Here is a 57,671-nt window from a genome sequence, read left to right on the forward strand (position 1 = left end):
GATATCCCACCCGAACCGTTTGTAGACGCTACCTCCAAATCCTTTTTCCGAGATATCAAGACAGTGTCCAAACAACTGAGAGCGTTTTTGGAAACACATAGTGATACCATTGATCCCATCGATCTCGATTCAAAATTCAGCAACAGTTGTTATTTCGCAGTCGCTCCTTTTGGGAAAGATGAAAATTTTTACTGGGACTTTAGAGAACCTAAAGGATTACTAGCCCCATTTCTTTGGGCATTGCAACAATCACAAATAATAAACGATACTCATGGAGTACACTGATCAGGATATAAACGCACAGGCGCCCTTATCTTCCACAATGGATATACCCGAGGAAGAAGCCGTATTCGCTTTAACATCTGCCACAGTGCCGGGAGTAACATCATCCCCCATCCCCCGTTTAAGCTTCATAGAAAGAATAACGGAGGCGTTCGATGTCATTCCCGCTTATTTCGATACATTATTTAACCGGTACCAATGTCCCTATTGTTTTGCCAATGTCCATCGCCGGATGAAGGAGTACAATATACGCACAGGACATAGGAAAGCCGTTAAATTATACCGGTGTGCAAACTCAAGCTGCAGATCAGAACTTCCTTCCGACTTTTTTGCCAGCCGAACTACCAGCCTTGCTGTTGTCGGAGGATTACAGTGTGGAAAGACTTCCTTTATCACATTGTTTTGTGAATTGTTGATGCATCGCAAATCCCTGCTGGGCGATTTAGGTATATATGGCTCGATTATCAACCAGGAAGGCAGAGACCAGTTCGAGAAAAACCGCTCTATACTGATACAACAGGAACTCAGCCTGGACGGTACAACCAAAGACCAGCATCCTACTATTGTACGCCTTCATAACAAACATCATAAGAAGGTTACCTACATCACACTGCTGGACAGCCCCGGAGAACAATTTAGTAAGATCGATATACTCATACAGAAACATCCCAACCTTCAATACGCCCAGGGCATTGTTTTCCTTATGAATCCTCTTGATATAGGTGAATTACTTCGCCTGATCCAAAAGGAACGGCCAGGCACAATCCCTTCAGGCTCCTACACTAACAATAACAATTTCGATATCCTTGAAACACTTTACCAGTTTTATCTCAGAACCGGCAGAATAAAACCTAACCGGAAAATAAAAGCGCATACAGCTTTTTGTCTGTCCAGAGCTGACCTGATCGCAGAGATCGTCAATTTGTATATCCCTCCCGACTTCGACCCCGACATGGAAAGTATACAGGATATTCTCTCTGAGGTCGATCTGGTATCTACCGACCTCAGAGAACTATTGGAAGAAACCGATAAGAAACTACTCAATATCATGGACAAACAGTACCAGAACTACCGGCTGTTCCCTGTATCCCCATTGGGCAAAATGCCCCGTCGGGATGGTATGGATCTAAGGGTACCCGGAGGCGTAGACCCTAAGGGTGTACTTCAACCACTTATCTGGCTTCTTCAACAAACCAAATTCATCACTGAACAATGACCAGCAACGTTATTACATTCAGACAACATATCAAAACGTCCTCGCGTGCAAGAAAGGGATACCGTACCTACCAATATACGCCTCCAATGGACGAACAGACAGATGAAAAACTTGGCGGTTACGGCGTCTACGTGTCTACTGCTTATTCTGACATGTCTTCTATCGGACTGGGAGAACGCCCGGAATTATTTCTGTTCTATAACCTCGATCCAAAAACAAAGGTCGTATCAAGATCAACATACGTTGGTTTTGACCTCCACTCATATCCGCCCAGACCGGGTAATTATGTTTCACATGCGCTCGTTACAGATAGCCAACACCGGTTCAATCCTGTAGAACTATATAAGAAAGCTGCCTGGAAAACCGGAGACATTATAGCGGCGGAAGACAGTTCCAACGATCCTATACCTATCAATATATCTCCATTGTCAATGCAGGTGGACCCTGAATTCATATACCTGGATTGTTTCGATGAGCTACTACTTCCAACATTCTCCGATCCGGGCATTTCCGGCGGAAAAACCGCTTCCCGGCAGAAAATGTTTATGGCGGTGGTTGACGCCATCATCAGGCGGCAGAAAGTACTCATTATTGACGATAAGTCGACGCTATTGAATTGGGCGATGTGCCTGTTGCAATCCTTTCCCCTTGATTTTGTACACCGGCATCTCTCCATTACCTCCTTTGCCAACTCCCATACCTTGATGGATATCTGTCAGGTATTATGTTTTGAAACAGAGAACAGTGAGCGGGTCAAGCGCATGGCCGATAGAGCAACGGTGATCGACATCAATAATGCGGGAGTTGAAAATCCTGGCATCTATGCACGTTCGTTGCTTACCGCCATTCAGAAAGGTGACTTCGCCCACTTCAGGGATGAAGTCTTCTCGAAGATCTCAGCAGCGGCCTACACTCCGGAGCTGTTCAATAAATGCGCCGACCTTTTCCACCAGATGCCGGAAGTACCCTATATGCCGGCACAAAAATTTGAAACGTTCTTTACCTCCCAGGCAGACGATGCACAGAATGTTGAAAGGATCATATCGATCGTGCAGCGATATGAGCGGGCTGACCTTTGTAATATCATCTGGCGCACATTGCTCAAAAAAAAACCGCCCACTGCGGATGATCTCAGTACCTACAGAGTTATCTCCCAATATATAATATCGCACCTCACTGATGACCTGTGGATCAAGCTGGAAAGTGAGGTGGCAGATAAACTATTATTTAGCAGGCTTGACCAGGTAAGCACATTCTTTTCCGTAACGAATATCTTATCACCAGACAGGAATACGCCCTTCATTAATAAAGTGATACCACTCATTAACTCCAACCAGCAGCAGACGATCAAAGAAAGAGGCATCTGTATGATCAAAGATTTTGTTGTCGGAGAGATCACCGCCGATCAAAAAAGCCAGCTGGAAAAGATACAGGATCAGATTGATTTCATGGACCAACTTGAAAAAGCGCCCGCATCAGAGCAATATCCCTTATTCCTCCGGGCCTATGAATATGAAAAACTGGGCAAAGCGTTCGTTCTTGGCTGTGTGTCTCATCTCAAACAATTTACCTGGCACTTGTTTTTCAACTGGCCGCAATGGGATATCAATTCATTAAGGTCCCTATTCGAAATAGCCGAGTTATCTTTCAAACTTCCTGACAAAGCCCTGGCGCTTTGTGTTTTACAATCGGAATGCAGTCCGAAAACATTCAGATTCCATTTTGAGCAGTTAACGGACAACGAACAGAAAGATTTTGTCAACGTCATTCCTCTTCCTGTGCGCGACCGGCTGATGGATTCCCTGTCCTTGGAAAAGGTCCTGACATTCGTCCCACATGTTAACGTCCATGATGCACTGAACAGATATATTGCACGATGTTTTCGTGATTCTCAACAAAGTGATCTCTGGTCTCTTTGTAACTTGATACACAATCCAACGGCTGACAAATCGAAATTTCCAAATACCATCATCCACATAAACGGCTCGAACCTGAAACCCGTATATGACGCTCTTGACAACGACGTTGCTCATATACCAATTGAACATATAAGGATAGCCAGGTTACTAAGCGAAAAGGGGAAAATTAAACGTCCGGTACCTGCTGCACATATGGATATTACATTAGACCATATCCGGGCAATCGGCAGACTGGATCATATGGGACAAGTTGCAAAATATGTGAAGAATAAACGTTTCGACGAACAAGTCCTACGTTCATTAATAAAGCTTCCCTGGCCCCATTATGCGTGGGAAGTCCTTTTTAATGAACTGGATAATCGAAATAAGGAGAAACTTCCGGTAATGTTAAAAAACATATTAACTGATTTACAGCAGCGATACCCAGCCTCCTCCAAATCTGCCGCCGCAATAAACACTCCGTTGCTACAATGGCAACACATCATTTACCAGTATGCAGTATTCCTGATCGTCAAGGACGAATATTCACATTATCTAACGTTGCTTAATACCATCCGGCCTTCCTGGGAAGATTACAAGATCATCAGAGATCAGTTAGTGTGCTTAATGCCGGAGGAAAATAATACATATACAGCATTCAAAAGTCCGTCAAATAAAAAAGGTTTTCTTTTCACTAGAACACATGGCCCCACCTGGAGGTAATGCATATGACACCATCCCGTCTCAATATCGCACAGCTTTGCCCGGCTACCAAGACACTCGGTCCTGGTGAACGCTTTGCCATATGGGTGCAAGGTTGTCCATTCAATTGTAAAGGATGTATTTCTCCTGATTGGATCCCATTTAAGATAGCTACCCCAATGCCAATAGATCTGCTGGCAAAGCAGATCATAGCTGAGCAAAACATTGAAGGCATTACTATTTCGGGAGGCGAACCCATGATGCAGGCAGGTAAATTATCCGGTTTGATCCGGCGGATATCAGCAGAGCGTCCCGAATTGAATGTGATCGTTTTCACAGGCTTTACACACCGCCAGTTGGTATGGGATGAGGCACGGGAATTATTAGCCTGTATTGACCTGCTTGTTGATGGTCAATATGTACAACATCTCAATGATCAGACAGGCCTGCGAGGTTCAGCCAATCAGCAATTTCATTTCCTGACCGATCGGCTGCTGCCTTTTAGGGAACAGATCCTTAACCGGCGATCCGATATAGAGATCCATTTATTAAACGATGGAGCACTGATGGCAGGTATCCCTCCATCCGGCTTCAATTGGTAACGATAAAAGAACTAACCATGAGCGGAGAAAAAAGAACGCCCATACAGATCCTGCAAGATCAGATGCTGGATAATCGCCGGCAGTTGTATGATATCCAGCAACAACGGGACCGCTTGCAGCAATCCCTCAATAACATGCAAACAGAGAATGCTGCAAAATATGCCGCACTGCGTACCGAACTGGAAAAACGCGACCAGAAAATGGCTGCCGTAGCCAACTCCCTTAAAAGCGAATTGCGTAATCAAGCTGCAGAGCATCAGCAACAGATGGCTCAACAACGTCAGCAAGTATTGCAGGAAATGCAGGACCTGGAAGTTCGCGTAGATCAGAAAGTAGAAAACCTACGGAACTGGACAAAGGGAAAACTTGATGAACAGCGCAGGGAATACCAGCGTATCTCACAATTGCAGCAACAACAAATCAACAACCTTAAGATCGATATTGAACAGATCAACAGGCGCGAAGAACATCGTGAGAAAAGGGCCACCGTGTACTTATCCGACCTTGAACAGCTTATCCAGGCAGCAGATCAGTACCTGCCACACCAACGTTTTGCACCGGGGCATCTGGACAAGATAAAACGCCAGCTGGAAGCTGCCCGCCGCCAGTTACGGGAAGACGTTCCTGCTGCTGCTATTGCGACTATTCAACGGGCTCATTTCGAACTGATGGATCTTGAAGAAGATATCATGAACAAAGAAATGGAATTCGAAATGACCTACCGCACCGTAGCTGATGCAGTTGGCGCACTGTTCACCGCTGTCAGGCAAAACCGCCAGATCAAACTGGAAAACAATGCCACACTCCAGGAAGCGGATTTCTGGACCAATGGACGTTACCAGGTACTGGAAGACAAAATAAAAGCAGTGAGGGAACATATCGATCAAAACCAGTCAACGCTCACTACCGTACAACTGAACAATTATCTCAACGATCTTGAACAGTTCTCGCGGGAACAGGAAACGCTCGTGAATGAGGCAGTAGAACGTATCATTTCTTCGCAGCTCCGGGCAGAGATAGGCGATGTGGTAATAGAAAAACTGGAAGCCCAGGGATATAGGGTACAAAACGGACAACGCGGTTACTCTACCAGCGACCAGCGTGAACCTTATATGATAAAGCTGTCAAATGTACTCGGCACCGAAATCGTGACGGTCATCTCTCCCAATGAGAAGACCTATGAAAACACACTTTCTATCAATACCTATAATGAAGAACATATGGACGATGAGGGAAAGCGCAAACGCAATACTGATCTCCTGGTAGCATTACGTGAAGGTGGCCTTCACGCCGGTGAGACCATTTGCAACGACCAGGGCATCCACGAGTTCTATGATGTGGAGAACCTTATCAAACAGGGATCAAAAAAACTGCCGAAACAGGTAGTACAACAAGCATCCGACCTGTCTGTACCATCGTCTGCCAAAACAACCAACAAATAACGGAATTACATGCCAGTTAAGCGTATTACCAGCCACTTTGATCTTTCTAACAGTGACACTGTCGTACTGGTATATGGACAGGTGAATGATATCTTTATCACCGAAGATCTGAGGATGCATGATATCGACGGCATTGAGAAAATACTCGCGTTATATCTGCATGAACATGGATACGACCAGATCATTTTCTACTCACCGGAAAGACAACTTTATGCCTATGATGAGACTTCCTATACGCATTGCTTTCCAACCGAACATACACCTGCTCCGGTAACTGAAGAACATACTGTTACAACTGGCAATACAACCACCAGAGACAACCGGCCTCTTGGTACACAGAAATTCCTTCGCAACCGCCCTGCTGCCGGGAGTAATGGCCCCGGAAATAACGATGGCAAACAACCTTTGTGGAACAAACAGGAAGGATATATATCCATCGTCCGGGGAGGAAGCGATGCAGCTGTTATTGATATCATCCGTGCGTCCATGCGCCGGACGGATGGCAGAACAGCTGTCATTTTAAGCCAGTTCGACAACCCACGTAGCAACTCGGAAGTACTTCGACTACTGGAACCACTGATCAGTGGGTTTCGTCGTCGCCATGTTGAGAACAAAATATTTATCATCACCAATGCGATCGACCTGGAGAAACTGAAAGAACTGGTAGACGGTATGCCTGCTCTCAGCTCCATTGTAGCAATGAGAGATGCAGCGAAGGGACTGGATTCCTTATTACATCTGGGATATCCTCAACAGGATGAAATACGTTCTATCATCCATCGTCAACGCATTCTGAAAGCAAAGGAAGTTGACTGGCTTCAACTTAACCGTATTGCCCGCGCCCTTGACTTCGACCGTAATACACTCAAAAGATGGGAAACCATGCTTCGCAAAATGGAGATCATCAATGTAACAGAACTCAATAAACAAAAAGTATTAACCTCCTCGCTCAGTATGGAAGAAGAACCACCTTTAAAAAAACTGGATGCGCTGGTAGGGCTTAGTAATGTGAAGCAAGCCTTACGCCGCTATATCCGCCAGTTGCAGGAAATGCGCGAGCATAATCCCAATGATAAACCACTGATGCATATCATGCTGAAAGGGAATCCGGGTACCGGCAAAACAACCCTTGCGCGGTTGATAGCCGCCATACTGTATGAATCCGGATTACTGGAACGCGGACAACTTATTGAAGTAGACCAGGCACGTTTAATAGCGGGTTATGTAGGACAAACGGCCATCGCCACAGATAATTGCTGCCGGGACGCGCTGGATGGGGTACTGTTTATCGATGAAGCCTATGGCCTCATGCCACGAAAAGATCCTAACAACACTGCCGGGACGTCAAATAGCTTCGGTCAGGAAGCCATTGATACCCTTATCAAACGTATGTCCGACTGGCAGGATCGTTTCTGTGTCATCCTGGCTGGTTATCCTGCGGAAATGGACAACCTGTTGGAAGCCAATCCCGGATTTAAAGGAAGGATCGGCCTTACACTTACTATAGAAGATTATAAACCCGAAGAACTCCTGCAGATATTCAATGGCAGAGTGAAAAAAAGTAAACTTACCGCGACAGAGGAATTTGATCAGGCCCTTGATAAGGTTTTCAACAGTATTTACCGGACGCGCCAAAAGAAATTTGATAATGGCAGGACAGTTGAACAACTATTCGCACGGATCAATGAAATGCGGATAGACCGGTGTGACCGCTTACTCCTCGATCCCCGTCAAACAAGTTTTGAAGTAGAAGATATTCCCGCCGAGCACCTGAAAATTGCCCAAAAACATACGCCGGAAGGGAATGCAATGGAGAAACTTCAACAAATGATCGGTCTTCAAAAAGCAAAAAGACAGATCAAAAGGCAGCTTGCTACCGTTGTAACCAGCCCTTACCTGGAGCCGGAACTCAATGAAGGCAGACGCCTTCACCTGGTATTCACGGGCAACCCCGGTACGGGTAAAACCACAGTAGCCAGACTTGTCGGAAAAATATATCAGCATCACCAGGTATTGAGCAACAATGTCTTTGTAGAGGCCAGCCGGGTAGATCTCGTTGGCCGCTATGTTGGAGAAACTGCGCAAAAAGTAACAGCTAAGATAGAAGAGGCAATGGGGGGAATCCTCTTTATCGATGAAGCATATTCACTTGTCAACGGCGACAATGATACCTACGGTAAAGAAGCCATCGATACCCTGCTCAAAAAAATGGACGACCACAGGAATGACCTTTGTGTCATCATCGCAGGATATCCGGATCAGCTCAGGGAGTTTCTGAAGAGCAATCCGGGACTATCCCGCCGCTTTCCCACCACCATCGATTTTGAAGATTACAACGCAGAACAATTATACCAGATCTTTCAATTCACTTTCGCTAAATACAGGCTTACACTTGAAGAGGGTCTTGATAAAAAAATACAGCAGATCATACAACACATGTACGATCGTAAGGATAAACAGTTTGGTAACGCCGGGAACATAGAAAACTTTATTCAGCACATGATCGAAGGCCATTCTGTTCGTTGTCTTGAACAGGAACTTGTGTACAGGGACACTCCCATCATATTGGCTGATCTGCCGGAGGAAGCAGTCAATCTACTGCCTGTTGATAATGACAAAGAGACCATCGATCAGGCACTGAAAGAATTGAATGAACTCGTAGGACTGACGCCTGTAAAAAAATATGTAACGGATCTTGTGGCAGCGTACAGACACCAGCAAAGACGCGCGGCCACTCATCCTGATTTGCCAGCCACGCCGCAAAACTACAATATGCTGTTTACCGGCAATCCTGGCACAGGTAAAACAACTGTTGCTAAACTCATGGGCAAGATCTTCCGGGCACTTGACATATTAAAACGCGGTGAAGTGTTGCCCGCAACGAGAGATAGTTTTGTAGCAAGGTATCAGGGGCATACAACATCAAAAACGCAGGAACTGGTCAGGAATTCGCTGGATAACATACTGTTCATCGACGAAGCTTATTCTCTCTTTCTCGATGGAAGCGATACCGTAGGACGCGAAGCTATAGATGCCCTCGTTCCTATGATGACAGAACATCGCGACCGCCTGGTAGTTATAGCAGCCGGATATCCCCGCGAGCTGCAACATCTCATGCGTGCTAACTCAGGTCTTTCTTCCCGCTTTCCACAGGAAAACCGGATCAGCTTTCCTGACTATAACGGCAAAGAAATGGTCCAGATCTTTAAGAACCTGCTGAAAAAATGGAGGTACGAGCTACAGGATGGCTTGGACAAAGACCTGGAAAATCATCTCAACTATTACAGGGTACAGCGTGGACATGAATTCGGCAATGCACGAGATGTGGAAACCTGGTTAAACAATGTCGTACTGCCCAAACATCGTGAGCGCGTTGCACGATTGGATACAGATGACAAATGGTTCTCCACCATTATCCGCGAAGACCTTCCGCCCCTTGAAGGTTCTGAACAAACAGCAACCGGCGATACTCATAACAAAGCGGCTGAAGATTTCAGCCCTTTGCGTGAAAAGAAAGAACAGGGGCAAAACACTTCCGCTATAAACAACTATGGTTCCGGCGATATGCTTTTCGGTCGTAGTATTAAGACTATTGTCAATCACTATCATGACTCTAATGAGAACGGTCAGCTACTCACAGATCTGCCACAATCCGAAGGACAGCTATTTGGCCGTGACGAAGTACTAAAAGAGATCTACACACAATTAACAGATCCAAAATCCAATGGCAAACTGGTTCTGCATGGCATTGGAGGAGTTGGTAAAACCAAAACGGCGCTTCATCTCGTAACTGATTATCGATACTCTTTTTCGCACATTATATGGTTGGAAGCAAAAACCAATCTTCAAAAGTCTTTTATTGAGAACGGTGTGCTGATTCAAAGACTGGGTGTAAATCTGGGAGAAGCAGACGATGATGCTACACGTTATGCACACATCATTACAAAGATCAATAGCCTGAGAAAAGAAGTGTTGCTTGTTATTGACGGATTATCATCAAGCAGTGCCAAAGAACTGGAATCGCTGTCATTGACGAATACCAGGATATTGATCACCAGCAGACAACAATTACCAGGTATCAAACCTATCAAGCTAGATCCTCCTGATAAAAATGCAGCGATGCAATTATTTAACTCCTTTTACCAGGATGAAACCAGTGCAGATGTTATCGACAAATTACTTAAACCGGTCAGTTATCATCCTTTAGCTGTCGAGATCCTTGCGAAGATGTTGCAAACCAACCCCAATATGACCTTTGACAGACTATTGGAGCATATTCACGGGTTAACAATAACGAGAGGTGAGATCGATATTACTTACAAAGAAGGTGGCGAAAGCAATGACGAGGTCATAGAGATCTTCAAATCCCTGTTTGATATTGCCGGACTCAGTGAAGAAGAGATCAACTACCTTGTCTACTTCTCGGTACTGCCCGACCGTCCAATACCCCGCAGGCTGATCTACGATCTGTTCCTACTCGATGATGATGACAAGAAAGACCATTTCAACAACATTGTCATTATGCTGCAACGGAAAGGGTTCCTCTCGGTTGACAACAGTCAGGGATTATTCTGCCATCAGATAATACAACAGGTTTGCCGTAGTCAATATCCGCCTACCCTACAAAACTGTGAAGTATTGTTCATTTCATTGGGTACTAACCTTTGCAACAAGATCGAGTATTCGGTATTCGGAAAAGCCATCTTCAGCCTGATCTCCGACTATCTTTATATTTTAGAGACCTTTGTTACACATGTCAATGAAGCCGATCTTTTTGACTATCCGGTATACATTAACTTAAGCCAGTTATACCGCGCCAATGGTCAGTTCAACCAATCCCTGGCAGTTTCTATCAAAGAAAAAACAACCCTTGAATCCGTAAAGGATGAATTTCCCCTCTGGTATTCTCTTATCAATTTTAATATCGGCATCATTCAAACTATGATGGGCGATTACAGTGATGCAGAAAAATCATTTGAAGAAACTGGCCGGTTTATTGAAAAAATAGACCTTAAGGAACGTAAAGACCGCATCCAGCTTGAAAACATGCTCATTTCATCCTGGTCGCAATTAGGCAGCCTCCAGATGAGAGTAGGAAAAAATGATCTGAACAATGCCATTATCTATTTTGACAAAGCATTGGATATTGAAAATAATTGCGAAGTACCTGCTCCACTGGCACTTGTTTCATTGAAACAAGGATTAGCACTTGCACAGATAGAGCTGAACAAATACAAAGATGCCATTGTCAATCTGAAGCAGGCCCAAAGTTTGCTGATCGATGAAGAAGGAATGGAACGTGATTCCCTATTGATCAATCTGATTGATGTAAACATAGCAGTTGCGTATGCCAGCGACAATGATCTCTCCAATGCGCGTTTTTATTCCAACCGTGCCATTGAAAATATTGTCAATCACCTGCCGGAAGACGACATCCAGTGTTATGAAGCTTTCTATGTTGCAGGAGTGATTGACCTGCAGGATGGGCTGAAAAAACTTGATGAGACAGAAGAAGTGGACCTTGATCTGTTCATCCAGGCTGCCAATCGTTTTGCCAGGTCAATCAAAATAGTGGAACATCACCGGAAAGAAGATCATGAAGACCTATTCCTGATATACAGTAATTATGCACTGGCATTGAAGTACTCCAACAGGGAGGAAGAAGGCTTCCGCATACAAAAGAAGAGCCTTGACATTTGCCAGAAGCAGCCCGTTAAGAATGTATTGATGATGTCGATCTTTTTCCGCACGATCTACTATTTTGGTAACCTTCCTGAAGTGGATACCGATGCAGAGAAATATATTTATGACTGTCTCGACATCCTACCCGATAAACCGGATCACTATCTTGATATTGCATGTGTTAACCATATACTAGGGGAATATCGCGTCCGGGAAAACAGGGCCAGGGAAGCAATTACCGCCCATTCAAAAGCACTGGAGTATGTACAAAAAGCGTTTGTAAAGGATAAGGAAAATCCTGATAATGATTCTCCGTTGGAAGTGGTATGCATGCAAGCCATTGCCGGCAGCCATTCAAGCTTACATGAACATTTTCAGGCCATAAAATGGCAGAAGCAGGCTGTCCAACTCTGCGAAAAACACATGGCGCCGGACGATAAAGAACTGGCAGACCCGTATGTCGGTCTAGCCCGCATCTACCTGAATGCCGCGATCGACGAGCAGGTAGCCAGTGATTCAATGGAATATTATGCATTGTCCCTGGAGTATAAAACCAAAGTTGAAAAACTGAACGATAAACTACTCCAGGACAATCCACAGCTTGACGAATCGGGAAGGCTGTACCAGGTATTAACGAAAAATGAAAAAGGAGAAGCAAGGAAAGAACTCATCATCATTCCATACAGATGCTATACACAGTTTGAAACCGAATATGCAGCCAATACATTGGCAGAACCAGGCCAGTATGGTTATGTACTGCCCGAACCGAAAGGATTGAAAAGAGACGAGATCATTGAATATTATGTAGAAAAATATGGCCCTTTAACGGACAAAACAGTCAAACTGAATTAACGGGCCATATTTCCCAACCTCCTTCCGGCTATTTCTGGCCGGAAGGGTTCTTTCCATAATGGTGATGGGTTTCATTTTTAACTCCCTGAGAAACAACATCTCCTGTGCCATAGTTATAAACAACGAAAGATGGGGAATGCCCATTGTCGGTTTGATCGCGCTGCAGGGTATCCATAGCCTTGTTATGCCGATCATCTTGCAGGATCGGCTTATCAATCTTATGAGCTGTCGCAACATCAATCTTCATCTGCTCTTGCAAAGCTTTACGCAAAGCACTGAAATCCGTCTCCTTGTGAATTTCGGGCACCAAGGTATTCATTTGGGAAAGCATGTTGGTGAACCTGTCAAGCAAACGCTCTATTGCAACAAATGTTCTTAGTTCGTCATGCACACTGGGAATATCTGAGAGGCTCGGCGCCTGTCTTATTGCTTCTTCCAGTGCACACGTCTTTCTATGCCAATAGTTAATATAGATCTTTAACACATCCTCTTTGTCATAGATCCTGGCATCTGATAACACAACCGGAAAAATACGTTCGTACATGTCTTCATGTTCACTGATCTTAAGCACTTCATACATACAATGTTTAGACCTCAGGAATTTGTCACTAACTACCAGGATAATATAATTCCCCGCCCCTATTCTGTCTTCGAACTCCCGGATATTTCCCTTATAACCCAGGTCTTTCTTATCGCGGATAATGTTCATTCCTAATGACAGCAACTTATCATAAATGAGATCAACAATAACTTCTCTGCTCTCATGGGGTTCCTGGTCGTCTCCCCAGGCATAAGAAATAAAAATCTCGTTCTTCATTTGGTGGTTTGTTTTGGAGTATAACTTGATTTTTTCTGAGGTACAGCACCAAATCTATAAAAAATAACGCAAATATCTGGCACCTGCTCAATCAGTCCGTTATGCCGCACAAAAAAAGGTTGTAAGCCAGCAGCTCACAACCTTTCTTATTTAAGCCAGCGAAGGGCTTACCCATTCATATCACCCACTTATTCCCCGTAAAGATTTATAGTAGTTGTTCTTTGCAGATCATCGATCCAATCCTGCACGTACTTTATCAGATCTTTTTTCTCCGGATCAGATTTATTTTCCCCCTGTGCTGCAAGTGTGACCAGCCCCAATGTAATACTGCGCGGCATATCAAGTTTCAAAGCCAGGCCGATATTAAATCCTTCTATAAAATTTAAACGTGCATTCGCACCAACTTCTACATCATGTTCCAGAACTTTCCGGGCCAGCACAAGCTGCTCGTCTTCTGAAAATAACATGGTAGTAGTGGTTGAGTAAATCAGCACCCGTGCAATATTCATCGTTCTGAAAATTGAATAATATTTTTTCCGCAGATCGACATAGGTCTGCTGTCCTAACGGCGTCTCTTTGCTTACACCATTAAGTATCTTCCACAGATTGATAGCTTCATTTTCATCAAGTGCGAAAGTTACGTGTCCGTTTAATGAAAATTCACTTACGATATCCAGTGCTTCTCCGACCAGGAAAGATAACTTTACCATCGGGTCACCCAGGTAGAAGATAAATTCGAGATCATTTCTTTCAATGGGTTTGATCACATCCATCAGCAGACCGTCCCACACGTGCGAAGCACTTGCTATATCCGCCCAGTTATCGAAGCCCACTGTACGGCAATGCCTGAATAATAACTGTAACTCTCTGATCACTTCGTCCTTTCTGATCGAAGGCCAGATATACTCTTCTTTTGCGGTATCCGGCAGGTCAATACGTAATGCCCTTAACGACGCCAGATTATAGCTGCTGCTGACGATAAGGCTACGAATACCCAATAGCTCTAATATCTTAGGCATAGGCTCTTCTATGATACCTAAAGCATTTCTTTTACTTTCTACAGCGGAGCGGCTCAGGTAAATATGTTCCGGAATATCATTTCTTTCTATTATTGCCCGCAGATCTTCCAATACCGGGCCTGCGCTGACAATATCCATATTATCCGTTTTCATCAGGTGAGTTTTGAATGGGTGAGTTTGGATTCTAATTTGTTCAATCATCCGCAACTGCTATGCCACCGGCATAAAACATGACAATCAATAAGTTAAACAAAAAATCCCCACTCCTGGTTCACTAAATATCGTGTCCTGACGCTCAGATTTACGAAATATAGAGATCTGTTATCTGGCTCTATTGCTTATTATACTGTTTTGTTGGCTACGGCTGCTTATCCAACTGTTCACGTACTTCCTTATATACAGTGGCCATTAGATGATTAATGAGTATGCCTTCAGCATCCCGATGGGAACAGAAGCCTTTAATAGTAAGGTTGCCGTTTATGATGATCATTCCGTTGAGCAAATAGTGCGTATGCAGTACGCTATCACCATATTCGCGATATGTCTGCAATCCACGGTTAAGGGAAAACATACATTTGAAAGTAACATTTTTGTATAGAGGTATCCACAGCGGACCGTGGTTAATTCCCTCAATAAACACTGATACCGGGTAACAACCTGGCAGTGGCTCTTGTCCATAGCTATTACCCCGGCAAAACACCATTAATGGCATATCTTTTACTTTTACATACCGGGAGCAGGTGTCCCGTATCAGGTTTTCCTTTGGAAGAATAACCTGTCCTGTGTTGTTAGCCCAATGGGTATTAATGGCTGAACTAATATTACTGTTATATAAGCGAAGATTTAACTAACCACTTTCGCGTAAGATGATAATTACGAGGGATACCAGAAGCAGGATAAGGATCATTTTTCCTTTACGGGTCATGGGTAACAGGTTGTTAATAAGCTAATATACATACAGCCACATATATCTCATAATTTCTCACTCTTAAGCCAGTACTATTACACAATAGTGCATAAATTGTCAAATCATAAAAAAGGGAAGATATTTTAAATGTCAATTTCACACTTTTATTACTATTTTAGGGTAACGATCTCCGGATCTCCCGGGCAAGTAACTAATTCCACATATGAAAATGAACTGGTCATTCCTGGTAATAATATTGTACCTGACAACGCAAACAGCGGCCGCAGCTACGCATGCTCCGGATTCCGCCTACCTCTTTTCTTATGCTACCGATAAAAATAACAACCGGAACGGATTGCAGTTTGCCTGGAGCCAGGACAAACAGCAGTGGCATGTGATCGGAAACGGATATGGCTTCCTGAAGAGCGACTATGGCCGCTGGGGATTAGACAAGCGAATGATCAGCCCCTGGTTGATGCAAGGCGCCGATGGCATATGGCATTGTATATGGAGCCTGAATAACCGGGACCATACCTTTGCACACGCTACATCCGCCGACCTGGTTAACTGGGACCGGCAGAGCTACCCGAACGTCAGTGCTGGTAACAACTTCCTGCGTCCTGTCGTATACTACGACGCCCAACAGCGATCTTATGCCATCACCTACACCGGTGGGGACGGGAAACAATTCCGGATCAATACCAACGATTTCAGCACTTACACTCCAGCAAAGGAAGCCGCCGCTCCTCACTATACAGCAGCCGGCGTCAACATTACCCTGCCTGAAGGAGCAGTTACCGGACAGGTACACCGCGTAGCCTGGGAAGTAGTGGACAGATTGATCAAAGCCAATGAACTCGTGCAGCATAAATGGCAACAGAACGCCGAATCGGCCGTCACAGACAGTATACGTTTCGCAGGATTGCAAAAGCCCCTGCAAGCCAATATCACGCTTCAACCTGGGAAAGCGATACCTATCAGCAATTTGCTGCTGGGCATCTTCTTCGAAGATATTAACTACGCCGCCGACGGTGGATTGTATGCAGAACTAGTCCAGAACCGCGATTTTGAATATGCCTTAAGCGATAAAGAGGGACGTGATTCAGGCTGGAACAGCCGTCACTCCTGGACACTACGTGGACAGCACACTTCCTTTACTATTGATGCTACCACACCTGTCCACGCTAATAATTCTCATTATGCGTTGCTCAATACTGAAACGCCCGGCGCGGCACTGGTGAATACCGGCTATGACGGAATCCCTCTTAAAAAGGGCGAAAAATACGATCTGTCATTCTTTGCAAGACAGCCCGATGGGAAGAGCAGCAAAGTGCTGATCCGCCTCGTCAGTCCGCAAGGCAAGGCCCTGTCAGAAACTACGGTAACAGTATCCGGTGATTCCTGGAAAAACATCAAAACAATACTTACCGCTACAGCAGATGCTGACAGCGCCCAGCTGGAATTACAACCGCTTACTGCCGGCCGTTTAGCACTGGACATGATCTCACTATTCCCGCAACAAACATTCAAAGGCAGGAAGAATGGACTACGAGCCGACCTGGCCCAGACCATCGCTGATATACATCCCCGCTTCGTACGTTTCCCTGGAGGATGCGTAGCACACGGCGATGGACTGGACAACATCTACCTATGGAAAAATACGATCGGTCCGCTGGAGGCGCGTAAACCACAACGTAACCTATGGGGTTATCATCAGTCGGCCGGTTTGGGGTATTTTGAATACTTCCAGTTCTGTGAAGATATCGGCGCAGCACCAGTCCCGGTTGTCGCAGCCGGCGTTCCCTGTCAGAACTCAGGCCCTTCCGATAAAGGCAGCGGTCAGCAGGGCGGCATTCCCCTGAATGAAATGGACGACTACATCCAGGATATACTGGACCTGATAGAATATGCCAATGGTGATGTTCATACCACCTGGGGACAGAAACGTGCAGCAGCCGGACACCCGGAGCCTTTTCATTTGAACTATATCGGCATCGGCAATGAAGACCAGATCACAGACGTATTCGAAGAACGGTTCGCCATGATCTTTAAAGCAGTAAAGGAAAAACACCCGGAAGTAACCGTAATAGGCACAGCTGGCCCTTTTTATGAAGGTACCGACTACAGGGAAGGCTGGGACATCGCCAATAAATTAAATGTACCGCTAATAGACGAACATTATTACGTTCCGCCCGGCTGGTTCATTAACAACCAGGACTACTACGATAAATACGATCGCTCCAGGGCCAAAGTATACCTGGGAGAATATGCAGCACATCTACCCGGACGCCGCAGCAATATTGAAACAGCGCTTGCTGAAGCTCTCTACCTGACAGCACTGGAACGGAATGGCGATATTGTAAGCATGGCATCGTACGCTCCCCTGCTGGCCAAAGAAGGACATACGCAATGGAAGCCGGACCTCATATACTTTGATAATACCGAAGTAAAACCTACCGTAAACTATTTCGTGCAGCAACTATATGGCAATAATGCAGGCGACACATATCTGCCAAGCACTGCCACCATTTCCAACGACATGGGCATAGAAGGCGTAAAGAAACGTGTAGCTGTTTCAATTGTGCGCGATACCAAAGACAAAGCGATCATTATAAAAATGGTAAACCTGTTGCCTGAAGCAGTGCAATCGGCCATTGACCTTAACGGCATTGAGATTGCCAACAGCACAGCCGTTAAGACCGTGTTGCAGGGCAGACCAGACAATGAAAATGCCCGGCCCGTTACATTTGATTTTACCGTTGCCGGAAAGTTCGATACAAAGCTACCTCCCTATTCTTTTACTGTTATACGAATCAACACAAAATAAACTGATGGTATGAAACAGCTATGTACAATAGTAATGATGGCTTTCAGCCTGACCATGAATGCACAGCAAAAGAGTGATTTTCATGATTGGGCACCTACCCCTCCTATGGGTTGGAACAGTTGGGATTGTTACGGTCCTACAGTAACGGAAGCAGAGGTTAAAGCGAATGCCGATTACATGGCGAAACACCTGAAGCAATACGGCTGGGAATATGTGGTGGTCGACATCCGCTGGTACATCAGTAATGACAAAGCGCATGGTTATAACGAGACAAATGCTGAGTATAATATAGACGAATATGGCAGATTCATTCCTGCTGTCAACCGTTTCCCTTCTTCCGCAGATGGAAAAGGCTTTAAGCCGCTGGCAGATTATCTGCATAAGAAAGGGCTGAAGTTCGGTATCCATATTATGCGCGGTATCCCTGTGGTAGCGGTTAAACGCGGCCTGCCCATCAAAGGCACGAAAGTAACCGCGAAGGATATCTATTCAGAGAAAGATCAATGTAAATGGTTACGGGATATGTATACCATTGTTCCGGATAAGGAAGGCGCACAGGAATATTACAACTCCCTGTTTGAGATGTATGCATCCTGGGGACTGGACTTTGTAAAGGTAGACGACCTCTCTGCTCCCATCTATCACTCCGGAGAAATAGAAATGATCCGTAAAGCAATAAACCGTACAGGACGTAAGATCCTGTTAAGTACTTCTCCTGGTGAAACACCTATCGATCACGGGGCGCATATACAACAGCATGCAAACATGTGGCGTACTGTCGACGATTTCTGGGATGCATGGGAACCTTTAAACGCCCATTTTGAAGTATTTGAACGCTGGAATAAATGGCGCACCAATGGTGCATGGCCTGATGGCGATATGCTGCCCCTGGGCCGTATCGGCATCCGTGCAGAGAGAGGTAATCCACGCATGACAAAGTTTACCAGAGACGAACAGTATACCCTGATGACACTATGGAGCATTTTCCGGTCTCCCCTGATGTTTGGTGGTAACCTACCGGACAATGATGCATTCACTCTTTCCCTGCTCACCAATAAACATGTACTGGATGTACTGAAATATAGCAGGAACAATAAGCCTTTACTGAATGATACAGAAAAGGCCATATGGACAGCCGACGCACCTGCTAAAGGCACACATTACATTGCCGTATTTAACAAGACGGCGAACAACGCTAAAATTACTGTTGATCTCAATCAGATCGGGAATAGCCAATCCTGCACCGTTACTGACCTGTGGACAGGGAAAGTCCTGGGAAAATTCTCCGGCACATTCAGTCCGGATATTAACGCACATGGTACAGGATTGTATAAGATCACTTTATAATCCTGCATCAGTATCTAAAAACATAATACCCTGTATTCCTTTTACGGAGAGGAATACAGGGTATTGCATTTAATGGAAGAACGTCTAACCGTATTAGTCCTTCAATATCTTTACCTGTTTCTGAGTGCCGTCCTTACGTTCTATCACGACAATATAAAGTCCTGGTGCCAGTGATGATACAGAAACTGCACTGCCGGGATTTTGTACCCGCTTAACTTCGCGACCAGTAATATCGTAAATACTAAGCGTCTTCACTTTATCATTGCCACGAATATTCAGCTGATCTCTCACAGGATTGGGCGAAAGCGCAAGCATCTTATCATCCACCACCTGCTGTTGCTGCATCGCTATTTTCCCTGATGATGCATTTGTAATAGTAAGATAATTCAGATTGAAACCACCGGTCGATGTAGCAATACCAATATCATAAGCGCCTGCAGGCAATGTTACGGTATGCGATACATTACTCCAGTTCTGCCAGCCACCGGTATTCGGTACGGTAACAGTACCAAGCTGTGTAGTCCCTGCATCTTTTTCCAAACGCAGGATAGTGCTGGAATTAGGGCTGGCTATACGATAGCTCACCTGGTACGTGCCTGCTACAGGAATATTCACAGGATAGGACATCCAGTCTCCTGCATCTATCCAACCCACATTCTGGCCTCCACCGGCATCGGTTGTTGTTTCCACATCTACACCAGACATATAGTTGTAGCTCTCTGCCTGAATAACAGTTGAGGAAGCAGTTGATTCCACTTTCAATGATGATACCACATCATTCCAGCTATTATCAACAAGGCATTCATCATTTGCTGTCAACACCAGGGATGCGCCACTGAAATTGTCATCCTGGTAGAGTGTCACTTTATATCCTGCTGTTACCTTAATAGAAGAAATATCATTGTTCAGAATGCCCAATGCATTCAACTGGCTGGTCGTATAAGTACCTTGACCCAGTCCCACGGCATAACCACCGTAATTACAATCTTTATAAGCAATTGCCGCGCCGGATGGGGTTGTACCTGCATATCCGCCAATGGCGACAGTTACCCGTTGTGGCGAAGGCGCATTGACTGTTGAAGAATGGTTGAATACATCGTCATAACAAAACGCATACGTCAGGCTGTTATAACTGATGTCGTTACGGTGCCAGAATTTGCAATACCAGTTGTAAGGAGATGTCTGGTAATACTTCGATGCTGTAGCAAAATCCTGCATGGCTCCTGTAGCCAGGTTCAGATCAATGGCATGGCGGTTGATCGCGGCACATATCTGCGCCTGTACAACCTTGTCCCATTGTCCGCCGGCAGCCATTACCCCACTGCCTTCCATTACTTCAATGTTGGTAGGCTTACGCGATATCGTTCCTACCTGACCATCGGAGCTTCTGGTAAATGTGAATACATTCCCTGATACCCGGCCGCTCCAGGTACCGGCATCACCGGCATTGAACACCAGATTACCACTGCTGTACTTTGACCAGATAGCATCTACATAACTACCGAAATAATTAGCCTGTGCACCACCGCTCTGGAAGGCAGGCGTCTTTGAAGGGAATTTGATAATACCATTGGCAGCATCGTAACACCCAGCAAAATTAGCCGGTGCAGTAGCCTGCCATTGTGAAAGGATCTGAGCATGCGGGATCAGCTCACCCACCTTTTGATAAAACCCGCCATTGCCCCATACTTCAAGGCCCATTGGGTATTGATAACCATCCACGCGGGTCGTATTTACCCAAAGACCGTTCGGTGCGTTGGTCAGTTCAATGGTCTCATACCGGATGCCCTGGTTAGGATCTGTCGGATTGGCCAGGTTTGGTGCAGCATATCCGCTCGGCGCACCTGAAGCTCCAAAGAAATAGAGGTACAGTTGCGAGTTGAAAGAGATCAGGATGCGGCATCCTTCAATACCGGGAATGTTGATGATCTTGTTAGGGATCTCACTGAGGCGGGCAAAACAGTTGGCATACAGACCGTTACCGCCCGGTCCCATGTTGCCGTTGATGACTGGTCCCGGCACTGTGTTATTGGACACATTCATCAGGTTGACCGCGCTTGTTTTCGGATTGATCCATACAAAGTTGCCATTAATAATACCTATCACCGCCACAAATACATTACCATCCCCATACGCGGAATTGTTATGTAATGTGAAGGGAACAGTGGTCTGGGCGTGGACCGTGTTGGCTACCGTAAAGGTTACTGTTAGCAGAAAAGCTATGCGGATACATAGCGATTCCATGAGGGAAAAGGATCTGGTCTTCATAGATTATGGGTTTATGTTAAAAGTGTTATACTAACTTAACTCATTTGCCCGGTAGCCTCTCAGCAGCCACTACTCCACTTCCACGATCATCTCTACTTCTACTGCCATATTCAGCGGCAGTGAATTCGTACCAAGTGCGGTACGTGCATGCCGGCCTGCCTCTCCAAACACCTGGATCATCAGATCAGAAAAGCCATTTATCACTTTTGGCTGATCTTTAAATGATGCGTCGCAATTCACATAGCCATTTACTTTCACTATCTGTTTCACCTTACCCAGACTACCCAGGGTCTTTTTCAACACCGCCAGTTGATTCACTGCAGTCAGCTTTGCCGCATCATATCCTTGCTGGATAGTTAATTCCTGTCCCAGCTTGCCCGTTACATATTCGCCATTACTGTTACGCGGGCCTTTACCGGATAAATAGATCAGGTTACCAACTCTCCTGGCATCTACATAACTACCAATAGCCGGTGGCACTTCCGGTAGTGTGATCTTCAATTCAGCCAGCTTCTCTTCCGGCGTTTGTGCAAATACAACCGAGCTTATTAAAAGCGACATTGCTAACATTAGAACTTTCATTTGTTGTGCGATTTAGTGTTAGGATAAAATTCAAAATCAATTTACTGCTTTCTGACTTGTCAATAATGCCTGTCTGATCATGCACTATGTGCACAGCAATTGATGACGATCACTTTAGCTGATCATCAGTTCAGCACAACAAATGTATAATGGAGAGAAGGTTTGTAAAATGGTACACTGACGCTTTCAGATGGATAATTTTCCTTTTGAGGGGAATAAGGCCAATTGAAACAGCACAAATGCTATTTCGTACCTATGTGCAAGTTAAGGAAAATATTAATATCTCACAACCGGCCGCCAAACCTGCTGATAAGCTGCTCTTTATATGTCAATCCGATCGGCAGCGAGGTTTCTCCTATCATTACCTGGTTACCTTCGATGTATTGAATAGATTTCACTGATACGATATAGGACTTGTGTATCCTTACAAAGAGACTGGAAGGAAGGTTCGCTTCTATACTTTTCAGCGTTTCATTTGTGACGATCACCTTTCCTGCTTTTAGAAATATCTTCAGATAATCTCCTATCGAATTAAGATAGACAATATCATCAAAGTCGATCTTATGTAATCTTTTATCTGCTTTCACAACAATGAAATCCTGCTGGTCATTGCCCTGTATTATGCCTGTAGCCAGCGCTTCCAATTCAATCTTCTGACAGGCCTTATTAACTGCCTGCACAAATCTTTCGAAAGAAAATGGTTTTAAGAGATAGTCTACTGCATTAAGTTCAAAACCTTCCAGGGCATGCTGTGCGTAAGCCGTTGTAAAGATCACACATGGAGGTGAGGATAATGACTTCAGCATATTAATGCCGGACAAAGAGGGCATTTTTATATCAAGGAAGATCAACTGAATATTTTCCTGCTTCAGCGTTTCCAACGCTTCTATTGCATTACTGCACTTCCCAACAAGCGTTACCAGTGGAAAATCTTTTATATAGGTTTCAATTACATCCTGGGCGAGGGGCTCATCGTCAACGATCATACAGTTTATCTTCATACGTAAGGATTAAAAGTTAGGGGATTAGACAAGTCCAGTTTCAACTGTACATTAAATCGTTCTCCATCATTCCGGATGGTTAACTCGTGTTTCTGAAAATAAAGCAGTTCCAGTCTTTTCTTTACATTATTCAGTCCTAAACCTCTGAAGTCGTCGTTTTCAGTTTCATCTACGGCCCCGATGTTATTCGCTACTGTCAATATCAGTTCGTTTCCCGACAGGTCTATCCTGATATCAATAAAGGTATCATTTATTCCTCCCTGTATACCATGCTTGAATCCGTTCTCAATGAATACTATTAATATAAATGGCGATATTCTTTGTGCACCCGGCTCACCGTTCATTTCAAATAAAATATGCGCGTTGCTTCCCGCGCGGAGTTTCTGGAGTTCTATATAGTTCCTGATGTACTGAATTTCTTTTTCCAGTAACACATGTTCTTCATTTGTTTCATAGGTCATATACCGCATTACTTCTGCCAGTTTTAACAACACGGCAGGAGTTTGGGCATCCTTCTTAAGGGCCAGAGAATAGATGCTATTCAGGCTATTGAACAGGAAATGCGGATTGATCTGTGTTTTAAGGAACAACAATTCGGCGTCCTTCTTTTTCTTTTGCGCCCGCACCTGATAATTCTCTGATTCCAATAATTTAAACCATGCACGGGAAAGTGTAATTAACGTTGTCAGTCCGATATAAACGATAGAGAACTGTGCCAGATCTGCAAGCTCATAATATGAAATGAAATAATAACCTGGCAAAAGATAGTCTATCGCCTTACCGAATATAAAGGCAGTCAATAGCGCTGATAGTATCACCGTTATGCCTAATAACACAGCATACAACACATATCGTTTTCTGCTTAATAGCCAGGGGATCAACAGATAGAGATTTAAATACACACCGGCCATTAATGGAAAATGGTATACCGCCGTATAGATCAGATCTATGCTTTTAATATCTTCTGCAGAGAACAAGTGAAGCAGGTAGTAATAGGATAAACACCAAAACAAGATATGTTGTAATATCTTGTTTTGAGCGAGTATTTTTAAGATGTTCATTAGCCGGTTCACAAACTCAGATAGTTTTCTTAAAAGTTACGGGAGACATAAAAAAATCTTTGTTATCAGCATACTTCGTTACAAACTTCTGTAAATCTGCTGTTGAAGCTGTAATGACCTTATAGTAATCAAAATCCTCATGCTGGATCTTTATCCTGTTTTCACTTAAGAGCTTGTAAATTTGCTCACCATTAAAAAACGACAATTCAAAACCATTGCTACCTATCTTAATTTTAGCGTATGAATGAACGGGCAGGTAATGGTCTTCCAGCAATTCATTCTTTTCCTTTAATGGGCCGGGATACAGATCAATATACAACTCATTGTCCAATCGTACCAGGTTCAGTAAAAATTCCGCTTCCTTTCCCTTTTCGCTGCATGTGAGCAGATAGGTATTCCTGTTAATAAACTGGCTTTTAATGTTTTCCTGATCCTTTCTTTCTTTTGGGTCTTTGTACCGGGACAGCTGTTTCTCCATAAGATTTTCGATTTTCCAGGTATCTCCCGAACCGTCCGGATGCCATGTCCCGAGGAGACGTGTATCGAATGTCAGGTCTTTACTGGTGTACAATGGATGCAGGGAGGTAATACAGCCCTGAAAGGCAAATGCTGCGAGCAAAATGAAGCATGATATGATAAACGTTCTCATTTTACAAAAGAATTTAGGTGAAGAATCTATTTCTCCTGCAAAGTAGATATCGGGCGGATCCCCTGGAAAAAAATACGATAAACATCAGAAAACGGGGGATAAACTAAACGATCTGCTACACAATGATAAGGAAGATCCCGGCGCAGTATGAAAGAGTGTCCCTGAACTGCAAAATTCGTATACTGAACTGCATATAAACTGCATAATGAGAGACCAAAATAGGCCCATGAGCTTACCAGACATGAGATATTCCCGCTAGAGCTTCCATATAGCTCTGATTTTACAAGGTTCATACAAGCTTTATCTTACGTTCATCTTACGTTCAAAGACGTAAGATGAACGTAAGATAAAGCTTGTATAAAGCTTGTATAGTCCTGTTTTAGTTGACACTGTATAAGGAGCGAAGCGAAGCCCGAACTAATATATAAAGAAAGTCCATATCAATTGAAGATATGGACTTTCTTTACATATTAGTCAACATTCTTGGAAGGGATTTATTGCATCTTGACGATGCGGATCGTTTTGGGATTGTCCGCCGACAGCAGGCGTACAAAATAGAAACCCCCGGTAAGATGTCCCAGATCAAGTACAAGCGATGTAGTGCCCTTAATAACTGTATTCCTGTATTGTATCCTTCCGTTCAGGTCTACGACTTCTACTGCATTATAAGAGCCGTCTGTTCTGATATTGAAATTACGCTCGACCAGTGTAGGCCAGTAGGAAACTATATTCCCCTCTTCCGGCTTACTTGTTGCCACTGTATTTTTGGCGCCAGCGGACACCAGTGTTCCGGCCGGATAGGCCGTTTGTGAAGTACCTTTTTCCTGACCTGTCACGTTGAGTGAACCATCCAATGTATAGCGTGTGCCAGGCACAGTATTGATCTGCCTTACTATATCTCCGTAACGTACATTACATACGCCACCTACTGTTGATGTAATGCCGGCCTTCACTAACCTGTTATTCGCCCATACCAGGGAATCTACCACGAAACCACCACGCGCCCTTAATCCACTGATAGACCCTGTAGCCCATACAGCAGGAAGCGCGGGCATCAGCTGGATCTCTCCATTCTGACTTTGCATCAGCATTTCATCAATGCCTGACACGGCCCCGAAATTGCCATCTATCTGGAAAGGAGGATGGGCGTCGAACAGATTATTGTAGGTCCTTTCAGGCGTTAACAACAACCTGATGAGATCATAGCAGTGATTACCGTCTTCCTGTCTTGCCCATAAGTTGATCTTCCACGCCAATGACCATCCTGTACTAAGATCTCCTCTTTGCGTCAGTGTCGTTTTTACAGCATCAGACAATGCGGGTGTACCGCGTTTCGTGATCTGGTTACCAGGGAATGCGCCGTACAGATGGGAAACGTGGCGGTGGTTATCTGTCGGATTATCCCAATCATTAAACCACTCCTGCAATTGTCCGTACTGACCGATCTTATTAGGCGGCAATTTTGCAATGGCAGCTTTGATCTGGCTGCGAAGTGCCGTATCCAGATTCAGCTTTTCTGAAGCCTGTACTGTTGAATTAAAGATATCGCGGATGATCTGGATATCCATTGTAGGCGCGAAACTCAAGGTAGCCCCACCATTAAAAGTATTTTCAGGAGAAGCACTGGGACAGGTAACAAGGTAGCCGTTACCACTCAACGTTTCAGTGACCATACTACTCAGAAAAAACTGTGCCGAGGCTTTAATAGTTGGATAAACATCCGCCAGGTAAGTTACATCCTGGTTGAACAGGTAATGTTCCCACAGGTGTTTTGACAACCATGCCCCCCCGGTAGGCCACAGTCCCCAGGGACCGTCTACCGGTGCGGTATGGTTCCAAAGGTCCGTCTGATGATGGGATACCCAGCCATTATTTACACCCCAATGCGCCTGTGCGGTAAGCCTGCCCTGGGGTACCATACTCTTTACCTTTTCGATCAGTGGCGTGGCACATTCCGGAAGATTCGCAGATTCGGCCAGCCAGTAATTCATTTCAGTATTGATGTTGGTCGTATAGTTACTTCCCCACGGAGGACTCATCTGATCGTTCCAAACACCCTGCAGGTTTGCAGCCTGTGCTCCCGGTTGAGAGCATGAGATGAGCAGGTAACGCCCGAACTGGTAGTATAACTTCACCAGTGCCGGGTCATTAGAAATATTGAAAGTGGCAATACGCTGATTCGTCGGATACCCTGAGAATGCTGTATTAGCCGGACCGGGATTAAAGTTCACACGATTGAATAATTGCTGATAAGAAGTGATGTGGTCCTGCCTTAACTGTGTATACGGCTTGAGATCAACATTCGTGAGGTATTGCGCAGCTCTCGCCACCTGATCGCCGCTTACGTTATTATAGCTATTGAAGTTTGTTCCTATGACTATGGCGATGGTCGAGCTGTTTGCCCCTGTCACTGTGATGCCTGAGCCATTCGATGATATGGTACCACCATCATTCTTAATCTTTGCGCGTGATTGAAAGCGGATGGCGTCTGCTTCACCATTAAGCAGCAACACGTCATTACCTGCAACTGCAACACTGGCAGGCGTATGCGGTGTATTCATACCGGCAGTATAAGTTATCTTTCCCGGCTGATCGGCGGTGAGTCTTATAATGATCGCCTGATCAGGATAACTTGCGAAATACTCCCGCGTATAGTTAACACCATTATACAGGTAAGTAACTTTTGCAATGGCCGTTTTAAGATCGAGTTCCCTATAGTAATTGGTCGGCGTATGGCCTGGAAAGTTCAGCGTCAGGTTACCTACAGGCTGATATACCTGGTTACCGGAACTGATCATATTACTGTTTACAAGAGCGTCGGCACCTGTATAGTTTCCGGAGAATACCCTGTTCCTCGCTTCCGCCAGTGAGTTTGCAGCTCCGTTCTTATTGTTGGCGCCGGGGCTTCCGCTCCATACAGTACCCTCGTTCAGACCGATCCTTTCCTGTGCAATATTGCCATAGATCATTCCTCCCATACGTCCGTTACCAATAGGCAATGCATTGGTAAATTCGGAACCGGATTCTGTATTGTACCACATGGTAAGATCGCCTACCTGTGGCAAGACGGGTGGGGTAATACCATTCATCTGCATGATCTCTTCGTAACTCAACACCCGGTTGTAAACCCTGATGTCGTCCAGCAGACCGCCAAAAGCTTCATTGCCATTGCTGGCAGAAACACCGAAGCGTAGCGGTGAAGTAGTATTCGTGACGGTTTGAGGGATGTTGATCTTTGTACCGGCGATTGCGCCATTAATATATGCGGCGAGATTACCATTCTGAAAAGTAAAGGCAACATGCACCCAGGCGTTCGCCTGATAAGCATTGGCCAATACCAGGTCGGAATGATTTGCCTCACTTCCGATCCTTATCCATATTTCCCCGTTATTACGGAGCTTCACCGACCAGCCGGCAGTACCACTGGCGGGGAGTTTGTCGACCGGGATCTGGTACTTCACTGATGAAGCATTCAGCCAGAAAGCAACAGATATTACCTGGGATGAACCAATGGTTGTATTGGTGTTGACAAAATCGGACGTACCATTTAACAACAGTGCGCCATTGATCTTACCGCCTGTTGGTCGCCAGGCGCCTCCATTAAGGCTGCCGTTCTGATTATTGCCGGAATTATCAGCAGCTACAGTTCCGCTGCTTTCATCAAGCTTCCAATGTGCTACAGGTCCTGTGCTTTGTGCAGATACATGACTCCACACCACAGCATTGAGCAAAAATGCAAGTAATAGGTTTTTCATAGTTATTATATTTAATCATGGATGTAAGACTTTCGTCTTATTGGTTTTCATAGTAATGGATTTCATTATGGGCCAACTGAAATAAATATACGTTCTCTTTTATGGGTTTTGTAAAAGATAGAGTATAGGTATTTTTGATAGTTATAGGGCAAGTTAATGGTAAAAAAAAGAATATTGTAACCCTTACGATGTTAACTTTTCTTTTGTCCTGTCTGGCAGGATATAAAGGCATTGTTCATATCGTTATTGTGTTTTGTTAAATGATCAGGAAGTTATTACATTTGCTTTAAGTAATGTAGTAGCAAACAAGGAGTTAAATCAAAAACCAAGCCCCAGGCCATCAAATTATCAACCAAATTTTATGATCATGTGAAGTATAGACTTTCACGTCCCCTCAATCAGCAAAACACCACATTGTTCACATTAACAAATATCAATATATACGTGAATAACATACTATGATTAAAAACGTACGACTGCTTTTTACAGGCGCCACCTCTTGTTGTAAAATAAACGGACCTGGTGCTCGTCTCACATTTTTAGAACCTAACAATTTTCCTTCATGAAAAACAAACAACGACTAATGCCTACAAAAGCCGCATTGCTTTTTGTCCTCGTACCTCTGATTGCCCTGATGCCGTTTATCACTTGTTCCGCTCAAACGTCTGAAGCCACAAAAGTGCCGGCAAAGAACAAAGCTTATACATTAAAGATCAGAAAAGGCGATTACTGGATCGGCGGAGGTTTAGGCCTGAGTGGCTCTGTAGCTCCTATGGGACAATATATCGGTACCGCGGCGACGCTATCTGCCAAAGGGGGATATCATGTTATTGACAAATTATCGATCGGGGCCAGCCTGACAGCGGGTATCAGTATCTCCGACAAAAAGAGCAAGGGAATATATACCCGTGGCATCAGTATGCTGGTCGGTCCTATTGTGCAGTACCAGATCCCTCTTTCAAAAACATTCTTCCTGTCGCCCATCATAGGCTATACCTGGGGGCCAATTAACGTGAAGTCCATGACCTCTCAGCCAGGTGCTCCTGAGGAGTATGTCAAAATAAAAGGGCATGCATGGTGCCAGCTGGCCGGTATAGGCCCCTTCTTTGAAGTAATACCGGAAAAAGCTAGTTTTGGAGCACAGATCCTGGTATCCTCGCTGCAACAGACTACTACACTCTACACCAATAGCGGTGAAGGTATTCCGGGCACCAAAGTTAAGGATGATAAATCCGGACCGGCGTTGAATGTTGAGTTCAGGCTACATTTCTGATTATCCGAAAAAAAAGGGCGTAAACAGAGCTATGTCAGCAAATAACGATCAGTTTTATTCCAGATTGCCCGTCAATCGTATTCCACTCAGTGATCTGTTGACGGAAGATCATTTATTCTACAGTGTTCCTGACGACTGGTCTGTTATTGTAACAGATATTAAGGGCTCTACCGCCGTAGTACAGGACGGATTGCACGAGACCGTCAATTTCATTGCCACCGGAAGTATTGTTGTAGTGCTGAATATTTGTTTTAAAGCCAATATTACCGTTCCCTTCTTTTTTGGAGGGGACGGTGCTTCTTTTATCGTCCCTCCCACTGTGAAAGACGCAGCCATGGGTGCACTTTTATTATACAGGGACCACACCCGGGAAAACTTCGATATTGAATTACGGGCAGGCACCGTTAGCGTCCGGGACATCTACGACCACGGACATGCTTTGCAGATCACTAAATTCACCAGTTCCGGCAATTTTACTATCCCGATCGCATTAGGAAATGGGCTTAGTTACGCCGAAAAGCTTATCAAAGGAGACGATTACCTGTTTCCTGGCGAGGCCTTTCCCGGAGATGAACTGGACCTTAACGGGATGCAGTGCCGCTGGGACAAGATCAAACCACCGGAAAACCATTACGAGGTATTGAGCCTGATCGTTATGGCAACAGATAATGTCAGGCAGTCTGAAGCATTTCAGAAGGTCATTTCCTATATCGATGACATATATGGCACACCTGAGAAAAGGCAGCCTATCTCCATTTCAAAGCTCAAGCTTAAAGGTACTTTCACTAAACTGGGATCGCAAATACGCGCAAGGTTCGGGAGCGCAAAGCTTTTCAGGTACATACAGGCATTTTTCTCCAACACGGTTGCCTATATCTATTTCCAGACAAAAACCGGCCGGACTTATCTTAGCAGGCTGGTAGAGATGTCTGATACACTGGTGATTGATGGTAAGATAAATACTGTCATTACCGGTACCGAGCAACAGCGATTGCTGCTGGACGACAAGCTGAACAGACTGGAGCAATCGGGAGAGATCCACTATGCCTTTTATGTCAGCAAAGAGTCGGTAATGTCCTGTTACGTCCGGGACCTGAAGGATGATCACATTCATTTTGTAGACGGCGCTGAAGGTGGATATACGAAAGCAGCCGGCGTTCTTAAACTAAAATGCAGAAAGGCATAGTCCTGATTGTTCAAGTACTTAGTTGTCCACTTCAAGCCTTAATCTGTCCGGTTAACCCCGTCAACACTGTTCATCCTGTGACGGGAGCAATAACTTTGCAATAATAAGAGGCCATCACTGAAGATATAAAAAGGCACGTTTGTAACCAGCAGGAGAGAATTAACTATATCTTTGGCCCAGGGGCTTCAGCATTCCCATAAAGCAATCAACAGTAATGATGAATAAGCAAACATTTAAAGTATCACCCTGGATCATATGGGGTAGTTCCCTGCTCCTGGGTATACTTGCATCCCTGCCTAAGATGGCCGAGCGGCCATTTAATGCAATGGAAGCAATGGTCAACTCCGGAATAACATTCCTCTTTTCCATATTCGTTTGGTACTATAATATTTACACGCTGCCTACTTATTCCAAAAGGGACATTAACCGTGGTATGTCCATGTCCAGGTTAATGATCAGCCTTGTTATCGGGATGGGCGTTATGTTGCTGCTTGCTTATTTACAGCAGCTGCTGATATCCTATATGGAATTCGGTCCGGTAATGCTGATGGTAGAGGTAAGAGGCATACTCATTAGCCTTACCTTTTATATGTTCCTTCACCTGCTATATCAGAACTATCAGAACCAGCAGGTAGGCATAGAGCTGGAGCGTACAAAGGCGGATAACCTGGGGGCACAGTACGAGCTGCTCAAACAACAGGTGAACCCGCACTTCCTTTTCAACAGTCTTAATACACTGAAGACGATGATTGAAATGGAGGATAAACAATCCGTAGATTTCGTACTGAAGCTTTCCGAGTTTTACCGCTTCACCCTCGAAAGCCGTAAACTGGACCTTATTCATCTGTCGGAAGAAATTGATATATTGTCGTCCTATATGTTCCTGGTGAAGGCGAGATTCGAAGATGGCATCCATCTGACCAACAAGATAGAGCCGGCATACCATCAGTCAATGATCCCTCCGTTTACGTTACAGTTATTGGTTGAGAATGCGATCAAACATAACATCGTATCGCTGGAACGGCCTTTAGAGATCAGGCTTTATGTTGAAAACGATACCATCGTGGTCGAGAATGATCTGCAACCTAAGATAGAATCAGAAGTATCGTTGAAGGTCGGACTGAATAACATCAGTGAGCGGTATAGTCATCTTCTGGAAAAAGAAATAGTGATCGAGGCAGACGAAAAAACCTTTAAAGTAAAACTACCCGTGATACAATGAATGTACTCATTATTGAAGACGAGATAAAGGCAGCTGGTTCACTGGCTGCTTTAATCATGAAAATAAGGCCTGAAGCAAAGGTTGTGGCGCAGCTGCAAAGCGTTACGTCCAGTATTAAGTATCTTACCGAAAATGAACAGCCTGACCTGATATTTATGGATATCCAGCTTTCTGACGGTCTTAGTTTCAACATCTTTAAATCAGTCAAAATTTCATGCCCTGTAGTTTTCTGTACGGCATTTGACGATTATACGCTGGACGCTTTCAAAGCAAATGGCGTAGACTATGTACTGAAGCCATTCTCAAAAGATGATATTATATCTGCTTTCAAAAAGGTGGATGAGCTGAAGAACTTCTTTCAGCAGAACGCTAACAGTGTTCCCCAGTTAAATGATCTGCTGACCAAGATCAACACGCCTGCGGGCAAGAAGAACTTCCTTGTTTTCAGGCAGAATAAGTATATCAACATCCCGACAGACAGTATCGCGTTTTTCTATATAAAGCATGAGACCACTGTTATCAAGACCTTCGATCAGCAGGAATATATGCTCAACCAGTCCCTTGACCAGATCCATGCTATGTTGTCTCCCGACCAGTTTTTCCGGCTTAACAGGCAATACCTGGTCAATTTTGCAGCGATAAAGGACGTGGAGCATTACTTTGCAAGAAAGCTGCTGGTAAACCTTCTTGTACCGGCACCGGACAAATTGTTGGTTAATAAAGAAAAAGTACAGATATTTCTGTCCTGGCTAGAGAACAGGTAATGCTTTTTTACATATGACAACAACTCCCGATTTTGTCCTCACAAATCCCATTGACGGTAGTCTGGGTTTCAGGATGGTCCATTTTGAAAGTGACGCGCATTTTAATGAACTGCAAAGGGTTTCTCATTTTTCCATTATATGGCTTTCTGAGGGAGAAGGGACCCTGAAGGCAGAGTTCACTGAGTACAAAGTATCAAAAGGAACGATGCTTTTCTTTGCCCCCTTTCATCCTTTTATGATCAGGGGTGAGAACATAAAAGGTGTAATGCTGAATTTCCATCACGACTTCTTCTGTGTGATCAAACATCACAAGGAAGTAGCCTGCGATGGCATTCTTTTTAACAATATCCATCAGACGCCACTGGTACATATTCCTGCGGATGAAAATACCATGATCCAGCAGCTGATAAACCAGGTGGCCAATGAACTACAGGTGGCAGGCCTCGCCCAGCATGATCTGCTGATCTCCTACCTGAAGATCCTCCTGATCAATGTAACCAGGATAAAGGTTTCGCAAAATATTGTCAAACCACCGTTGAAGGAACAAACAAGCGAATCGGAAGCACTTTTACAATTCAAGGCTTACATTGATAAACATTTCCGTGAGAAACACAGTGCCGGTGAATATGCTGACCTGCTTAACATGACGGTTAAAAACCTCGGAAAAATTGTCAAGGAGCACTATGGCAGAACGCCTACAGATATGATCACAGAGCGGATCATTGTAGAAGCCAAACGGGACCTCTATCATACGAACAAGCCGATCAAAGAGATCGCATATGAATTGGGCTTCAAGGATGAGTATCACTTCAGCAGGTATTTTAAAAATGCTATCAATACATCTCCGCAGGCTTTCAGGACATCGCTGAAAAAGGCGTGGGCATAAGTAAATAACAGTTTTTATAAAATGGAACAGGGCCTCTACGGCCCTGTTTTTCATTGTCCCCTATAATGGTTACTATGTCTGGTTTTTCAGAACTATTTACCTTCAGCCGCAGCTATGATCACTTTCGCAACTGCTTCCGGTTGGGATATGAAAACTACGTGACTACCTTTAACTTCTGTTACTTTATCGCCACCACGTTTGTACATGTTACGCTGAATGCCAGGCACGATCGCTTTGTCTTCAGTCGCAACGATAGCATAGGTCGGCTTGGTTTTCCAGGCAGCTTCAGCTACAGGTGCTGTAAAACTTGCACCGAAGATAGGCGCCTGGGATGCATACATGAAGTCAGTTTCTTCTTTGCTCAGATCACCGGCAAAACCGTCATGGAACTTAGCTTTATCGTAGTAGATAAATCCTTTTTCATCGGGAGGCAGCAAACCAGCTTCTGGAGCAGCAGGTAAAGATGTTGCCCACTGGAGGGTAGTTTCACCTTTGTCAGGCTGGAAAGCGGCTACATATACCAGGGATGCTACATTTGGGTGCGCACCTGCTTCTGTAATGATTGTACCGCCCCATGAGTGTCCTACCAGTACAGATGGGCCATCCTGTCTGTCCAGGATACGTTTGGTGGCTGCTACGTCATCGGCCAGAGAAGTAAGCGGATATTGAACTATTGTTACATTGTAACCTTTTTTAGCCAGGATATCATGTACCTTTTTCCAACCGGAACCATCTACAAACGCTCCGTGAACAAGTACTATATTTTTAGCTTTCTTTACCTGCGCAAAAACAGATACAGAAAGAAGGTTGAAGAACAGCGCGAATGCCGCTACCAGGATGCCAGTTAATTGCCATTTTGAAGTTGATGTTGTTTTCATTTTTTGATTATTTGTGTGTGATTGTTTTTGTTTCGTTTTGTGATACAAAGATGGTTCAAAATGCATCCGCAGAGAATGACAGTATTTCGCAACCTGATGGACATTTTTCCCCGGACCAATAAAAAAGGCCGGCATATGATGCCGGCCCCTCTGGAAAACAATCACTTTGTGCAGCCACTAGTCTACTGTTTAGGGTACCAGTCGCGCTGGCGCACTTCTATGTTCTTATTACCTTTATTGACTATATCCTTAAAAGCATTGACATCACTCAAGCCTTTCTGGCCACGGTAGTGGTAAGGATAAACGATCCGTGGCTTAAATGCCAGTACTGCATCTGCCGCCTCTTTTACATCCATTGTATATGGCAGGTTCATACAAACGAAGGCTACGTTAATATTCCTGAGTGAACGCATTTCCGGAATGCCCTGTGTATCGCCTGATATATAGATACGAGCACCACCTACTGTCACGATATATCCGTTGCCCCTACCCTTTGGGTGTTTCGAATCGGGCGTTTCAGGCAAATTATACATGGGAATAGCATTAATAGTAATACCATTTTGAGTAGTAACACCGAAATTCTTCAACACGGTCACCATAGGTTTATATGATGCCGGTAATTTTTCCGCTACTACAGCAGGTACGATGAGACGTGTCTTTTCTGTTCTCAGGGCAGCTACAGCGGCGGAGTCGAAATGGTCGCCATGGATATCTGTGATAAGAATGATATCCGGTGCTGCCAGGCCTTTGAAATTATCCTTTTTACCCGCAGGATCAGCGTAAATAACGGTGCCGCCTATGGAGAGGACCAGACTAGCATGTTCTACCGGCTGAATGACCAACACTCCTTTTGTTGTTTTCAGACTATCCGGTGTGCTGATCTGGGCATTCGCGGTTCCAATAAAAGCAGCAAGACACAATGTTAATATGCTGGATCTCATATTCATAGCATTTGATTTGTAATAAGGTGATCTTTCAGACGATAAATTTAATCTTTATCAACACGTTGGCAAACAAGACTTTTTTAAATAGTGGCAGGCAGAACGGCTATGATATTCTTTAGCCGACATAAATAAATTGACCGTTGATATTGCACTTATCATTATTTTAGCAAACGATTGCATTACCATATCAGACGACTCAAAATACCTATAAGAAAGACGAAAAACCGTACCCTTAAAATAAACTGTATATGACTAAGTTTTATTCCCTCCTGGTAACCAGCACATTGAGTGTTGCCAGCCTTCTTGTGCAGGCGCAGAACAAGCCTTTTCCACAAGCCATTACTTATCCGAACTGTATCAAACCTAACAATGTCACGCAGGCGGCCATGAACACCAGCGTAGCCAGCTACTATGATTACTGGAAATCAAAGTACCTGAAAAACAACCTGGCATCTCTTCCGGGAGGTTATTATATAAGGGGAGAGATCAGTGGTGACGCTGAAGGTTATGTACCATTAGGCACCTCTGAAGGGCATGGTTACGGTATGGTGATCACCGCCCTTATGGCGGGTCACGATCCTAATGCAAAGACCATCTATGATGGATTGTACAAAACTGCGAGGGCCTTCCATAGCAGCATCAACACCAACCTGATGGGATGGGTTGTTGCAGATGCGAAAGGTGCCCAGGGACATTTTGATTCCGCTACCGATGGCGATATCGATATTGCCTATTCGCTGATACTGGCGCATTATCAATGGGGTTCTGATGGTGCGATCAATTATCTCGCTGAAGCAAAGAAGATGATCACCAACGGCCTGAAAGCAGCCAATGTGACCAGCACTAACCGTCTGAACCTGGGCGACTGGGACAGCAAAAGTACCCTGGATACCCGTCCTTCAGACTGGATGCTGAGCCACATGCGCGCCTTCTACCAGGAAACAGGAGATGCGACCTGGCTGAACCTGATCAACAACCTGTACGCAGTGTACAACCAGTTCAGTGCGACTTACTCTCCTTCTACCGGTCTTATCTCTGATTTCGTGGTAAAAAATCCGCCGCAACCTGCACCAAAAAACTTCATTGATGAAGGTCCGCAAACAAACGAATATAACTACAATGCCTGCCGTGTACCTCTACGTGTAATAATGGATTATGCGCTGTATGGTAATACCAACGCACTCACCATCTCAAACAAGATCGCTACCTGGATCATTGGTAAAACAAGTGGTAATCCTGCTAACGTGAAAGATGGTTATCAGCTGAATGGTACTGTTTCCGGCAGTGATCCTGAAGCTGTATTCGTAGCGCCTTTTGTTGCTGCTTCCGTTGTGAACAGCAATAACCAGGCTTTCCTGAACAGCGGATGGAACTTCCTTAAAACGGCTAAATCGGGCTATTACAGCGATACTTACAGTCTGTTATGCCAGCTGTTTATCTCCGGTAACTGGTGGAAACCGGAAGCAGGACCTGTGACACCTCCACCACAAACCTGTGTGCCAGCCAGCGCCAGCAGCGATGACGGTAATGTTGCTGCTAATGTGCTTGACAACGACTTCAATACCCGTTGGTCTGCCAGCGGCGACGGACAGTACATACAGCTCTGCCTTGGCGCAGACACTACCGTAACTGGTGTTGACATTGCATTCTACGCAGGCGATACCAGACGTACTTTCTTCGATATTCTAACCAGCACTGATGGCAGTGCATGGATACCGGCGGCAACAGGTTTACAGAGCAGCGGTACTACCACTGCACTGGAAACATTTACGTTCACCGCAAGAACGTCCAAATACGTGAGGATCTTAGGTTATGGTAACAGTGCAAGCGCATGGAACAGCATTACTGAAATAAGAGTAAGAGCTGGTCAATCTTCATCGCCGGTCACAACGACCACACTGACTGCAACGAAAGACGCTTATGTAAGAAACGGTGATTTCGCTACAACTGCATATGGCACTACCGATGCATCTATCCTGTCAACCAAACTGAATACAGCTGCTACCACAGGCTTTGACAGGCAAACATATATCGGTTTTGATCTCAGCAATGTGAGCGGTACAATATCCAGTGCAGTATTAAAAGTATATGGTAAACTGGAAGATATCAGATCTACCAATATCCCGGTGGGGGTATTTGCTGTTGCTAACAGCACCTGGACAGAAACAGCCCTGACCTGGAATAATAAACCAGCTACCGGTCCTTCATTAGGTGCAGTAACTGTTATAGATAGTACAGCGAGATATTATACGTTGGACATCACGGCTTATGTGAACAGCGAAAAAGCAGCAGGCCGCAATGCGATATCCCTGGCTTTGATCAACAGCGCTATCAGCACACCGAGGATCGTTTTTAACTCAAAAGAAACAGGGTCAAATGCGCCTCAGTTAGTGATCACAGCGACAGCTCCTGCAGCTAAAGCACTAGCAGCTGCTGCTCTGGAAAAACCGACGACTATTCAAACGCAGTTCAGCCTGTATCCTACACCATTCTCTACCAATGCGAATGTTTCATTTACATTGAAAGATGCAGGTGTAACAGCATTAGTGATATACGACATCAATGGTAAACAGGTAGCGGCAATATTCAGAGAAAATCTTTCCTCCGGAACTTATAACAGATCATTCTCTGCAAGTCATCTACCTGCAGGGATGTATGTTGTTAAGTTGATCCATAACGGAGTTGCTACGACTAAAAAGGTCATCAAAAACTAATCATCATTAACAACAAAAAGCCGGCTCGAATTAATTGAGCCGGCTTTTTTATGAAGACATTTATGGTTATTATATTAGCGACAGCAGCACCAAAAAATCACACCGAAAAGCAATAAAAAAGATTCCGTTATCCAGATAAAACCGGCTTTTAGCTTGTCTTCTTTATCTCTCAGGAACGCTCTGATGATGATATCTACTGCCAGCGCAATAACTATACAGGGAAATAGTAAGACCAATAGCAATCCCGCGAAGGCCATTGGTTCTGGACTTCCGCTTAGCACATTTGCACCAATGACCACACATGCAAGCATAATTATTGCAACTATGCAGGGGGAGAAAATATACGCCCAGTTCCTTTTAATCTTTTCCATATTTACTGTCAGTTCTGACTTTTGAAGAAATAATACAAAAGGATCGCGCAGCAAATCAGTAAAACCGATTCAATGGCCCAGATATAACCTGCTTTCTGCTCCTTGTTCCTCAGAGACCTCTTAATGAACATATCTATGCTCAACGTAACCAATGCGTACGGAATTGATACCACGACGAATGCAGCGAGGTAGCCACTTGATTGTCCACGCCTAATCATAGCATACTGATAAATGAAGAAACCTGCAAGCAAGCCTATTATTACTATACAGGGAGAAATTATAAACGCCCAATTTCTTTCTGTCGTTTCAGGAGTGTTATCTGAAGACATCGGTATAGAGATTTTCACTCAATATATGACATTCAGCAATACATTAAATGGTTATTATTTAAAATATCGTAACTTCCAATACCCAGATCATTTACCTAAATAAATAACCTAATAGGGCAGCTCACGACTGCCCTATTATTATTTTTATAACTTCAAATCAATTTTCTTTCCTGTTTTTACAGCCTCATAGATAGCATCCATCACTTTCAGGTCTTTCACTCCCTCCTCACCAAACACAGACACTTCAGGTTGTTTACCATTCAGGATGATATCGGACATTTCCTCCATCTGCAAGGTCTGATGCACTACAACAGGCTGATTCAGCTCTCCTTTATGCGTACGCCCTTTGATAGGTCCATAACCGGTAGACGGCTGCATTTCGGCGAATCCCTTCTCACCATTCAGGAAGAACCTATCGAGATTATTCATGTTGTAAGTAGACAGGCAGGACGCGACCGCACCACTGGGGAAACCGAGTTGGAACTGGATCGTTTCGTCTACGCCGGGTTTGAATTTCTCAGGATTGGTTTTCGTCTCCTGTGCCGTTACCCAAATAGGGTCCTCTCCTATCATATAGCGGGCGCCATTCAACGCATAGATACCGATATCCATCAGGGAGCCACCACCGGCCAGTTCTTTATTGAGGCGCCATTGTTTAGGGTCTCCGGCAGTGAACCCGCACAGTCCCTGGAAGAAGAGCACCTTACCAAACTCTCCAGCCTTCCGCATACGGATCACTTCAAGTGTGTGAGGCTCGAAGTGCATGCGATAACCAACCAGCAACTTTACATTGGCATTTCGGCAGGCGTCTACCATTTCCTGGCCCTCCTTTGCATTTATTGCCATTGGCTTCTCACAGATCGCGTGTTTGCCCGCTTTTGCTACGCGGATCACCTGGTCATGATGCAGGGCATTAGGCGTGATCACATATACGGCATCAATGTCCGGGTTGTCTTTGATCTTATCAAAGTTCTCATAATTATAGCAATTCTTCTCCGGGATATTATATTTCTTCTGCCAGTCCTTAACCTTGGAAGGCGTGCCACTTATAACACCTACCAGTTTAGCCTTTTTACAGGATTGCATAGCCTCTGCTACCCTTGAACCATAACCACCCAATCCCATGATAGCCACCCGTAATACAGGGCCATCATAAAGCTGCTCAAAAAAGTCCGGCCGGCCAGCTATGCCCAGGCGGGGAAGGACTGTCAATGCGATTGCGGAAACAGTAAAGTTTTGCAAAAAATGCCGACGGGTATTCTGTTTGCGAGTATTCTCCATAACAAGGGTTTTATAACAGATTGAGAGTATTGGTAAGATATTCATAAAAACGGGCTCCTGCAACCCGCTCATGTAAAAGTGCTTCCGCAATTTTCATACCCGACCATCTCAATAAAAGCGAACACCACTATGCCAAAACCGGACACTTACCAGAAGTCACACACCCCTAAACAACTCATTATCAATAGAATTACAAATTGGCATTCTCTTGGCGCCGCCAGTATCGTATATTATTGCCACCGACCTAAAAGAAATGCAATGTTCAGGTACTACTACAAGATAGCGATACGTAACCTCTGGAGAAATAAGGGCTTTTCTGCCATCACTATTCTGGGACTGGCCATTGGACTGGCCACCTGTTTATTGATTACATTATTTGTAACAGACGAGTTAAGGTATGAGTACTTCAATGATAAAGCGGATCGCATTTACAGAATAAATGCAGATTTCCTGGTAAATGGCAGTGCGTTCAAAGAGCGCAACACTCCTGCTCAGTTCGGGCCTGTACTGCAACAGGATTATCCGCAGATTGAAAAATATGTGCGCTTTCTTCAGCAGGACAATATCCTGGTGAAAAAGGGAGAAGAAACTTTGCTGGAAAGCAATGTCTGCATCGCCGATTCCACAGTTTTCGACATGTTTGCATTGAAAATGATTGCAGGAAATCCTACTACAGCCCTGCGTAATCCCTTTTCAATGGTCATTTCGGAAAGGATGGCTAAAAAATACTTTAACAGCACAGACGTTGTCGGCAAAATATTACATACCGACAATATCAACCAATACACAGTTACAGGCGTGATCAAAGATGTACCGTCACAGTCCCATCTGCACTTTGATTTCATCAGGGCAATGGCACAGGAAGAGTACAGCCGGGAGGCGCAATGGATGGCCGACAATTTTGTAACCTATGTTTTATTGCGTCCTGGCACAACTCAGCAACAACTCGATGGTTATCTGAAGCAGGCTACTAAGAGATACATGGAAAACGACCTGAGGAAATTGACGGGTAGTGGTATTGCTGATCTTGAAGCGAAAGGCGGTCATTTCCGCTATAACTCCATTCCTCTCAAAAAGATCCACCTTTATTCTGACCTGGCTAACGAAGCTGAACCATCCGGCAATATACAATACGTCTACATTTTCATCATTACTGCTATTATCATTTTGCTGATAGCCTGCGTGAACTTTATGAACCTGTCTACCGCCCGTTCAGCAGGAAGAGCCAAAGAAGTGGGCTTACGCAAGGTGATGGGCTCTCAGAAAAGCAGTCTGATAATACAGTTCCTTGCAGAATCCGTATTGACCAGTTGCTGTGCCATGATCATTGCGATATGCCTGGCTGCAATATTATTACCCTATCTGAATGATCTGTCAGGGAAATCACTGAGTATTACTCCGGCATCCCTGACGTGGATATTCCCATTGTTGTTTGTGATAGTGATTATTGTGGGATTGATGGCCGGCGCCTATCCCGCGTTCTTTTTATCCTCTTTTGAACCTGTAAAGGTGTTGAAAGGAAAACTGTCTACCGGCTTTAAAAACAGCTGGCTCAGAAACAGCCTGGTCATCTTCCAGTTTGCGGCAGCCATCTTGTTGATTGTAGGCACACTGGTTATTTATAACCAGCTTAGTTTTATCCGCAATAAACAGCTGGGATATAACAGGCAGCAGGTATTGGTGCTGGAGAACACACAAGCCCTATGGATCCACGCCAAAGGCTTTAAAGAGGATGTCATGAAAGTGCCTGGCGTAACTGCGGGCACTATGACAACTACATTGCCTACGACCATCAATCTGAATACAAATATTTTTTCCAAAGATGCTGCCAGAAGTCCCGGTCAGGTGCTTGGACTTACCGAATGGTATGTGGATGCTGACTACATTCCTACGCTGGGCATGCAGATGGCAAGCGGCAGGAATTTCTCTCCGGATATGCCGACTGATACCAGCGGATCACTCATCATTAATGAGACCGCGGCGAAACTGCTAGGGTATACTGATATCACTGACAAATATCTCTATCGTGGTGAGCAAAAAATGAAGATCATCGGCATAGTGAAAGACTTCAATGCGGGTTCTTTACGCAGCAAGATACCTCCTGCCGTGCTTACACTAGGCGAATACACCGGGAAAATGGCGTTCCGTGTCCAAACGGACAATGTGCAGCAGGTCATTAAAAAGATCGGTGCTCTATATCATGCCCGACCGGCAATGATGGGACAACCTTTCCGATATTTCTTCCTGGACGATAGCTTCAACAAATTGTATCAGTCGGAAGAACGTACAGGCAAGATCTTTATATCCTTTGCCATACTGGCAATCCTGATCGCATCCCTGGGGGTGCTCGGGCTTATTACTTATGCAGCGGAACAACGCACCAAAGAGATCGGCATACGTAAAGTATTAGGGGCATCTGTATCCGGCATAGTGGCTATGTTATCAAAGGATTTCCTCAAACTGATCCTATTTGCTGCTATCATTGCCGCACCATTGGCCTGGTTCCTGATGAACCAATGGTTGCAGAACTTCGCATACCGCATCAATATCAACTGGACGGTATTTGTAATCGCCCTTATACTGATGGCTGTCATTACCATGCTGACTATTAGCTTCAAGGCGATCAAAGCCGCTATGAGCAATCCTGTAAAAAGCTTAAGATCTGAATGATCAAAAAAAGGGCCGTCCGCCTGCGCGGACAGCCCTTACCTCCATATATCAGTCCTTAATTCTGTAATGTCCACTGGCCGCTTTCAAAGAATGCCGGTACGTTCGTACACTGAGCAAAACCGCTCTGGTTCTCCAGATTCAGATACGTATTCTGCCATTCATTTTTCAAACGGGTATAACCATTGTAACTTTCCAATACCCAATAACTGCTGTAGAAAGTATTCGGTACGGCGGAACTCTCAACATAGCTATACAGGTGTTCTATGTTCAGGTAATGTCCGGTAGCCACATTCTTAAAGCGGATGTGACCATTCACCGTTTCCTGTACCCATCTGTATTGATTGCCGCTGTTATTGCCGTTATATTTCACCTGGCCGTTCTCCTCGTACAAATAAGTGTTCAGCCATTTGTTCTTAATCAGTACACCGGTTCCGGTCGGAGGAGGATTTCCACCACCGCCAATACTGTTTAACAGATTTTCCGCATTGCTGATCTGCAGATTAACCAGATAGTTGAACACCTGGTTCAATTGCTGCTGTACACTACCGTTGCCTGCATACTGCTTCCTGTATTCGTACAGGCGGGAGATCACTTCCAGTTCATGTTGTCCATAAGGTACACCCAGCTTCTGCTGCATGATGGTCAGGAACGAGTATCCAAATTGATCCGTAGGTTCAATGATAGTACCTTCGCCATAGTCATTCCAGGTAGCAAACTGGATGATGCTCACACTGGAATTCAGTGCTTTGTCCAGCATGGTAGAAAAAGTAGAAGTGCCATTAAAAGGGATCTCCCATGTAGGACCGTCAGCACCGCCTGCTGCATAGAAAGACTTGAATCCAGGATACACTACCCCTATAGACAGCGGGAAGCTGGCCGCCTGTGTATAATAGCGGTCCACCACTCCCGGATGTTCCTGGTAGATCCATGGGAACTCGCCACCAGCGTTATTAGCGCCGACTTCATTTGTAAATCCAAACAATGGTATGATCTTAGGACGCGGATTAATACCATTCAGGATAGTATTCCATTCTGAAGGCTGATGAAAGGTGATAGGGCCAAAATTCAATACGACAGGTGCATTGCTGGCGTTACGCAGATAATTTCCCTGGTTGAAATAGTTGTTCTGCATATACACGAAATCGCCGTTGGCACTGGAAGCCATACCAGGGTCCCAGTTACGGTCTTCATGTACAATAGAGAACTGGAGCCCTACCGCATTTAGTTTACTGATCAATGCATTGGAATTAGCCAGGTTGTCCGGATAGTCGTAACGCTGTCTTGTGCCCGGCCAGTCGATAAATACACCGTCAGCACCGGCATATTTCATCAGCAGCAACTGATACTCAATAATATCCGGATCACCGGAAGCATAAGGCCCGGTTTTAGGATAAAAATAAGCAGCTATCTGTCTCTTGCCATTAACAATGATATCCGGGTTCTGGTTATTCATTTTCCAATGATAGCCCCAGGCACCTCTGGATGCCGGCGTTTCAAACCAGGGCATCCAATGGATAAAGATCTTTTTGTTAGTTGATTTGTTGATTGCAACCGCATTAGCTGAAACATCCGCCTTTAGCTTACCGGATAAAGAAAGTTCTTGTGGCTCAAGCGACGATTTGTTACACGCGAACAGGAACAGGGCACAACAGGCCCATAATAGAGTTCTCATTTTGAGGGAGATTTGATGAATAAATAAATGGTTCTTTTGAGAATTGTGATATGGCTTTTCCGGTTCGAAAATACTCACGGCAGGTTAACCGGCACAATTATATGTGGGAAATATAGAAGAAAAAACGGCCTTCAATGTAGAAGGTTCATGATAATCAACCTGTTGAGACAGGAGCGATATTATGAAAATATAGACGTTTTAGTTACAGAACATAAAGACATCCACAGAAGTGAATGCCTTTATGTTTAAAGAATTTCAGGGATCAATACCGCAGGGACAATACGCGCAAAGCAACATCCCGGCCGGTTTGTGCTCCTATCTCGCTATCGAATTGGTAGTGAATACCACCATAGACCCTCGAAATGGAAGCCTCATCGACCATTTGTTGAAAACTGCTGAAAGAACGGGGAGTAAAGCCATCGGACACTTTCTGGTTATCGGTGAAGGACTCGTTACTACCGAAATAATCAGCCAGGATAGTACCTGCGGCGCCAGAGAAACTTGCATGCCCTGACGTATAGGACGGGAATGGAGGTGTTCCTATCAGCGAAGTCCAGCCAGCAGATATGTAAGTCTGTATGTAAGTTATTGGCCGCAGGAGATTATACCTGTATTTATACTTCCAGCATACAATAGCCGCATCGTTTTCGCCAATGCCTACCTGGGCAAAAAGTTTCGCCGCCTGCGTTAAACTAAGCCCGTTCTCAACGATCAGTTGGGACGTGATTGCCAGCATGTGGCCCGGAGGTGTAAAAGTACCACCACCGTCAGCCCAGTAACGCGCAATGAGGTTCTCTTCCAGCGTCAGCGTATTTTGCTTATTATAGACGAAATAAGCGGCTTTATAGAACGCCGAAGCCGTATCTGTAGAAAAGGCAGGATGTGCGATATTTGCCGTCTCTGGATGGCGTGGTTTCACTATCAGACGGTTGTTGCCCCAGTAAGGCAACAATGCACGCTGAAAGGCCGGAGGTGTAGGTACCCAATAAGCAGAACCTACCGGTGGCACGTAATCGGTCGGGAAGTTATTCAGATAACCGTCTTTTCCACCGTCAGTAGCCGACCATGCATAGATAGCAGCAGCGACCTGTTTACCAAAATTTACAGAGCGGATGATTTCATCCTGGCCGCAGCCACCTGATGCTGCAGCTTTATTTGTACTATCCAGTGCAGCTATGAGCAACAGATTTGCAGCACTGGCATTGGGATACAGGCTTCTGATAATATCGGCCATCGCGCTGTTGGCTACGATCTCCCAATTATATCGTTTACCTGTTACCGGGCGTGGTACATTGCGCAGGCCATCTAACTGACCACTAAGGGAATGACCATACCTGTCACTCCATATCACAGCTTCGTGCAGCGCTATACCGGTGTATGCAAGTGCCCGCGCAGCTACCGGCGGACTAAATCCCGGCGTTTCCTTGATTAGTTTGAATTCCAGCTGATACCATGATACAGGTATAGCAGATGCCGTGTTACTTTGGGGTCCAGGTTGCGCAGTGGCAAGTGTTGTTTTTGGGGGTGCCTGATCTTCCTTGCTACAAGCGGCGATAACAAGGATCATAAAGAGGTAGATGCACCACGAACGTAGGGAACGAATGGTCATATTCTTGAGTTTAGAGGGCGGTAATATAGCGATGCCCGGTAGAAATATGCCAGCAGTCATCTAACATGAAAAGTTGCCAAAATACCAACCACTTGGTATAGGTCTTTAGCGAAAAAGCCCGTATCTTCGAGCCTGTTGTTATAACCTCGATTACAAGCACCCCAATATACTATTATTCAAAAAACACCCATAAACCACAACCCCATTATATAACCAAATAACCCTTCCAAACATCATGGAACTTAAACTGATCAGGATCAACAGCCAAGGTCCTCTGGTAACTAGCTGGCAATTCTTCTTAACTGGCCAACAGCTGTATTCCGGTGTCGTTGATGGCAATTTCACAAGTGAAGTACAGGATGCAACTATCGAATTCCAGCGCAGGAACAATCTTCAGCCCGATGGCATCGTAGGCAACAAAACATATGGCGTAGCCATGCAGCTCGGATTTGATGGTGCCGTCGACGATCGCACCGATAAATCGGGAGCAGACTTTCCTAAACCACCGTCATTTAAGCCCCTCGTTTCTAATGAAGAACGGGCAAAGGTATTTGGCAAGTTCACTTTTGTATCCCAGCCCATTCCTGGTAATCCCGAAAATATTAAGGTCACCGGAAACTGGGCAAGTAAGAACATTGTGATGACTTCCATTCCGCAGCTGATCAACATCAAAGGTTCAGATAAAGTACAATTCCATACGCTGGCAGCCAATCAGCTTGTTAAGTTATGGAAGGACTGGGAAAAGGCAGGACTGCTTCCACTCGTACTAACCTGGGGCGGATCTTATGTGCCGAGATTTATCAGGGGTAGCCGCACCACTTTGAGTAATCATGCTTTCGGCTCCGCATTCGACATCAATGTAGCATGGAACCAGCTCGGTGCCGTTCCTGCATTGGTCGGTCAGAAAGGATCTGTCAGAGAACTTGTGCAGATAGCTAATCAGAATGGATTTTACTGGGGAGGTCATTTCTCGCGAAAGGATGGAATGCACTTTGAAATAGCACAAATAAAATAACACATATGCCGGGCCGTTCCGTTTACCGGCATGGCCCGGTATCTCTTTACTTACATCGGCAATATCGTGTTCGTCGTTCCATAGCGATATTGTTATCGATGTAGCTCTGCTGTTCTGTTATGCAATAAAGATTTTGTCCGCAAATGAGGGTCAGTATTTCCGTAAATGAGGCGGTAATTTACAGTCCTCGTACGAAATTACAGGAGTCAACAAACTTATACCTCAAATTTCCTCATCCCCAGATGCGAACATATAATCTATAATCATTAAGTACTATGCAGACTGAATATAACAGGCTCGCTGATATCAAGCGATTAGAGTTTATCATAGACAGTTTAAAAAAACACCTTCCTGATGGCGCCGTTGTACTCGACGTAGGTTGTGGTAACGGGATCATTGCCCGCCAGCTTGGCCGCGAAGGATTCAATGTCTACGGCATTGACATCAGCACTAAAACAATTGAGAAAGCAAGAGCACTCACTGACCTTCCCAATGTCAGCTTTGACGTTATCAGTGCTGAAGAGCTTGTGGCTGATGGCAGGAAATACCACGCCATCATCTGCAGTGAAGTGCTCGAGCATCTTAATCAGCCTGAGAAGCTGTTAGATGTGCTGTATCAATCGCTTGCAGACGACGGTGTGCTCATAGTTACCGTACCTAATGGAATGGGGCCCAGGGAAGTACTGATAACAAAACCTGTTATTGCCTTACAGAAGAAAGACAACTGGGTATGGCGAAGCATACTGAAAATAAAATCTATGCTTGGTTATAAAGGCACTACTGTTCAATCAGATGCGGATGACCTGACCCACGTACAGTTCTTCAGTAAAAATTCTCTCGAAGTATTAGCACGTAAAACACGATTTAAGATCATCAGGTTTGGTAAAACAAACTTTATTGATGATGTTTTTCCTTTTTCTTTTTTCACCAAAAAGATAAAAATTCTGCAGAAATGGGATGGGGCACTTGCCGAAGTCCTTCCTTATCAACTGACTGGAAGTTTTGTAACAGTCTGGGAGAAAACTCCATAAGAAAAACAATATAATTTATTGGCAGAAAAACCCCGTTTCATAGGCTTTCAGGGCTATATTCTCGTGGTATTTACGTAACTTCGTATTACCTATACCCGTAATATAACCTATGAAAACCTTCAGTGTCCTATTCAACATACTGAAAACCATTCTCGTATCTTTATTGATCATGCTTCCGATTATAGCCAGGTCACAAACGATGCCGATATACCTGGAAAATCCATCTTTCGAAGGACAACCAACAATGAATGGAATTCCTGCTCCATGGTATCAGAGAGGTGTTAATTTGATTGCATATACATTACCGATGGGAGGCAATAATGAGATCCCCCCATCAGATGGAAAAACATATGCTGCATTACTGGCTGCGTCAGAAAATAATGCATCTGTAGGTCATCCTGTATGGACGTCTATCGGACAACAATTATCAAAGCCAATTGAAGCCGGCAGGGCTTACCTGATCTCTTTTGATATGGCATTGATGCCTGAGGATGATCGCAGTGATGAATCAGCTGCAACATCTACAGCACTGGCCATTCTGGGAAGCAGTTCTGAAAGCGATATCGGAGAAAGGATCTGGTTTTCAGATATCTGTTATGAAAGAAAATGGAACCGCTTCACGGCAGTATTAAAACCTAAAAAGACCTACACACATCTTCGTTTTGAACCTTATGTTACGGACTATGACGACACATGTTATGTGGTAACTTTCCTGGATAATATTTCGATGATCGAAGAAACGCTCAACTTTGATGTAAGCGCAGAGAATACATGTTATGGCCTGAACGATGGTAAAGTTGCTGTCACAATAAACAGCCTGGAAAAAGACACCTACACTTATCTATGGGAGCCAGGTGGTTATACTACACCATCAGTAGCCCATCTTCCTGCAGGAAAATATACTGTCACTGTGACAAGTGGTAAAGGCAACAGAAGATCTGAAAGTATTCAGGTAAAACAATGGGATATAAATATCGATGCTACAGTAACCGGCATTAGCTGTTATGGGGATACAGATGGAAGTATCCTGGTAAATGCAAGCGGAAGCTTAACCCCATATAAATATGCGCTGGTAGATCAGTTCCCTGACCAGGATACACCTGGCTTCAGTAATCTCCGCGCCAATTACTACACACTGAAAGTAACAGATAGTATGGGCTGTTATAAAATGGAAGGAATCAACATCGGCAATCCAGGTCTTTTACAGATAAAAGATCTCGTGGCAAAGCCGGTATCCTGTAGCAGTGTACAGGATGGTCAGCTCATCTTCACACCAACAGGAGGTACTATTCCTTATTCTTACAGCATTGCTGATACCGGATTTCAGAACGAGAACAGGTTCCATCACCTGGACGCAGGAAACTATCGATATACTGTCAGGGACAGTCATAACTGTATAGTAGAAGGCACTGCAACTGTCGAAAAAGAGTGGAGGGACTGCGCCGTTTACATGCCTACAGCTTTCAGCCCTAATGGAGATGGCAAGAATGACATTTTCAAGGCCAAAATGCAGGATGATGTAACCGGATTCAGATTAGCCGTTTATGGCCGCTGGGGACAGCTCGTCTTCGAAACATCCAATCCGGAGACTGGCTGGGACGGAAAACAAAAAGGACTTGACCTGCCGCCAGGAACTTACATCTGGGTGGCCGATTATACAGACAGCAAAAAACAGCCGACACGACAGCAGGGAACTGTCACTATGTTCAGATAAAATAAAATGATTGTGCTCCGATTGCAGTTAAATAGCGTAACTTGATAAGAGTTAATCTCTTAGCAAATGGAACTGGTAGTATTCGCAGCACTTCATTTTCAGCTGGACGCCCGGCCTTCCGGTGGAGAAACGGCAGATAACCGTCCTCCTTTGCAAACACTGCTTGACCTGATCAAAACAAAGCAGGGTTCGGCACAGGCATTACAGATCAATACAAGTCCCTACTCCTCACCGGTGCTGCCGCAGATAGCGGTTAGTCCGAGTATGACCCGCTACCTGAGTCATCTATCCGGCACTATGCAGGGTAATGACGCAACATGTGATTATGAGCTAAGCAATATTGTGGTAGAACTGCTGACGGAATACCAGGAAAAAGAAGCTTCTCCCGGCAACTCCGAAACTGCAGTAACTACTACCATGATGATCATACGGAATGAAGTGATGCTAAATCCCAACATTCACGAGCACAGCCTGCGGATACTAGCCAAAAAACACTTTATTAATGAGAAGACACTGAGCAGGGCATTTACCAAAGCATTCGGGATCAAGATCAGCGATTTTATATTGACGCAAGTCATGCAAAGGGCTAAATATCTCCTGGAAAATACAAAGAGAACAGTTGCAGATATTGCTGAAGAATTAGGGTATAGTAACAACTATAATTTTGCGCGTACGTTCAGGAACGTATATGGTATTTACCCTATGGAATGCCGTAAAAAGAATGCAGCAGCCAGTCAGTCTACATACTAAACTCTTCGTAGAACGCCTGTCTGGTTTTGGGATTATACCACAGATATTGCCAGAATTCATCCTCCTCCCCTGCTTTATATGGGATGAGTTTATCTATCGTGTCTTGTTTCCACCAATTGAACATTCCCGGATAGGATATTCCATGTAGTTCATCTTCTGCACATAATTGCAGACCATTCTTCTTCACGATCCTGTCAATCGTCGCCTGATCACAGCTAAATGACATTAGAACAGAATAATCGATCCCTATGAAATCGCCATAGGTATAAAGATTTTTCACATCACCTGTCAGCTCGATCTGCAAATGTTCCTTAAAACGTTTTTTATTATGCTCTGTGTCGGCATCATGAGCATTGTAAGTAGGAAATACCTGATCAATTTGTGCTGTCACCACATCATTGGAGCTGTTCAAAATCTGAGACCCTTTATTTTTGATCTTCCTGCAGGAAAGAACGGTCATTGACAATGACAAAAAGAAAAACGTCAACAATAACCGGACTGAATACTTTTTCATATGACAAATTGAAAGGGATACACAAATATCATTGCAAATGCTGCAACCTACCTGCTTCGCGCTTTAGCATAGTTCAATCATAGGCATGTTCCCGGAAGTAGAATTCACTGACTTTACAGTACAAATATACATATGAAAATTTAGAATATCACTAAGATATGGGGTCCTTTTTGCAAGATTTAATTTGACCTGACCCGCGCGAGTACTCAGGTATTATATTCCGGTATCATATTTGCTCAACTCTCTGTAATAAAGCATTATTTAAATGTTCACGAGACCAATACTCATACTGTCGCTCCTGTTTGCTTTCGTTATTTCTTGTACAATAAGTGCATGTACTTATCATGCTACTCCTCACGGAAACCCTCACGGTTTACCTCCCGGGCAAGCTAAAAAATTAACGGGTTCTAAATCCGCCAAACCTTATGCACCGGGTCAACAAAAAAAGAGATATTGATCTGTTTACCTGCTTTCCAGCAACACCCAGGGGCTGCTATCTTCGGAGAGAAGATCGCAATGAGCGCCATGTAGTTCATCTAGCTGTTCGAGATCACCACTCCACATAGCAAATCCCATCAGGTAATTTTCTCCCAGGTTAGTCCAGGTTGTATAATTATGCAGTAATTCTTTACCGAATTTCCTGATATGGGCAATCGCTTCGTCTCTGGAAAGGAAACCGGCGTCATACCCCCAACGGCAAAGATTAATAGCACGGCCGAGGTCCCAGGTCAGGGCATCGAGTTTGCACTTCTTGCCTTCAAAGCAACTGGCCTCTTCACGCAGGTGTTTATATCCATCTGAAATGTTGGATGCATAGAGGTCCACGGATATTTCATCTCCCTTGGCAGTGAACTCTTCCTGTAGTTTTTCCAACGCTGCCTGCCTTTCTCTTACAGGTAAAGTGGTCAGTATATGCCAGATAGGTTTGAAATAAACACGATGGCCATGGTTCACTAACCAGTCGATATTAGTGAGCAGTTTGTCTCTGGAATTGATATGCCATTCTCGTCTTAACATTCCTCTGATCTCATCCTGGTCGCCGTCTGTTTCTAAGGTATCCATCCGGTCTCCATGCAGATAAGCCAGATTAGCGCCACAGGCAATGTATTGCCTGTCATGCAGCGAAAGTGTTCCGTCTTCAGGTAGTTCGGGGGTATCATACTTTTCAGGTTGCATTTCACGTTCCTGCGTTGCCCGTAGAGCAATCTCCTTTGCCCGGCGATTCAATTTCATCAGTTTTACAATAACGAGCAGGATGTAAATGGCGGCTACGCTGCCGACGATTATGAACGTTTTCATGTGGAATTTTTAAATCTGACTCAGTTCGAAACCTGTTTTCTCTCCCCGATCTAAAGTAAATATGTTCTTACCTGTATATTAAAAAGTGCTTCCTGATCTTAGGGAATGATTGTTGTTCTCTTTATGCAATATCGCATTTTTAAAGGGAATATTCTATTAAAAGAAAAATCTATCTTTGCCATCACTAACATTTATGAATGTAATACAATCTCTTATGAAACAAGGCTTTTTTGCATGTATTGCAGCCGCACTTCTTTTAACCAGTACTGGTTGTGAAACCTCACAACAAATCCTGAACAATCTGCCATCCAATCTGCCTACTGCCGGAGGATTGAGTTCCGCACAGATCGCCGCCGGTCTGAAAGAAGCACTGACCATTGGCACACAGAACAGTGCAAATAAACTTTCTGCTGCCAACGGATTTTTTGCCAATGCAGCACTTAAAATCCTGATGCCTCCTGAAGCCCAGAAGGTAGAAAGCACCTTACGTAATGTTGGTCTGGGTAGTGTAGTTGATAAAGCCATCCTGTCTATGAACAGAGGTGCAGAAGAAGCTGCTAAATCCGCAGCCCCGATCTTCGTAAATGCTATCAAACAAATGACCATTACTGATGCCCTGGGCATTCTCAAAGGTGGTAATTCCGCCGCCACTAACTACTTCAAGGACAAAACCACCGCAGCACTTACCAGCGCATTCAAACCTGCTATCAGTGATGCGTTGAAGAAAGTGGACGCTACTAAATATTGGTCAGATCTTTTCACCGTATACAACAAATTCTCCTCTACTCCCGTTAATACCGACCTTACCGCTTATGTAACTGAAAAAGCGGTTGCCGGCATCTTCCAGGAAGTGGCGCTTGAAGAACAAAAGATCAGACAAGACCCTGCCGCCCGTGTAACCGACCTGCTGAAAACAGTATTTGGCAGCGCACAGGCACAAGCGCAAACACAAAAGAAATAATTACCTCACCAGGTAGAAAATAAAAATAGGCTGTCTCAAATTGAGCAGCCTATTTTCTTTTCATACAGCTTTTAGCATGTGTCATTCTAATGATCTGACCCGCTATTCTAATTTATAATACTTTCTAATCCTTCCGGAATGTGCCCTGGTCGACACGTTTCATAAACGAGATAAGTCCCGGATAATAATGTTTCTGGTCGTCCCAGCAGCTGAAATGGCTACCTTCCGGACAATAGACATTGCTCCCGTTCTGTACCTGTGTGCTCATCCACTTCATATGTTCGGGGTCCATGGTATCAAACTTTGCTCCTATGGTCAATGTCGGTACCTTGATCTTAGGAAGATCGCCGGTACGGTCCCAGTTAATAAGACGGCCACCTGGTTTGAACTCACTAGGCCCTTGCATGGTAACATAAACAGCCCCGTTAAGATGTTTGAAGGTCCTGTTCACGGCTTCCGGCCATTCAGGCAGTACACAGATATGTTTTTTGTAGTACTCAGTCATTACGAGCGATTGATATGTACTATCTCCGTACTGATTATTGTTTTCATATGTTTCCAGTGAATCGACCAGCGATTTTCTCATTTGCCCTCTCAGCACTTTGTTATACGCAGCATATGCGGTCATACTTGCCATCATATCTGAGATAATGAGACCTTTCAAATGCTGCTGGTATTTCAATGCATAGTCTATTGCAAGCATACCACCCCAGCTGTGTCCCAACAGGTAGAAGTTCGTGCTGTCAAGTTGTAATGCCTGACGTACCTGTTCTACTTCTTCGACATAATGTTCCATTGTCCACAAACTGCTGTCGTTAGGCTGTTCGCTATAGTAAGATTCCAGTTGGTCGTATTCGATCAGTTCAATGCCTTCCTTCGGCAGAAAGCTCTCGAAACATTCAAAGAATTCATGCGTTGCACCGGGGCCTCCATGCAGAAGTAATATTCTCATCCTCGGATTGTTGCCTATTCGTTTTGTCCACACATGAAATTTACCTTTAGGCGTTTCTATCTCCACCATTTTAACACCGCCAGTCTGGACACCTGAATCATGGGGTGTAAAATATTGTTCATAACTGGTATTATTCGGTTGTTGATTACATGCGGCAAAGAGCACTACCAACAGATAAACAAGATTTTTCATTAGTCGCTGTTTAAGTTTAGAGCTATGTCTGTATTTACAGATCGCGAAGGTCAGCAGAAATACGCTTGCTACATATCCCCGAATGAGGGGATTTTCACTAAACACCTATCCCCTGATCCGTTGACAGAAAAGGATTACACCAACATGCAACGTAAGAAAAACCAGTAATAAAAGGCCGGTGGCTTACACAAATGGAAGGATCAGTTCTTCCTTTGGATTTAATAACGAACTGATAAAAGACAAACTTTCCCGCGCTGCAAGTGTCAATAATCCTTTTACCCAATATCGTTACAACCGCACTACGCTGTCTGGTATATTATTCGAACAAAATACCAGCACACAGGAATACTTCCGTACGGTGAACATGAGCATCAATTACAATTTCGGCAAACTCAAGCAGGGTATTAAGAAGAATAAACGCGGCATTAAAAATGATGATGGCAACTAATTTATGAGATAGCGTCAGGCGTCAGAACCGATCTGCATATTAGTTTGTATCTTTAAAGGACTACATTGTAGGAATACGTAAACAGAAACGACGATCTCATGAAATTCAGGAAATTAGGTAACACAGACGTCCTGTTATCAGCAATAGGACTGGGCTGCATGGGAATGAACCATGCATATGGCGAAGCAAATGATATTGAATCCATCGCCACACTGGAAAGAGCGCTTGAACTGGGCATCAACTTCTGGGACACGGCTGACATTTATGCCAACGGGAAAAACGAAGAACTGGTAGCGAAAGTCCTTAAGCCAAACAGATCAAAGATATTTATTGCTACCAAATTCGGGTTCACCTTCGATGGCCAGTCTTCAGCCTTCAACGGGTCTCCCGCTTATATGAAAAAAGCAGTAACAGACAGTCTCAGAAGGTTACAGACGGACGTCATAGATCTTTATTATGTGCATCGTGTTGATCCGAACGTGCCCATTGAAGAAACAGTAGGCGCTATGGCGGACCTCGTGAAGGAAGGAAAAGTACGCTACCTGGGATTGTCCGAAGCCGGAGTAGGCTCTATCCGTAAAGCACATGCCGTACATCCCATTTCAGCATTACAGAGCGAATACTCTCTTCTGACGCGTGATGTAGAGAAAAACATCATTCCAGTCTGCAAAGAGCTAAAGATATCCTTTGTTCCATTTAGTCCACTGGCGCGTGGCCTTGTCACAAATACACTCGATGTTAATACGCTGAAAGAAAACGATTTCAGGAAATCCTTACCACGGTACCAGGCTGAATACGCAGAAAATAATAAGAACCTTGCGGAGGAATTTGCAACATTGGCTGGCAACAAAAACTGTACAGCAGCACAGCTGGCATTAGCATGGGTGTTAAACCAGGGTGAAGACATTATTCCGATACCCGGTACCAAACGAAGAAAATATCTTGAAGAAAATGCAGGAGCGGTAGATATTACCCTCTCTTCTTCAGATAAACAACAGATTGAAGATCTGCTGGAGAAATATCCAAACACAGGTAACAGATACAGCGAAGCACAGGAAAAAATGGTTGATAAAAGTTAATAAGAGGCGCCGTTGGCTATAGCTGATCAAACAGATAATCCAACGGCGCTTCTTCGAGTACTATCCTGTTAACATTTTTGCCTTCCTGTTCCCACTTCACAAGACGAATAAATCCTCCTGCGATCTCTATGCCTGTAATATCACCGTCACTAAAACAACAACAACCTGTATTGAAATAACTGGGGCTCACCATTGTTTTTACATAGTGCTTTCCTGCATACTCCGCTTTTCGCTTTTCCAAAGCTGCCTGCAATGCTTTCGTTTCCTCTTCATTCTTTTGCGCTGTTGCCTTGAGCAGCTGTTTGGTAAGCCTGTCAATATGATCCATAGAAGCAAACACCGGCTTATGCGTATGTCCTGATATCAACAATGTCTTTTTGTATTGCTGGCTCCATTCATACATAATGACATTATGTTCATCCACCAGGTCAAAATTATCAGAGAGCGTATCCAGCTTAACGTCAAACATACGTTGCACAGGCGTCCAGATAGCAGCTACAAACCATTTGCTAAACGCATTCCCATCACTTCTAAGATCGCCCTGATGACCATGTGCCAGAAAGATCGTTTCATCAGCCTCTTTATACTTCATCTTCAGTATAAGCCCCTCATAAACTTTCAATCCTTTTCCGAATATTGGTTTAAGATACTGATCTCTCGGTACCTGGTAGTTCCACTCCAGATCATGATTCCCAACTATTCTGTAGTAGCGGTCCTGTTGCAGAAAACGGGCCTCTTCCAACAATGCGTCCTTATTCTTTTCCACGACTACCGATGGCTTACTCTCCCATAGTTCCTCACAATCTCCCAGATTTACCAATGTAAATCCATTCTCATTATAATAACGTAAAGCGGCAAGATAAGAGGCTTCGGCCAACATAAAGTCATCTGCGCCATCCTTACTCCCTTTGTGTTGATCTGAAAATATAATGATGGATGTAGTTGCATAATCGCATGTTATTATGAGCCCCTTGTCCTTCTTCCCATCACATATTTGTTTATATAACT

Annotated in this window: 42 protein-coding genes (2 of these 42 cut by a window edge); 23 read left to right on the forward strand and 19 right to left on the reverse strand. The window is 44.4% G+C overall.

Annotated features, from left to right (window positions below; genetic code table 11):
* The 6 genes in view from C7475_RS29610 to C7475_RS29635 are tightly spaced (at most 17 nt apart) and all read left to right on the forward strand, a layout consistent with a single transcriptional unit that may run on beyond the window.
* Window positions 1–285: the end of a hypothetical protein gene (locus tag C7475_RS29610; RefSeq protein WP_146217700.1), read on the forward strand. The gene continues 603 nt to the left of window position 1, outside the view; 285 of the gene's 888 nt are visible here — the last part of the coding sequence; its start codon lies off the left edge, out of view; the stop codon is at window positions 283–285.
* Window positions 272–1,498 carry a hypothetical protein gene (locus C7475_RS29615; RefSeq protein WP_110057059.1) on the forward strand — a complete coding sequence of 409 codons (1,227 nt, stop codon included), beginning with the start codon at window positions 272–274 and terminating at the stop codon, window positions 1,496–1,498. Before C7475_RS29610 ends, C7475_RS29615 begins: the two co-directional genes overlap by 14 nt.
* Window positions 1,495–4,119, forward strand: a complete 2,625-nt coding sequence (locus tag C7475_RS29620) for a hypothetical protein (RefSeq protein ID WP_110057060.1) — start codon at window positions 1,495–1,497, stop codon at window positions 4,117–4,119. Before C7475_RS29615 ends, C7475_RS29620 begins: the two co-directional genes overlap by 4 nt.
* The gene (locus C7475_RS29625) at window positions 4,119–4,700 is read left to right on the forward strand and encodes a 4Fe-4S single cluster domain-containing protein (protein ID WP_199236313.1); all 582 of its coding nucleotides are present in this window, start codon (window positions 4,119–4,121) and stop codon (window positions 4,698–4,700) included. The genes C7475_RS29620 and C7475_RS29625 overlap by 1 nt, the downstream gene beginning before the upstream one ends.
* A 17-nt stretch (window positions 4,701–4,717) precedes the next feature.
* Window positions 4,718–6,142, forward strand: coding sequence for a hypothetical protein (locus C7475_RS29630; RefSeq protein WP_110057061.1), 1,425 nt, complete (start codon window positions 4,718–4,720; stop codon window positions 6,140–6,142).
* Between the two features lie 9 nt (window positions 6,143–6,151).
* Complete coding sequence (locus C7475_RS29635; RefSeq protein ID WP_110057062.1) at window positions 6,152–12,676, forward strand: AAA family ATPase; 6,525 nt, start codon at window positions 6,152–6,154, stop codon at window positions 12,674–12,676.
* A gap of 28 nt (window positions 12,677–12,704) precedes the next feature.
* Here the strand turns inward: C7475_RS29635 and C7475_RS29640 are convergent, their stop codons facing one another.
* From C7475_RS29640 to C7475_RS29650, 3 genes are all read right to left on the reverse strand, one after another.
* The gene (locus C7475_RS29640) at window positions 12,705–13,493 is read right to left on the reverse strand and encodes a toll/interleukin-1 receptor domain-containing protein (RefSeq protein ID WP_110057063.1); all 789 of its coding nucleotides are present in this window, start codon (window positions 13,491–13,493) and stop codon (window positions 12,705–12,707) included.
* Window positions 13,494–13,681: 188 nt separating this feature from the next.
* A complete protein-coding gene (locus C7475_RS29645; RefSeq protein ID WP_110057064.1) occupies window positions 13,682–14,665 on the reverse strand; it encodes a hypothetical protein in 984 nt (327 codons plus the stop codon).
* A 205-nt stretch (window positions 14,666–14,870) separates the two neighbouring features.
* A complete protein-coding gene (locus tag C7475_RS29650; RefSeq protein WP_110057065.1) occupies window positions 14,871–15,083 on the reverse strand; it encodes a hypothetical protein in 213 nt (70 codons plus the stop codon).
* Window positions 15,084–15,642: 559 nt separating this feature from the next.
* Here C7475_RS29650 and C7475_RS29655 point away from each other — a divergent pair.
* Together C7475_RS29655 and C7475_RS29660 are read left to right on the forward strand one after the other, a co-directional pair.
* Window positions 15,643–18,246 carry an alpha-L-arabinofuranosidase C-terminal domain-containing protein gene (locus C7475_RS29655; RefSeq protein WP_110057066.1) on the forward strand — a complete coding sequence of 868 codons (2,604 nt, stop codon included), beginning with the start codon at window positions 15,643–15,645 and terminating at the stop codon, window positions 18,244–18,246.
* A gap of 9 nt (window positions 18,247–18,255) precedes the next feature.
* Window positions 18,256–19,593: a glycoside hydrolase family 27 protein gene (locus C7475_RS29660; protein WP_110057067.1), complete on the forward strand. Its 1,338-nt coding sequence runs from the start codon at window positions 18,256–18,258 to the stop codon at window positions 19,591–19,593.
* Between the two features lie 93 nt (window positions 19,594–19,686).
* On the opposite strand, the gene C7475_RS29665 is transcribed toward C7475_RS29660, so the two are convergent.
* The 6 genes from C7475_RS29665 to C7475_RS29690 form a co-directional block, all read right to left on the reverse strand.
* On the reverse strand, window positions 19,687–21,861 hold the full coding sequence (locus C7475_RS29665; protein WP_110057068.1) for a beta-1,3-glucanase family protein: 2,175 nt from the start codon (window positions 21,859–21,861) through the stop codon (window positions 19,687–19,689).
* Window positions 21,862–21,930: 69 nt separating this feature from the next.
* Entirely contained in the window at window positions 21,931–22,443 is a 513-nt protein-coding gene (locus C7475_RS29670; protein WP_110057069.1) for a RidA family protein, read from the reverse strand.
* A gap of 284 nt (window positions 22,444–22,727) precedes the next feature.
* Window positions 22,728–23,444, reverse strand: coding sequence for a LytTR family DNA-binding domain-containing protein (locus tag C7475_RS29675; protein WP_110057070.1), 717 nt, complete (start codon window positions 23,442–23,444; stop codon window positions 22,728–22,730).
* Window positions 23,441–24,457, reverse strand: coding sequence for a sensor histidine kinase (locus C7475_RS29680; protein ID WP_158286652.1), 1,017 nt, complete (start codon window positions 24,455–24,457; stop codon window positions 23,441–23,443). Before C7475_RS29680 ends, C7475_RS29675 begins: the two co-directional genes overlap by 4 nt.
* Window positions 24,458–24,521: 64 nt before the next feature.
* The gene (locus C7475_RS29685) at window positions 24,522–25,154 is read right to left on the reverse strand and encodes a hypothetical protein (protein ID WP_110057072.1); all 633 of its coding nucleotides are present in this window, start codon (window positions 25,152–25,154) and stop codon (window positions 24,522–24,524) included.
* A 494-nt stretch (window positions 25,155–25,648) separates the two neighbouring features.
* Complete coding sequence (locus C7475_RS29690; protein WP_110057073.1) at window positions 25,649–28,909, reverse strand: glycoside hydrolase N-terminal domain-containing protein; 3,261 nt, start codon at window positions 28,907–28,909, stop codon at window positions 25,649–25,651.
* 562 nt (window positions 28,910–29,471) lie between these two features.
* Between C7475_RS29690 and C7475_RS29695 the strand changes: the two genes are divergently transcribed.
* The 5 genes from C7475_RS29695 to C7475_RS29715 all read left to right on the forward strand — a co-directional run bounded on the left by C7475_RS29695 (window position 29,472) and on the right by C7475_RS29715 (window position 34,240).
* A complete protein-coding gene (locus tag C7475_RS29695; RefSeq protein ID WP_146217701.1) occupies window positions 29,472–30,182 on the forward strand; it encodes a hypothetical protein in 711 nt (236 codons plus the stop codon).
* 31 nt (window positions 30,183–30,213) lie between these two features.
* Window positions 30,214–31,368, forward strand: a complete 1,155-nt coding sequence (locus tag C7475_RS29700) for a DUF3095 domain-containing protein (protein WP_110057170.1) — start codon at window positions 30,214–30,216, stop codon at window positions 31,366–31,368.
* Between the two features lie 217 nt (window positions 31,369–31,585).
* Window positions 31,586–32,590 (forward strand): sensor histidine kinase, encoded by a 1,005-nt coding sequence (locus C7475_RS29705; protein ID WP_233260010.1) that lies wholly within the window; start codon window positions 31,586–31,588, stop codon window positions 32,588–32,590.
* Complete coding sequence (locus C7475_RS29710; RefSeq protein ID WP_110057076.1) at window positions 32,587–33,354, forward strand: LytTR family DNA-binding domain-containing protein; 768 nt, start codon at window positions 32,587–32,589, stop codon at window positions 33,352–33,354. Before C7475_RS29705 ends, C7475_RS29710 begins: the two co-directional genes overlap by 4 nt.
* Before the next feature lie 13 nt (window positions 33,355–33,367).
* Window positions 33,368–34,240 (forward strand): AraC family transcriptional regulator, encoded by an 873-nt coding sequence (locus C7475_RS29715; RefSeq protein ID WP_110057077.1) that lies wholly within the window; start codon window positions 33,368–33,370, stop codon window positions 34,238–34,240.
* A gap of 92 nt (window positions 34,241–34,332) precedes the next feature.
* Here the strand turns inward: C7475_RS29715 and C7475_RS29720 are convergent, their stop codons facing one another.
* Window positions 34,333–35,118 carry an alpha/beta hydrolase gene (locus C7475_RS29720; RefSeq protein WP_110057171.1) on the reverse strand — a complete coding sequence of 262 codons (786 nt, stop codon included), beginning with the start codon at window positions 35,116–35,118 and terminating at the stop codon, window positions 34,333–34,335.
* 182 nt (window positions 35,119–35,300) lie between these two features.
* Window positions 35,301–36,065 carry an MBL fold metallo-hydrolase gene (locus C7475_RS29725; RefSeq protein ID WP_233260011.1) on the reverse strand — a complete coding sequence of 255 codons (765 nt, stop codon included), beginning with the start codon at window positions 36,063–36,065 and terminating at the stop codon, window positions 35,301–35,303.
* A gap of 245 nt (window positions 36,066–36,310) precedes the next feature.
* Between C7475_RS29725 and C7475_RS29730 the strand changes: the two genes are divergently transcribed.
* Window positions 36,311–38,776, forward strand: coding sequence for a glycosyl hydrolase family 8 (locus C7475_RS29730; RefSeq protein ID WP_110057078.1), 2,466 nt, complete (start codon window positions 36,311–36,313; stop codon window positions 38,774–38,776).
* A gap of 74 nt (window positions 38,777–38,850) precedes the next feature.
* Here the strand turns inward: C7475_RS29730 and C7475_RS29735 are convergent, their stop codons facing one another.
* Window positions 38,851–39,147: a hypothetical protein gene (locus C7475_RS29735; RefSeq protein WP_110057079.1), complete on the reverse strand. Its 297-nt coding sequence runs from the start codon at window positions 39,145–39,147 to the stop codon at window positions 38,851–38,853.
* 231 nt (window positions 39,148–39,378) lie between these two features.
* Here C7475_RS29735 and C7475_RS33370 point away from each other — a divergent pair, with 231 nt between their 5' ends.
* A complete protein-coding gene (locus tag C7475_RS33370) occupies window positions 39,379–39,579 on the forward strand; it encodes a hypothetical protein (RefSeq protein WP_233260012.1) in 201 nt (66 codons plus the stop codon).
* A gap of 41 nt (window positions 39,580–39,620) precedes the next feature.
* Here the strand turns inward: C7475_RS33370 and C7475_RS29745 are convergent, their stop codons facing one another.
* Window positions 39,621–40,757, reverse strand: coding sequence for a Gfo/Idh/MocA family protein (locus C7475_RS29745; protein ID WP_110057081.1), 1,137 nt, complete (start codon window positions 40,755–40,757; stop codon window positions 39,621–39,623).
* A 129-nt stretch (window positions 40,758–40,886) separates the two neighbouring features.
* On the opposite strand from C7475_RS29745, the gene C7475_RS29750 reads away from it, so the two are divergent.
* Entirely contained in the window at window positions 40,887–43,427 is a 2,541-nt protein-coding gene (locus C7475_RS29750) for an ABC transporter permease (protein WP_233260013.1), read from the forward strand.
* Between the two features lie 55 nt (window positions 43,428–43,482).
* On the opposite strand, the gene C7475_RS29755 is transcribed toward C7475_RS29750, so the two are convergent.
* Together C7475_RS29755 and C7475_RS29760 are read right to left on the reverse strand one after the other, a co-directional pair.
* The gene (locus C7475_RS29755) at window positions 43,483–45,099 is read right to left on the reverse strand and encodes a glycoside hydrolase family 71/99-like protein (protein WP_146217702.1); all 1,617 of its coding nucleotides are present in this window, start codon (window positions 45,097–45,099) and stop codon (window positions 43,483–43,485) included.
* A gap of 262 nt (window positions 45,100–45,361) precedes the next feature.
* The gene (locus C7475_RS29760; RefSeq protein ID WP_110057173.1) at window positions 45,362–46,708 is read right to left on the reverse strand and encodes a vanadium-dependent haloperoxidase; all 1,347 of its coding nucleotides are present in this window, start codon (window positions 46,706–46,708) and stop codon (window positions 45,362–45,364) included.
* Between the two features lie 235 nt (window positions 46,709–46,943).
* Between C7475_RS29760 and C7475_RS29765 the strand changes: the two genes are divergently transcribed.
* From C7475_RS29765 to C7475_RS29780, 4 genes are all read left to right on the forward strand, one after another.
* The gene (locus C7475_RS29765; RefSeq protein WP_110057084.1) at window positions 46,944–47,723 is read left to right on the forward strand and encodes a M15 family metallopeptidase; all 780 of its coding nucleotides are present in this window, start codon (window positions 46,944–46,946) and stop codon (window positions 47,721–47,723) included.
* Between the two features lie 275 nt (window positions 47,724–47,998).
* Entirely contained in the window at window positions 47,999–48,754 is a 756-nt protein-coding gene (locus C7475_RS29770; RefSeq protein ID WP_110057085.1) for a bifunctional 2-polyprenyl-6-hydroxyphenol methylase/3-demethylubiquinol 3-O-methyltransferase UbiG, read from the forward strand.
* Window positions 48,755–48,863: 109 nt separating this feature from the next.
* Window positions 48,864–50,468, forward strand: a complete 1,605-nt coding sequence (locus tag C7475_RS29775) for a gliding motility-associated C-terminal domain-containing protein (protein WP_110057086.1) — start codon at window positions 48,864–48,866, stop codon at window positions 50,466–50,468.
* A gap of 66 nt (window positions 50,469–50,534) precedes the next feature.
* Window positions 50,535–51,218 carry an AraC family transcriptional regulator gene (locus C7475_RS29780; RefSeq protein ID WP_110057087.1) on the forward strand — a complete coding sequence of 228 codons (684 nt, stop codon included), beginning with the start codon at window positions 50,535–50,537 and terminating at the stop codon, window positions 51,216–51,218.
* Here the strand turns inward: C7475_RS29780 and C7475_RS29785 are convergent.
* Together C7475_RS29785 and C7475_RS29795 are read right to left on the reverse strand one after the other, a co-directional pair.
* Window positions 51,208–51,732 (reverse strand): hypothetical protein, encoded by a 525-nt coding sequence (locus C7475_RS29785; RefSeq protein WP_146217703.1) that lies wholly within the window; start codon window positions 51,730–51,732, stop codon window positions 51,208–51,210. The genes C7475_RS29780 and C7475_RS29785 overlap by 11 nt on opposite strands.
* A gap of 462 nt (window positions 51,733–52,194) precedes the next feature.
* On the reverse strand, window positions 52,195–53,031 hold the full coding sequence (locus C7475_RS29795) for a DUF1266 domain-containing protein (RefSeq protein WP_110057090.1): 837 nt from the start codon (window positions 53,029–53,031) through the stop codon (window positions 52,195–52,197).
* Between the two features lie 214 nt (window positions 53,032–53,245).
* On the opposite strand from C7475_RS29795, the gene C7475_RS29800 reads away from it, so the two are divergent.
* Complete coding sequence (locus C7475_RS29800; protein WP_110057091.1) at window positions 53,246–53,992, forward strand: DUF4197 domain-containing protein; 747 nt, start codon at window positions 53,246–53,248, stop codon at window positions 53,990–53,992.
* Between the two features lie 124 nt (window positions 53,993–54,116).
* On the opposite strand, the gene C7475_RS29805 is transcribed toward C7475_RS29800, so the two are convergent.
* Window positions 54,117–55,136, reverse strand: coding sequence for a proline iminopeptidase-family hydrolase (locus C7475_RS29805; RefSeq protein WP_110057092.1), 1,020 nt, complete (start codon window positions 55,134–55,136; stop codon window positions 54,117–54,119).
* A 178-nt stretch (window positions 55,137–55,314) separates the two neighbouring features.
* Between C7475_RS29805 and C7475_RS29810 the strand changes: the two genes are divergently transcribed.
* A complete protein-coding gene (locus tag C7475_RS29810) occupies window positions 55,315–55,584 on the forward strand; it encodes an outer membrane beta-barrel protein (RefSeq protein ID WP_158286653.1) in 270 nt (89 codons plus the stop codon).
* Window positions 55,585–55,682: 98 nt separating this feature from the next.
* Entirely contained in the window at window positions 55,683–56,663 is a 981-nt protein-coding gene (locus C7475_RS29815; RefSeq protein ID WP_110057094.1) for an aldo/keto reductase, read from the forward strand.
* A 16-nt stretch (window positions 56,664–56,679) separates the two neighbouring features.
* On the opposite strand, the gene C7475_RS29820 is transcribed toward C7475_RS29815, so the two are convergent.
* A protein-coding gene (locus C7475_RS29820) for a metallophosphoesterase (RefSeq protein ID WP_110057095.1) crosses the window boundary here: on the reverse strand, window positions 56,680–57,671 show its 3' portion. Its footprint extends 91 nt past the window's final position; the window shows 992 of its 1,083 coding nt (coding positions 92–1,083); its start codon lies beyond the right edge, outside the window; it ends in the stop codon at window positions 56,680–56,682.

This window comes from Chitinophaga sp. S165 (assembly GCF_003182155.1).
In the GTDB taxonomy this organism is placed as follows: domain Bacteria; phylum Bacteroidota; class Bacteroidia; order Chitinophagales; family Chitinophagaceae; genus Chitinophaga.

Bases quoted from the DNA above. Each gene is read 5' to 3' on its own strand.
- C7475_RS29735 (WP_110057079.1), bottom strand. From the start codon at position 39,147: ATGGAAAAGATTAAAAGGAACTGGGCGTATATTTTCTCCCCCTGCATA.
- C7475_RS29800 (WP_110057091.1), top strand. From the start codon at position 53,246: ATGAAACAAGGCTTTTTTGCATGTATTGCAGCCGCACTTCTTTTAACC.
- C7475_RS29700 (WP_110057170.1), top strand. From the start codon at position 30,214: ATGTCAGCAAATAACGATCAGTTTTATTCCAGATTGCCCGTCAATCGT.
- C7475_RS29720 (WP_110057171.1), bottom strand. From the start codon at position 35,118: ATGAAAACAACATCAACTTCAAAATGGCAATTAACTGGCATCCTGGTA.
- C7475_RS29695 (WP_146217701.1), top strand. From the start codon at position 29,472: ATGAAAAACAAACAACGACTAATGCCTACAAAAGCCGCATTGCTTTTT.
- C7475_RS29660 (WP_110057067.1), top strand. From the start codon at position 18,256: ATGAAACAGCTATGTACAATAGTAATGATGGCTTTCAGCCTGACCATG.
- C7475_RS29615 (WP_110057059.1), top strand. From the start codon at position 272: ATGGAGTACACTGATCAGGATATAAACGCACAGGCGCCCTTATCTTCC.
- C7475_RS29780 (WP_110057087.1), top strand. From the start codon at position 50,535: ATGGAACTGGTAGTATTCGCAGCACTTCATTTTCAGCTGGACGCCCGG.
- C7475_RS29690 (WP_110057073.1), bottom strand. From the start codon at position 28,909: ATGAAAAACCTATTACTTGCATTTTTGCTCAATGCTGTGGTGTGGAGT.
- C7475_RS29635 (WP_110057062.1), top strand. From the start codon at position 6,152: ATGCCAGTTAAGCGTATTACCAGCCACTTTGATCTTTCTAACAGTGAC.
- C7475_RS29715 (WP_110057077.1), top strand. From the start codon at position 33,368: ATGACAACAACTCCCGATTTTGTCCTCACAAATCCCATTGACGGTAGT.
- C7475_RS29685 (WP_110057072.1), bottom strand. From the start codon at position 25,154: ATGAGAACGTTTATCATATCATGCTTCATTTTGCTCGCAGCATTTGCC.
- C7475_RS29755 (WP_146217702.1), bottom strand. From the start codon at position 45,099: ATGAGAACTCTATTATGGGCCTGTTGTGCCCTGTTCCTGTTCGCGTGT.
- C7475_RS29705 (WP_233260010.1), top strand. From the start codon at position 31,586: ATGAATAAGCAAACATTTAAAGTATCACCCTGGATCATATGGGGTAGT.
- C7475_RS29725 (WP_233260011.1), bottom strand. From the start codon at position 36,065: ATGAATATGAGATCCAGCATATTAACATTGTGTCTTGCTGCTTTTATT.
- C7475_RS29815 (WP_110057094.1), top strand. From the start codon at position 55,683: ATGAAATTCAGGAAATTAGGTAACACAGACGTCCTGTTATCAGCAATA.
- C7475_RS29665 (WP_110057068.1), bottom strand. From the start codon at position 21,861: ATGAAGACCAGATCCTTTTCCCTCATGGAATCGCTATGTATCCGCATA.
- C7475_RS29650 (WP_110057065.1), bottom strand. From the start codon at position 15,083: ATGTTTTCCCTTAACCGTGGATTGCAGACATATCGCGAATATGGTGAT.
- C7475_RS29710 (WP_110057076.1), top strand. From the start codon at position 32,587: ATGAATGTACTCATTATTGAAGACGAGATAAAGGCAGCTGGTTCACTG.
- C7475_RS29760 (WP_110057173.1), bottom strand. From the start codon at position 46,708: ATGACCATTCGTTCCCTACGTTCGTGGTGCATCTACCTCTTTATGATC.
- C7475_RS29785 (WP_146217703.1), bottom strand. From the start codon at position 51,732: ATGAAAAAGTATTCAGTCCGGTTATTGTTGACGTTTTTCTTTTTGTCA.
- C7475_RS29645 (WP_110057064.1), bottom strand. From the start codon at position 14,665: ATGAAAACGGATAATATGGATATTGTCAGCGCAGGCCCGGTATTGGAA.
- C7475_RS29675 (WP_110057070.1), bottom strand. From the start codon at position 23,444: ATGAAGATAAACTGTATGATCGTTGACGATGAGCCCCTCGCCCAGGAT.
- C7475_RS29730 (WP_110057078.1), top strand. From the start codon at position 36,311: ATGACTAAGTTTTATTCCCTCCTGGTAACCAGCACATTGAGTGTTGCC.
- C7475_RS29625 (WP_199236313.1), top strand. From the start codon at position 4,119: ATGCATATGACACCATCCCGTCTCAATATCGCACAGCTTTGCCCGGCT.
- C7475_RS29640 (WP_110057063.1), bottom strand. From the start codon at position 13,493: ATGAAGAACGAGATTTTTATTTCTTATGCCTGGGGAGACGACCAGGAA.
- C7475_RS29630 (WP_110057061.1), top strand. From the start codon at position 4,718: ATGAGCGGAGAAAAAAGAACGCCCATACAGATCCTGCAAGATCAGATG.
- C7475_RS29795 (WP_110057090.1), bottom strand. From the start codon at position 53,031: ATGAAAACGTTCATAATCGTCGGCAGCGTAGCCGCCATTTACATCCTG.
- C7475_RS29750 (WP_233260013.1), top strand. From the start codon at position 40,887: ATGCCAAAACCGGACACTTACCAGAAGTCACACACCCCTAAACAACTC.
- C7475_RS29775 (WP_110057086.1), top strand. From the start codon at position 48,864: ATGAAAACCTTCAGTGTCCTATTCAACATACTGAAAACCATTCTCGTA.
- C7475_RS29620 (WP_110057060.1), top strand. From the start codon at position 1,495: ATGACCAGCAACGTTATTACATTCAGACAACATATCAAAACGTCCTCG.
- C7475_RS29805 (WP_110057092.1), bottom strand. From the start codon at position 55,136: ATGAAAAATCTTGTTTATCTGTTGGTAGTGCTCTTTGCCGCATGTAAT.
- C7475_RS29655 (WP_110057066.1), top strand. From the start codon at position 15,643: ATGAAAATGAACTGGTCATTCCTGGTAATAATATTGTACCTGACAACG.
- C7475_RS33370 (WP_233260012.1), top strand. From the start codon at position 39,379: ATGAAGAAACCTGCAAGCAAGCCTATTATTACTATACAGGGAGAAATT.
- C7475_RS29765 (WP_110057084.1), top strand. From the start codon at position 46,944: ATGGAACTTAAACTGATCAGGATCAACAGCCAAGGTCCTCTGGTAACT.
- C7475_RS29745 (WP_110057081.1), bottom strand. From the start codon at position 40,757: ATGGAGAATACTCGCAAACAGAATACCCGTCGGCATTTTTTGCAAAAC.
- C7475_RS29770 (WP_110057085.1), top strand. From the start codon at position 47,999: ATGCAGACTGAATATAACAGGCTCGCTGATATCAAGCGATTAGAGTTT.
- C7475_RS29670 (WP_110057069.1), bottom strand. From the start codon at position 22,443: ATGAAAGTTCTAATGTTAGCAATGTCGCTTTTAATAAGCTCGGTTGTA.